General features: G+C 66.4%; 59 protein-coding genes, 1 tRNA gene and 3 pseudogenes. 40 read left to right on the top strand and 23 right to left on the bottom strand.

Annotated features, from left to right (window positions below):
• The first annotated feature begins 354 nt into the window (after window positions 1-354).
• The 18 genes and pseudogenes from QZ709_RS07230 to QZ709_RS07145 all read left to right on the top strand — a co-directional run.
• Window positions 355-693: a hypothetical protein gene (locus QZ709_RS07230; RefSeq protein WP_294636591.1), complete on the top strand. Its 339-nt coding sequence runs from the start codon at window positions 355-357 to the stop codon at window positions 691-693.
• A gap of 7 nt (window positions 694-700) precedes the next feature.
• Window positions 701-904: a hypothetical protein gene (locus tag QZ709_RS07225; RefSeq protein WP_294636590.1), complete on the top strand. Its 204-nt coding sequence runs from the start codon at window positions 701-703 to the stop codon at window positions 902-904.
• Window positions 901-1,041, top strand: coding sequence for a hypothetical protein (locus tag QZ709_RS07220; RefSeq protein WP_294636589.1), 141 nt, complete (start codon window positions 901-903; stop codon window positions 1,039-1,041). The genes QZ709_RS07225 and QZ709_RS07220 overlap by 4 nt, the downstream gene beginning before the upstream one ends.
• Before the next feature lie 110 nt (window positions 1,042-1,151).
• The gene (locus QZ709_RS07215) at window positions 1,152-1,385 is read left to right on the top strand and encodes a hypothetical protein (protein WP_294636587.1); all 234 of its coding nucleotides are present in this window, start codon (window positions 1,152-1,154) and stop codon (window positions 1,383-1,385) included.
• A gap of 119 nt (window positions 1,386-1,504) precedes the next feature.
• Window positions 1,505-2,401, top strand: coding sequence for an ATP-binding protein (locus tag QZ709_RS07210; RefSeq protein ID WP_294636586.1), 897 nt, complete (start codon window positions 1,505-1,507; stop codon window positions 2,399-2,401).
• A complete protein-coding gene (locus QZ709_RS07205) occupies window positions 2,382-2,603 on the top strand; it encodes a hypothetical protein (protein WP_294636585.1) in 222 nt (73 codons plus the stop codon). The genes QZ709_RS07210 and QZ709_RS07205 overlap by 20 nt, the downstream gene beginning before the upstream one ends.
• A 35-nt stretch (window positions 2,604-2,638) precedes the next feature.
• Window positions 2,639-3,568, top strand: a complete 930-nt coding sequence (locus QZ709_RS07200) for a hypothetical protein (protein ID WP_294636584.1) — start codon at window positions 2,639-2,641, stop codon at window positions 3,566-3,568.
• Window positions 3,568-3,843 (top strand): DUF4031 domain-containing protein, encoded by a 276-nt coding sequence (locus QZ709_RS07195; protein ID WP_294636583.1) that lies wholly within the window; start codon window positions 3,568-3,570, stop codon window positions 3,841-3,843. Before QZ709_RS07200 ends, QZ709_RS07195 begins: the two co-directional genes overlap by 1 nt.
• Window positions 3,843-4,076 (top strand): hypothetical protein, encoded by a 234-nt coding sequence (locus tag QZ709_RS07190; protein WP_294636582.1) that lies wholly within the window; start codon window positions 3,843-3,845, stop codon window positions 4,074-4,076. Before QZ709_RS07195 ends, QZ709_RS07190 begins: the two co-directional genes overlap by 1 nt.
• A complete protein-coding gene (locus QZ709_RS07185) occupies window positions 4,069-4,341 on the top strand; it encodes a hypothetical protein (protein ID WP_294636581.1) in 273 nt (90 codons plus the stop codon). The genes QZ709_RS07190 and QZ709_RS07185 overlap by 8 nt, the downstream gene beginning before the upstream one ends.
• Window positions 4,338-4,718: a hypothetical protein gene (locus tag QZ709_RS07180; RefSeq protein ID WP_294636580.1), complete on the top strand. Its 381-nt coding sequence runs from the start codon at window positions 4,338-4,340 to the stop codon at window positions 4,716-4,718. The genes QZ709_RS07185 and QZ709_RS07180 overlap by 4 nt, the downstream gene beginning before the upstream one ends.
• On the top strand, window positions 4,718-4,987 hold the full coding sequence (locus QZ709_RS07175) for a hypothetical protein (RefSeq protein WP_294636579.1): 270 nt from the start codon (window positions 4,718-4,720) through the stop codon (window positions 4,985-4,987). The genes QZ709_RS07180 and QZ709_RS07175 overlap by 1 nt, the downstream gene beginning before the upstream one ends.
• Before the next feature lies 1 nt (window position 4,988).
• A complete protein-coding gene (locus QZ709_RS07170) occupies window positions 4,989-5,279 on the top strand; it encodes a hypothetical protein (RefSeq protein WP_294636578.1) in 291 nt (96 codons plus the stop codon).
• Entirely contained in the window at window positions 5,276-5,461 is a 186-nt protein-coding gene (locus QZ709_RS07165) for a hypothetical protein (RefSeq protein WP_294636577.1), read from the top strand. The genes QZ709_RS07170 and QZ709_RS07165 overlap by 4 nt, the downstream gene beginning before the upstream one ends.
• Window positions 5,458-5,769, top strand: a complete 312-nt coding sequence (locus QZ709_RS07160; protein ID WP_294636576.1) for a hypothetical protein — start codon at window positions 5,458-5,460, stop codon at window positions 5,767-5,769. Before QZ709_RS07165 ends, QZ709_RS07160 begins: the two co-directional genes overlap by 4 nt.
• Window positions 5,766-5,945, top strand: a complete 180-nt coding sequence (locus tag QZ709_RS07155; protein WP_294636575.1) for a hypothetical protein — start codon at window positions 5,766-5,768, stop codon at window positions 5,943-5,945. Before QZ709_RS07160 ends, QZ709_RS07155 begins: the two co-directional genes overlap by 4 nt.
• A 114-nt stretch (window positions 5,946-6,059) precedes the next feature.
• Window positions 6,060-6,737, top strand: a complete 678-nt coding sequence (locus QZ709_RS07150; RefSeq protein ID WP_294636574.1) for a hypothetical protein — start codon at window positions 6,060-6,062, stop codon at window positions 6,735-6,737.
• 241 nt (window positions 6,738-6,978) lie between these two features.
• A pseudogene (locus QZ709_RS07145) lies at window positions 6,979-7,143 on the top strand (DfrB family trimethoprim-resistant dihydrofolate reductase); the annotation flags it as partial.
• A gap of 336 nt (window positions 7,144-7,479) precedes the next feature.
• Here QZ709_RS07145 and QZ709_RS07140 read toward each other — a convergent pair.
• From QZ709_RS07140 to QZ709_RS07125, 4 genes are all read right to left on the bottom strand, one after another.
• Window positions 7,480-8,472, bottom strand: coding sequence for a tyrosine-type recombinase/integrase (locus QZ709_RS07140; protein WP_294636573.1), 993 nt, complete (start codon window positions 8,470-8,472; stop codon window positions 7,480-7,482).
• Window positions 8,473-8,612: 140 nt separating this feature from the next.
• A tRNA-Leu gene (locus QZ709_RS07135) sits at window positions 8,613-8,697 on the bottom strand.
• A gap of 32 nt (window positions 8,698-8,729) precedes the next feature.
• Window positions 8,730-9,371, bottom strand: a complete 642-nt coding sequence (gene upp / locus QZ709_RS07130) for a uracil phosphoribosyltransferase (protein WP_294636572.1) — start codon at window positions 9,369-9,371, stop codon at window positions 8,730-8,732.
• A gap of 21 nt (window positions 9,372-9,392) precedes the next feature.
• A complete protein-coding gene (locus QZ709_RS07125; protein ID WP_294636571.1) occupies window positions 9,393-10,598 on the bottom strand; it encodes a DUF1688 family protein in 1,206 nt (401 codons plus the stop codon).
• A 146-nt stretch (window positions 10,599-10,744) separates the two neighbouring features.
• Here QZ709_RS07125 and QZ709_RS07120 point away from each other — a divergent pair, with 146 nt between their 5' ends.
• On the top strand, window positions 10,745-11,365 hold the full coding sequence (locus QZ709_RS07120) for a rhomboid family intramembrane serine protease (RefSeq protein WP_294636636.1): 621 nt from the start codon (window positions 10,745-10,747) through the stop codon (window positions 11,363-11,365).
• Here the strand turns inward: QZ709_RS07120 and QZ709_RS07115 are convergent.
• The 7 genes from QZ709_RS07115 to QZ709_RS07085 all read right to left on the bottom strand — a co-directional run bounded on the left by QZ709_RS07115 (window position 11,314) and on the right by QZ709_RS07085 (window position 19,890).
• Window positions 11,314-12,291: a DMT family transporter gene (locus QZ709_RS07115; protein ID WP_294636570.1), complete on the bottom strand. Its 978-nt coding sequence runs from the start codon at window positions 12,289-12,291 to the stop codon at window positions 11,314-11,316. The genes QZ709_RS07120 and QZ709_RS07115 overlap by 52 nt on opposite strands.
• 72 nt (window positions 12,292-12,363) lie before the next feature.
• Window positions 12,364-13,257, bottom strand: a complete 894-nt coding sequence (locus QZ709_RS07110) for a DUF4394 domain-containing protein (protein ID WP_294636569.1) — start codon at window positions 13,255-13,257, stop codon at window positions 12,364-12,366.
• A gap of 116 nt (window positions 13,258-13,373) precedes the next feature.
• Window positions 13,374-14,387, bottom strand: coding sequence for a DUF2189 domain-containing protein (locus QZ709_RS07105; RefSeq protein ID WP_294636568.1), 1,014 nt, complete (start codon window positions 14,385-14,387; stop codon window positions 13,374-13,376).
• Between the two features lie 98 nt (window positions 14,388-14,485).
• Window positions 14,486-15,013 carry a signal peptidase II gene (gene lspA, locus QZ709_RS07100; protein WP_294636567.1) on the bottom strand — a complete coding sequence of 176 codons (528 nt, stop codon included), beginning with the start codon at window positions 15,011-15,013 and terminating at the stop codon, window positions 14,486-14,488.
• A complete protein-coding gene (ileS, locus tag QZ709_RS07095; RefSeq protein ID WP_294636635.1) occupies window positions 15,013-17,844 on the bottom strand; it encodes an isoleucine--tRNA ligase in 2,832 nt (943 codons plus the stop codon). The genes lspA and ileS overlap by 1 nt, the downstream gene beginning before the upstream one ends.
• Before the next feature lie 270 nt (window positions 17,845-18,114).
• Window positions 18,115-19,101: a bifunctional riboflavin kinase/FAD synthetase gene (locus QZ709_RS07090; protein ID WP_294636566.1), complete on the bottom strand. Its 987-nt coding sequence runs from the start codon at window positions 19,099-19,101 to the stop codon at window positions 18,115-18,117.
• 33 nt (window positions 19,102-19,134) lie between these two features.
• Window positions 19,135-19,890: a 16S rRNA pseudouridine(516) synthase gene (locus tag QZ709_RS07085; RefSeq protein ID WP_294636565.1), complete on the bottom strand. Its 756-nt coding sequence runs from the start codon at window positions 19,888-19,890 to the stop codon at window positions 19,135-19,137.
• Between the two features lie 295 nt (window positions 19,891-20,185).
• Between QZ709_RS07085 and QZ709_RS07080 the strand changes: the two genes are divergently transcribed.
• From QZ709_RS07080 to QZ709_RS21295, 9 genes and pseudogenes are all read left to right on the top strand, one after another.
• Window positions 20,186-21,082 (top strand): glutamate/aspartate ABC transporter substrate-binding protein, encoded by an 897-nt coding sequence (locus QZ709_RS07080; RefSeq protein WP_294636564.1) that lies wholly within the window; start codon window positions 20,186-20,188, stop codon window positions 21,080-21,082.
• 173 nt (window positions 21,083-21,255) lie between these two features.
• Window positions 21,256-22,341 (top strand): asparaginase, encoded by a 1,086-nt coding sequence (locus tag QZ709_RS07075; RefSeq protein WP_294636563.1) that lies wholly within the window; start codon window positions 21,256-21,258, stop codon window positions 22,339-22,341.
• A gap of 1 nt (window position 22,342) precedes the next feature.
• Window positions 22,343-22,555: a porin gene (locus QZ709_RS07070; RefSeq protein WP_294636562.1), complete on the top strand. Its 213-nt coding sequence runs from the start codon at window positions 22,343-22,345 to the stop codon at window positions 22,553-22,555.
• Window positions 22,456-23,382 carry a porin gene (locus QZ709_RS07065; RefSeq protein WP_366937153.1) on the top strand — a complete coding sequence of 309 codons (927 nt, stop codon included), beginning with the start codon at window positions 22,456-22,458 and terminating at the stop codon, window positions 23,380-23,382. The genes QZ709_RS07070 and QZ709_RS07065 overlap by 100 nt, the downstream gene beginning before the upstream one ends.
• Window positions 23,383-23,427: 45 nt before the next feature.
• A complete protein-coding gene (locus QZ709_RS07060) occupies window positions 23,428-24,165 on the top strand; it encodes an amino acid ABC transporter permease (RefSeq protein WP_294636561.1) in 738 nt (245 codons plus the stop codon).
• Window positions 24,166-24,178: 13 nt separating this feature from the next.
• Window positions 24,179-24,862, top strand: a complete 684-nt coding sequence (gene gltK / locus QZ709_RS07055; RefSeq protein ID WP_294636560.1) for a glutamate/aspartate ABC transporter permease GltK — start codon at window positions 24,179-24,181, stop codon at window positions 24,860-24,862.
• A gap of 26 nt (window positions 24,863-24,888) precedes the next feature.
• Window positions 24,889-25,617 carry an amino acid ABC transporter ATP-binding protein gene (locus QZ709_RS07050; protein WP_294636559.1) on the top strand — a complete coding sequence of 243 codons (729 nt, stop codon included), beginning with the start codon at window positions 24,889-24,891 and terminating at the stop codon, window positions 25,615-25,617.
• 115 nt (window positions 25,618-25,732) lie between these two features.
• A complete protein-coding gene (locus tag QZ709_RS07045; protein WP_294636558.1) occupies window positions 25,733-27,061 on the top strand; it encodes a Glu/Leu/Phe/Val dehydrogenase in 1,329 nt (442 codons plus the stop codon).
• 9 nt (window positions 27,062-27,070) lie between these two features.
• Window positions 27,071-27,760 (top strand): annotated as a pseudogene (locus QZ709_RS21295) (cache domain-containing protein); the annotation flags it as partial.
• A 753-nt stretch (window positions 27,761-28,513) separates the two neighbouring features.
• Here QZ709_RS21295 and QZ709_RS07035 read toward each other — a convergent pair.
• The gene (locus tag QZ709_RS07035; RefSeq protein ID WP_294636555.1) at window positions 28,514-28,765 is read right to left on the bottom strand and encodes a hypothetical protein; all 252 of its coding nucleotides are present in this window, start codon (window positions 28,763-28,765) and stop codon (window positions 28,514-28,516) included.
• Between QZ709_RS07035 and QZ709_RS07030 the strand changes: the two are divergent.
• The 3 genes and pseudogenes from QZ709_RS07030 to QZ709_RS07020 form a co-directional block, all read left to right on the top strand.
• Window positions 28,730-28,825, top strand: a pseudogene (locus QZ709_RS07030) (hypothetical protein); the annotation flags it as partial. The gene QZ709_RS07035 and the pseudogene QZ709_RS07030 sit on opposite strands and share 36 nt — an antisense overlap.
• A gap of 158 nt (window positions 28,826-28,983) precedes the next feature.
• The gene (locus tag QZ709_RS07025; RefSeq protein ID WP_294636554.1) at window positions 28,984-29,109 is read left to right on the top strand and encodes a hypothetical protein; all 126 of its coding nucleotides are present in this window, start codon (window positions 28,984-28,986) and stop codon (window positions 29,107-29,109) included.
• Window positions 29,110-29,126: 17 nt separating this feature from the next.
• Complete coding sequence (locus QZ709_RS07020) at window positions 29,127-30,461, top strand: sigma-54 dependent transcriptional regulator (RefSeq protein ID WP_294636633.1); 1,335 nt, start codon at window positions 29,127-29,129, stop codon at window positions 30,459-30,461.
• A gap of 25 nt (window positions 30,462-30,486) precedes the next feature.
• On the opposite strand, the gene QZ709_RS07015 is transcribed toward QZ709_RS07020, so the two are convergent.
• Together QZ709_RS07015 and QZ709_RS07010 are read right to left on the bottom strand one after the other, a co-directional pair.
• The gene (locus QZ709_RS07015; protein WP_294636632.1) at window positions 30,487-31,059 is read right to left on the bottom strand and encodes a retropepsin-like aspartic protease; all 573 of its coding nucleotides are present in this window, start codon (window positions 31,057-31,059) and stop codon (window positions 30,487-30,489) included.
• A 91-nt stretch (window positions 31,060-31,150) separates the two neighbouring features.
• Window positions 31,151-31,639, bottom strand: coding sequence for a YajQ family cyclic di-GMP-binding protein (locus QZ709_RS07010; protein WP_294636553.1), 489 nt, complete (start codon window positions 31,637-31,639; stop codon window positions 31,151-31,153).
• Between the two features lie 33 nt (window positions 31,640-31,672).
• Between QZ709_RS07010 and murB the strand changes: the two genes are divergently transcribed.
• Complete coding sequence (murB, locus tag QZ709_RS07005) at window positions 31,673-32,737, top strand: UDP-N-acetylmuramate dehydrogenase (protein WP_294636552.1); 1,065 nt, start codon at window positions 31,673-31,675, stop codon at window positions 32,735-32,737.
• Between the two features lie 30 nt (window positions 32,738-32,767).
• On the opposite strand, the gene QZ709_RS07000 is transcribed toward murB, so the two are convergent.
• The 4 genes from QZ709_RS07000 to QZ709_RS06985 form a co-directional block, all read right to left on the bottom strand.
• Window positions 32,768-33,952 carry an ATP-binding protein gene (locus QZ709_RS07000; RefSeq protein ID WP_294636551.1) on the bottom strand — a complete coding sequence of 395 codons (1,185 nt, stop codon included), beginning with the start codon at window positions 33,950-33,952 and terminating at the stop codon, window positions 32,768-32,770.
• Window positions 33,949-34,656: a response regulator transcription factor gene (locus QZ709_RS06995; protein ID WP_294636631.1), complete on the bottom strand. Its 708-nt coding sequence runs from the start codon at window positions 34,654-34,656 to the stop codon at window positions 33,949-33,951. The genes QZ709_RS07000 and QZ709_RS06995 overlap by 4 nt, the downstream gene beginning before the upstream one ends.
• Window positions 34,657-34,864: 208 nt before the next feature.
• Window positions 34,865-35,182: a pyrimidine/purine nucleoside phosphorylase gene (locus QZ709_RS06990; RefSeq protein WP_294636550.1), complete on the bottom strand. Its 318-nt coding sequence runs from the start codon at window positions 35,180-35,182 to the stop codon at window positions 34,865-34,867.
• 26 nt (window positions 35,183-35,208) lie between these two features.
• A complete protein-coding gene (locus QZ709_RS06985; RefSeq protein WP_294636549.1) occupies window positions 35,209-36,636 on the bottom strand; it encodes an argininosuccinate synthase in 1,428 nt (475 codons plus the stop codon).
• Window positions 36,637-36,838: 202 nt separating this feature from the next.
• On the opposite strand from QZ709_RS06985, the gene QZ709_RS06980 reads away from it, so the two are divergent.
• Window positions 36,839-37,540, top strand: a complete 702-nt coding sequence (locus QZ709_RS06980) for a hypothetical protein (protein WP_294636548.1) — start codon at window positions 36,839-36,841, stop codon at window positions 37,538-37,540.
• A 36-nt stretch (window positions 37,541-37,576) separates the two neighbouring features.
• Here QZ709_RS06980 and QZ709_RS06975 read toward each other — a convergent pair whose 3' ends face one another.
• The 3 genes from QZ709_RS06975 to QZ709_RS06965 form a co-directional block, all read right to left on the bottom strand.
• Window positions 37,577-38,779 carry a PA0069 family radical SAM protein gene (locus QZ709_RS06975; protein ID WP_294636547.1) on the bottom strand — a complete coding sequence of 401 codons (1,203 nt, stop codon included), beginning with the start codon at window positions 38,777-38,779 and terminating at the stop codon, window positions 37,577-37,579.
• Between the two features lie 85 nt (window positions 38,780-38,864).
• Complete coding sequence (locus tag QZ709_RS06970; RefSeq protein ID WP_294636546.1) at window positions 38,865-39,614, bottom strand: response regulator transcription factor; 750 nt, start codon at window positions 39,612-39,614, stop codon at window positions 38,865-38,867.
• Window positions 39,611-41,638, bottom strand: coding sequence for a PAS-domain containing protein (locus tag QZ709_RS06965; protein ID WP_294636545.1), 2,028 nt, complete (start codon window positions 41,636-41,638; stop codon window positions 39,611-39,613). The genes QZ709_RS06970 and QZ709_RS06965 overlap by 4 nt, the downstream gene beginning before the upstream one ends.
• A gap of 223 nt (window positions 41,639-41,861) precedes the next feature.
• Here QZ709_RS06965 and QZ709_RS06960 point away from each other — a divergent pair, with 223 nt between their 5' ends.
• The 4 genes from QZ709_RS06960 to QZ709_RS06945 all read left to right on the top strand — a co-directional run bounded on the left by QZ709_RS06960 (window position 41,862) and on the right by QZ709_RS06945 (window position 47,363).
• Entirely contained in the window at window positions 41,862-43,502 is a 1,641-nt protein-coding gene (locus QZ709_RS06960) for an acyl-CoA synthetase (protein ID WP_294636544.1), read from the top strand.
• Window positions 43,503-43,564: 62 nt separating this feature from the next.
• Entirely contained in the window at window positions 43,565-43,873 is a 309-nt protein-coding gene (locus QZ709_RS06955) for a DUF485 domain-containing protein (protein ID WP_294636543.1), read from the top strand.
• Window positions 43,870-45,543, top strand: a complete 1,674-nt coding sequence (locus tag QZ709_RS06950) for a cation acetate symporter (RefSeq protein ID WP_294636542.1) — start codon at window positions 43,870-43,872, stop codon at window positions 45,541-45,543. The genes QZ709_RS06955 and QZ709_RS06950 overlap by 4 nt, the downstream gene beginning before the upstream one ends.
• Before the next feature lie 35 nt (window positions 45,544-45,578).
• Window positions 45,579-47,363: an acyl-CoA dehydrogenase gene (locus tag QZ709_RS06945; RefSeq protein ID WP_294636541.1), complete on the top strand. Its 1,785-nt coding sequence runs from the start codon at window positions 45,579-45,581 to the stop codon at window positions 47,361-47,363.
• A gap of 110 nt (window positions 47,364-47,473) precedes the next feature.
• Here QZ709_RS06945 and dnaE read toward each other — a convergent pair whose 3' ends face one another.
• Window positions 47,474-51,007, bottom strand: coding sequence for a DNA polymerase III subunit alpha (gene dnaE, locus QZ709_RS06940; RefSeq protein ID WP_294636540.1), 3,534 nt, complete (start codon window positions 51,005-51,007; stop codon window positions 47,474-47,476).
• A gap of 44 nt (window positions 51,008-51,051) precedes the next feature.
• Window positions 51,052-51,735, bottom strand: coding sequence for a TetR/AcrR family transcriptional regulator (locus tag QZ709_RS06935; RefSeq protein WP_294636539.1), 684 nt, complete (start codon window positions 51,733-51,735; stop codon window positions 51,052-51,054).
• A 129-nt stretch (window positions 51,736-51,864) separates the two neighbouring features.
• Here QZ709_RS06935 and QZ709_RS06930 point away from each other — a divergent pair, with 129 nt between their 5' ends.
• The 3 genes from QZ709_RS06930 to QZ709_RS06920 all read left to right on the top strand — a co-directional run.
• The gene (locus QZ709_RS06930) at window positions 51,865-53,370 is read left to right on the top strand and encodes an NAD(P)/FAD-dependent oxidoreductase (RefSeq protein ID WP_294636538.1); all 1,506 of its coding nucleotides are present in this window, start codon (window positions 51,865-51,867) and stop codon (window positions 53,368-53,370) included.
• On the top strand, window positions 53,367-54,299 hold the full coding sequence (locus QZ709_RS06925) for an alpha/beta hydrolase (protein WP_294636537.1): 933 nt from the start codon (window positions 53,367-53,369) through the stop codon (window positions 54,297-54,299). Before QZ709_RS06930 ends, QZ709_RS06925 begins: the two co-directional genes overlap by 4 nt.
• A gap of 16 nt (window positions 54,300-54,315) precedes the next feature.
• Window positions 54,316-54,904, top strand: a 589-nt coding sequence (locus QZ709_RS06920; protein WP_294636536.1) for an SDR family oxidoreductase, incomplete at its 3' end; no start/stop codon positions are given.

Here is a 54,904-nt window from a genome sequence, read left to right as displayed (position 1 = left end):
CGTGGCGCAGTTGCGCGCCGATATGCACGAGATGAATGCTGGGATCTCCCGCTGGATGCTCGGGGCCGTGATTGCCATCATAGGCACTATCGTCCTTGGCTTCGCGGGGTTGATGCTCAACATGACGCGCGCCCTAAAGCCAGAACCTGCTACCGCGCAGCAAGCGGCACCAATCGTCATAACGATACCCGCGCCAACGCAGCCAGCGCCAGCGTCAAGCAAGTAGCGAATCTGACTTGGCAAGCCGCCCTCGGGTGGCTTTTTTGCGCCTGCCAGTTGAACTACAGTTGACACCGACATTGAACCGTGGTTCAATTCATCTCAACGCGACACCCCACGGGGGCAGGAGTTGAGATGGGATGGACAGAGGTAGCAGAACGTCAGCAACTTGCCGACGAAGAGAAGAAGGCGCGTCGTGATGACGCAATCGAGCTTGAGGCGCGAGTGATCGCGGGAGTGATGCGGGCTCAGGTCCGCGCGGCGTGTGCTGCTGCTGACCTGACGCGACCCATCCTCATGTCGTCGGACGTTCACGGCGACATCAAGGTCGATATCGAGTGGGCTTTCGGTGAGTGGTGGTCGGAGCACTACAGCGAGTACCTGCTTAACCCGGTCAAGCCCATTTGGGACGCCTTCCTCGAATTCTGGATTGACGAACACGCCGAGGCTATCGCTCAGGCACGTATCAAGTGAGGACGCCATGCACATCACAACCGATTTCCCGGCCACCGAAGCGACCGTGAACACGCGTCAAGGTCGGCTGTACGTCACCGTCGAACTGGACAGCGCTCAACGTCTGGAAATGCTGCTGGCGTCGCTGTGCGCGATGAAGCAGGCCAACGACGACATCCATGCCGCCATCGCTGGCGCATTTGATGAGCTTCAGATTGAGGTGGCGGCATGAGCATTCGCCTCTCCTACGTCGAACCAGACGGCACCCGCGTTGTTCGCTGGGGCATCTGGCCCTCTGTTTGGCATGCAGTCGATTGGGCGCACGACCAAGGGCTGACCGGCGCTTCTGCCAAGCCGCTCAACCCCTGATTTCACGCGGGCTGGCCTCATCTAACCCGAGTTGTAGTAGAGGACGCCCGGCTTTGCCAGCCCGCTTTTTACACGCTGATATGACCCTCATCACACAGGAAGGCTTCGCCATGATCGACAGCAAGCATCCATTCGTCCTTGAAGCACACCGCGTGCACTACGCATGTGCAGTCGAGCGGCCCGATGAAGAACTGAGCCTCGGCGAGAAGGTGATGTTCGTCCTCATCGTCCTGGCCGGTCTCGTCGCTCTCTGCGGCATCGCCGGGTTCATCTGGGCCACATACGGCGACCTGTTCTCCATCGCTTGGGAGCACGTCGCGCAACTGATGGGGAGTAAGCAGTGAGCCGCGCTACCGAGTTCCTTCAGGTCTTCCGGCTCTACGCCCGTCACCACAACCCTATCTACGCAGCCCGCATCGCCTTCGGCGTTGTGTTCAAGGGTCTGCCGTTTTAAGGAGTCACCATGCAATTCACGAAAGCAGTCCGCAAGAAGGCAAAGCTGCGCCTTGCGCTCACCGGCCCATCTGGCTCTGGCAAGACCTATGGCGCACTGATGATCGCCCAAGGTCTCGGCGGCAAGATCGCTGTCATAGACACCGAACACGGCTCGGCCTCTCTGTATTCCGACCTGTGCGAGTTCGACACGCTGGAACTCACAGCGCCCTACTCGCCAGAACGCTACATCGAGGCCATCAAGGCCGCAGAGCGTGCAGGCTATGACACGCTCATCATCGACAGCACGACACACGAATGGTCTGGCTCCGGCGGCTGCCTCGAAATCAACGAGCAGACGGCACAGGCCAAGTTTCGCGGAAACACATGGTCCGCATGGAACGAAACCACGCCACGCCACCGCCGCTTCATCGACGCGATGCTGCAAAGCAAGATGCACATCATCGCCACCGGGCGCAGCAAGACCGAAACCAGCCAGGAAGACGCTGGCAACGGCAAGAAGAAGGTCGTTAAGCTGGGCATGAAGACCGAGCAGCGGGACGGCTTCGAGTATGAGTTCACCGTGGTGCTGGATCTTGTCCACGACGGCCACTATGCGCTGGCAAGCAAGGACCGGACGAACCTGTTTGGCTCCACGCCTTTCCGCATCAGCGACCAGACCGGAAAGGACTTGTCTGCATGGCTTGAGTCCGGCGCAGACATGCAGCCCGTCGCGCCTTGGTATGAGGAACTGCTGCTGACGCTGGAAGGCTGCGAGAGCACGGACGAACTCAAGGCGGCATGGGAGGCGGCAAAGAAGGCTGCACAAGAGCGCGGCGACCGCCCCGCCTATGACGCGATGAAGAACGCGATGGAAGCGGCTGCGGCTGCGATCAAGGAGGCGTCTGATGCTCAGACCTCTGCCTGATCTTCAAGACGCCGACAACATGGCCCGCCTCGGTCGTTTGAGCGCAATTCGCAGCGCCAGGCTGGATGCGCTGCACGACATGCGAGATGCAGTCGTGAGGCTGCAAAACGGGTCTTCCATTGACTCGGTGGAACTCAAGGTCGTGCGCGATTGCGTGGAGCGCCTTGAGCAACTGGAACAACTCTCGAAAGCCGCCGCATGACAACCCAGCAACTCCCGCCGCTGCCTGAGCAGAGCATGACCCACCACATCACGGATGAGCAGATCGGCCAGATCGCCGAACAAGTAGGCCTCGTCGGGCCAGACAGCCGCGTCGGAGACTGCCATGCGGCAGCCCTGCGCTTCGCCCGCGCCGTCCTCGCCCTTGCAGCACCGGCACCGCAGGGGGAGCCATACGGGTGGGCCGTGACAGGCTGCCACAGCCTCTATCGCGGGGAGTGGGCCGAGAGCACAGCAAAGGCGGAGGCCAGACGCTGCGGCGGCACAGCGCGTGCGTTCCCACTCTACACAGCACCGGCACCGGCAGTGCCGATGTCAGAGGTCGATCTGCAGGACGACGACGCCCTGCGGTTCGCGCAGCGGGTGTTAGAGAGTGATGCACCGGAGTCAGACCGAAAAGCCGCGCGGGACATGCTGGTCGCCATCCGCACACGGGTAAGAAAGGCCCGCGCAGCACTCACCGCCGTCCCCACCCCGCCAGCGCAGCAGGTGAGCGAACCAGAGGTCGTCATTCCTGATGACGGGCCCAGCACCTACGAGCAGCGATTCACGGAAGCTGTGGCCTTGATCTGTGGGGCGGAGCCGCCTCCAGAACTGGTGGAGGCCTGGATCGCTGGCGAGGACGAAGCATTGCAGCAATGGGTGGGTGGTTACGCGCCTGGATGGGTGCAGAACATCGCTGTGCTGGATGCTGCTCACCAGCTCGCCAATCAGCCGACCGAAGGTGGTGAGCATGAGATGCGCTCCAAGCAGCCCGCAGTGCCGGAGGATGTGGCGCGCGATGCGGAAAGGTATCGGTGGCTGCGTGACAACCTTGAAAGCGGGTGGGCCATATGCGAATGGCAGGACGACCCCGACGGACTTAGCTACTACCGAGATGCACGAGCACCTGAGGTCGTTGACGCCGCCATCGACGCAGCCCGCGCGGCTGAGAAAGGCGGTGCGTGATGGGCGTGTATGTCGACGATATGCAGGCCAGCTACGGGCGCATGGTCATGTGCCACATGGTGGCAGACACGGACGAAGAGTTGCACGCCATGGCTGATGCGATTGGCGTCTCGCGCAAGTGGCACCAGAAGGGCGGCACACCTCATAGCCACTACGACATCTGCAGGTCGAAGCGAGCGCAGGCAGTGCGCCTTGGAGCCATTGAGATCGGCAAGGCGAAGCTGGTTGAAATCATCCGAGGCAAGCGCGCCCGCACTCAGGAAGGCGGTGCGTGATGGGTGAGCACGATCCAAACCACCCATACGTGCGCAAGATGATCGGCTGCGGTCATGGCGTCCTGTTCACCGACTACTGCAAAGACTGCGAGATCGTCAGCGTGATGGAGAGATACAAGACCGCCATCCGAACGGTGCAGCACTGCCGCAATGATCTGCGCCGACTCGGTGTAGCCGTTCCGGGCATGACAACTCTGCCCGCCCGCACCCAGGAAGGAGCCAGCCATGAGTGAGCGAACATCAATGAACGCAACGCAACAACAAGTGCAGATGGCCGCGAAGCTGTACGAACTGCGCGACCGTGCCCGCACGCTTCTGGGGGAACGCTACAAGCCTCACATGGCTGAACTCGGAAAGATCCTGAAGGCTACGGCTGACCGCGACGGCAAGAACGTCCTGATCGTTGCCAAAGAGGTCTGCACCAAGCGCGACCTTATCGGCATGGACATGCTGATGGTCATGGCCGCAGCCGTCGAACTTGTGGAGCCAACACCATGACTGACACCCAAGCACAAGAGGCGGTGATTCAAGACGGCTACAGCGAAAGGCTTGCTGTGGCACTCGAAACCGATTGGAGCGGCGTGCTACTGCCAACTCGTCAGAAGGCCGCAGCCCTACTCCGCAGCCAGGCAGCGCGGATCGCGGAGCTTGAGAAGGCCAGCGAGCGCATGACAAACAACCGCGACATGTGGAAGGGGCAGTGCGAGCGCCAGGCCGCCGAGCTTGCCCGGATGCGCGAGCCGTTGACGGATGTGGAGATTCGCGACATCGGCGCGCTGCAAGACCCCAGGGTTGTCGTTCACCGCGAAGTGCTCGCGTTTGCCCGCGCAGTCGAAGCCGCCCACGGCATCACCAAGACGGGAGGGGGAGTGTGATGAGCAAGCAGATGACGCGACAAGAGTTCTACGCAAAGTACGGAGACGTTGAAGTCACATTCAGCAGCTACTACAAGTTCACCTTCACCTATTCGGCGGACCTGCCGGATGGGAACCGACTTACTGTCGGCTACGGAGGGAATAGCGAGGAAATCTATCGCCATGAGGTTGTCTCCGGTGGCTCTGAAATCCTATCCACCTTGCACCCGTACACCGGAAGTGTATTTGACGCCTGCAACAACGAGATTGAAGGCTTCTATGACTACTGACATGACCCCCACCCGAGAACAGGTGATTGAGTTCTGCGAGGCGGCTGGCCTGCCTGAATCGTTCTCCGCTCACCCCGGCGTGAAGCAGGCGATACGCAACGCCTACACCGCAGGCCGTGCCGCTGGGCTGGGGGAGGCGGCGGAGCGATGCAGGGCCGTTGCAGATGGCTTCGGCGGTCTTGCTGCTGGCCCGTTCTGCACGGACTTCGGCAAGCACACGCACCAGTCAATGGCAGCGGGGGCGCTGAACTGCGCCGCCGCCATCGAACAACTCAAGGAGCAGAGCAAGTGAAGATGCGCCACCGCCGCGCCAGGTTCAACCGGCGCACCGTCGTCGTGTCATTGAAGGTGCCGACATGGGTTATCGACCGGATGCGCGAGATTGCCGGGCGGGACAAGAACCGCTCATACCTCGATGTGATGGCCGATGCGCTTAAGCAGATCCACGAGAACCTGAAGGAGACGAGCAAGTGACAGACCGTGAACTGCTGGAACTGGCGGCGAAGGCTGCGGGGATTGACTACCACATTGACCATCTTGATGGAATTCCGAAGATGGTTTCCGATGGGCACGTGTGGAACCCGCTTGTTTGGGATGGCCAGGCGCTGCGGCTGGCGGTGAAGTTGGGTCTGTGCTTTGGCCCCAACTTTGATGGAGATAAAGCCGTTTGCTTTGGCGGCGACGGCCGGAACATCACCGAGCCAATGGGAGCCGATGCGTTCGCAGCCACCCGCCGCGCCATCACCCGAGCCGCAGCCAGCATCGGGAGGTGGGAGGGATGAGCCGAACGCACCAAGTACAAGTGATCGACTACCAAACCGGAGAGGTAGTGGAGCGCATTGACGCCGAGAGCGCACGGCAGGCGGAGCGGATCGACGCTGGCCTGAATATCAACCTGAACCACGAATGCTTCTATACGCGGATCGTTTCGCTTGAGAAGGAGCCCACCAATGTCTAGACGAGCCCGCCAGCGAGCAAACGCCCGACCGTGGGAGCAGGAGCCCGACGACGACCAGGCCACAGGCGATGCGTCAGACGGGTGTGGTGATGGGGATGAAATGGAGGATGAGGAATGCGAAAGTTGATTGAATGGGCAAAGCCGGAAGGCCAGTTCACGGAGGACGAGCGGAAGCTGTACGACCTCATGAGCGATATTTCTGAGGATTGCTGGTGCGCCGGATGGATGTGCGGAAATGAGTATGCGATATGGGATGCACTCAAGACTGGCGATAGGCAGTACGGGATGATGGAGATGGATTCCGACTTGCTGGCCGAGGTGGCGCGGCTATCTGCCAAGACTGGAGGGTGGATCGTCTGGATAGACGCTGAGGACGGAATCCCGGCCGAGCGCATTGACGAATGGGGGCCCTACTTCATCCCACTACACCCATGGCTCAAAGAGTATGGCGAACACATGGAGGAAAAAGGAGCCGACATGACCCCAATCGAGAAACTCCGCAGCCTGGCTCGCATGATCCCGCTGGACTGCTGGAGCAGCGCAATCACTGAAGTGGAGGATGAGATGGAGCGGGAAGCTGGCGATCCGCTCATGGTCGCACACTCACTGCGCCGGATCTCCAAGGAGCGCGCAAACGAGTTCAACGACACGTTCTATCTCGGCTACGTTGCAGACATGCTGGAGCAGTGCCCGAAATGCAGAGGCAGCAGCTTGGACGACGAGTTCCAGGCATGCACGACCTGCGCCGGTACCGGCAAGCGCATGCCTCATGCACCGAAAGGAGCCGAGTGATGCCGCACGAACCGTTCCGTCCGCACATGGCGGTCATCCGCGGAGTGCAGAGCCCGCGAGACAAGATCGTCCTGGCGCGCGGTCACTATCCATGCCCTGGGTGCGCTCTAGATCCGCTCAACGGCAAGCACAAGTTCCACCGCTGGCACGCTCGACCGCAGTCTGCACGGCGTCTGTACTGGCGCGTTCGCCCTGCGCTGTACCAACTCATGATGGAGGGATGGAAGTGATGCAACCCAAGTTCAACATGGGCGACCGAGTGCGCAAGACCAAGGGCAGCGAGTGGCAGGGCCGAGTCGTCGGCACCTACTCCACAACGCTGACACCCGAGGGCTACGCAGTCGAGAGCGAGGCCCACCATGGCAGCGTGCAGATCTACCCGGCGAGTGCGCTGGAGGCTGTCGCGGAAGGAGGCGCTGCAATGATGCTGGTGAGCACAGACCTAATCCGGCGCGCTCGGCAAGCCATCAACTGGCACCTTGAACCCCACTCGCCGGATGAGCATGAAGCAACCATGTTCGAGCTGACGGCATTGCTCGGCGAAGAACGTCCCAAGAGTTTCGGGGGGGAGTGATGCAGAAGCGAGTGAACATCGCCGGAATCGCGGAACTGCTTGGCTACTCAGTCCGGCATACGCGGGACTACGTGACCAAGAGGCCGGACTTTCCCAAGCCCATCATCGCCCTGTCCACGCATAACCGCTGGTGGTCAGAGGTCGAGGTGCTGCGGTGGGCCGAGCGCGTCAGCCAAGCCGCCTAGAGATGTCCTCGGCGGTTTCCCGGTAGTAGTGGTCCATCAGCACCTTCAGGTCACGGTGGCCGCTGATCCGAGCAAGCGTCAGGACATCGACCTTCTTTGCAAACCGCGTCAGGGCCTCAGCTCTGGCGTCGTGAAAGTGAAGGTCTTGAATCAGGGTGTTGGCCTTCGCCTTGCGAAACAAGGCGTCAAGGCTGGCGCTCGACACCGAGAAGATGCGTTCAGCCATGACGGGACGGAGAAGGCGCACCGCCTTGGGCGACAGCGGAACCTCGCGGGGCTTGCCGGTCAAGTGCTGGGTCTTGTGCTCGACCAGCGCAACGCCTTTGTCCAGATCAACCGTAGCCGCACCGAGTTGCAGCACCTCACCCGCTCGCATGGCCGTTCTCAGAGACACCATGAACGCGAGAGCAACCTCCTGCATCTTTGTCTGCGGCTTCTCGCCGGTCCGGTACCCAAGCCACCGGACGATGGTTTTAACCTCGCGTGGCTTGATCCTGCGCGTTCTGGGCGGGTTGTCGCCAGGGGCTTTCATGTCCTCGCATGGGTTATGGCCGCACCAGCCCCATTCCTTGATTGCCAACTTGAACAGGTTGGAGAACGTGGATACCGTGCGGGACACCGATGCTGGCGTGACCTCCTTCAGCCGGGCATCGCGCCACGACACCATGTCGGAGGTCTTGACCTCGGTCAGCAGCTTGCCAGCAATGTGCGGGAAGTCACGAACGAAGGCATCCAGCCTCATGCATTCGTGTCGCTCGCCCTTCTTGGTCGAGGAAACGTCGCGCTTGTACCGGTCTACGGCGTCAGCGAACGTCTTGCGGGGGAACCCCGGCCCGGTTGCTTGCAGGATTTCGGCCTCAATGGACTGTGCCCAGAGGATGGCCTCTGCCTTGGTCCGGAACGACTTTGAGACGCGCTGGCCCTTGCGCTGAACCTGCGCCCGCCACTTGTCGCGCTGCTTGTAGATGTGTGCCATGAAGTGAGGGGGATGGTGAGGGGGAGCCAAGGGGGCACCCACACGACTCACTGCGGGATTGTCGGACGTTTAGGGGGATTTCCTAACCGTCATTTCGCGGGGTTTTCAGAGGGAAAACGACGCTGTACGATGTTTCGTACTGGTGCCCCGGGCCAGACTCGAACTGGCACACCGTTAGGTGGGGGATTTTGAATCCCCTGCGTCTACCGATTTCGCCACCGGGGCTCCGGGGGAAAGACCAAAAGGATAGCACAGCCTCACTGCGTGCCGAAGATGCGGTCACCCGCGTCGCCCAGGCCCGGCACGATGTAGCCGTGGTCGTTCAGATGGCTGTCGAGCGCGGCCATGACGATGGGCACGTCGGGGTGGTGTTGCAGCATGTTGCGCACGCCTTCGGGCGCGCCGAGCAGGCACAGCAGCTTGATGCTGACGCAACCCAGGGCCTTGATGCGGTCGATGGCCGCGACGGCAGAGTTGCCGGTGGCCAGCATGGGGTCGACCACGATGACCTGCCGTTCGGCGATGTCGGACGGGGCCTTGAAGTAGTACTCGACAGGCTGCAGGGTGTCCGGGTCGCGATAGAGGCCGATGTGGGCCACACGGGCCAGCGGCAGGATCGACAGCGCCCCATCGAGCAGGCCGTTGCCCGCACGCAGGATGGACACGAGGCACAGTTTCTTGCCGCTGATGAGGGGCGACTGCATCTCGCAGATGGGCGTGCGGATGGTCTGCAACTCGGTGGGCAGGTCACGCGTTGCCTCGTAGATCAGCATCTGGCTGACCTCGCGCAGGAGGTTGCGGAAGCTGTCGGTGTTGGTTTCCTCGGCGCGCAGCCAGGTCAGCTTGTGCTGGACCAAAGGGTGATCGACAAGGGTGAGGTTGGGAAAGTCGGCGTTCATGGTGCGAAACAGGGTCGTCGTTCAGAACAGCGTGCCATCGCTGTCGAGGAGCACGGGCGGGGGGCCCCCGGGGCGCTTGGCCAGCGCAATGCGGCGGCCGGCCGCCCAGCTTCCACCTTCCAGCACACGCGCCAGCGGGAACTGCTCGGGGCTCAGCCCCAGTTCGCCCCGCACGGCCTCCGCGAGATGATCCATGATCACCACGGTGAGGGCTCGCCATTCCACGACGGGCTCGTCCCCGGGGCGCCAGCGTGTGGTGTGAAAGGCACGGTCACGGGCCTGCAGCAGGCCGAGGTCGAGCAGCAGGCCGCCCTGGCGGGTGTCGGGCAGGCCGGTGAGTTCGTCCAGTCCCGTGAGGGTCAGACCGACTTCGGCCAGAGGTTCGAGCAGAGAGTAGGTCAACCACTGACTGACCTGATGAAAGGGCACCCAGCCATCCGGGGCATCGGGGTGAGGCCAGCAGTCGCCCATGGGCGCGCCGGCGCGCTGGGTCTCCTGCGGCCACACCGTGCCCAGGGCGTACAGCAACAGGTCATGCAGGTCGGCTGCGGCCAGTTGCCCGGTCGGGCAACGGCGGAACAGCGCGTCCACGAGGTGGCCCGGGCGCAGCAGGCCGGGCTCATCCGGGCGGCTGAAAAGGTCGGCGTGGGCGCGCAAGGCCAGGGCCAGTTGGCGCAGCACGTTGGCACGGGCTTCGAGGCCCGGCAAGGGGTTGTCCGGGCCGACCTGCAGCGCCATGGCGAGATCGGGTGTCAGCAGACGCTCGAGTGCCACGGCGTCCGTGCGGCAGGGCTGGTGCGGGTCGCTGGATAACGCGCCGCCAGACCACCAGCGTAGGCTCGCCACGCTGATGGCCTCGGAGCCCATCAGGGTGTGGCCGCTGGCCGCATCGCGGTAATGCCACTGGCTCAGGACATGGGCTCCGAGCAGCGCGGCGGTGAACGCGAGGTCGACCTGCGCCCTCGCCCGCTCCAGCCGGCATGGCCCGCTGGCCAGGCCATGGGCCTGCGCGACCGCGCCCCACCGGTCGATGTCGTGGGCCTCGAACCGCCGCCAGACCCCGTGCGGGCGAACGCGAAGGTCGGGGTAGCGCTCGCGGATCTGGCTGGTGACATACGCCGCCACCAACGCCATGCGCTCGGGATGCCATGTGAAGTGGCGCGCCTGACCGGCCTGGGCCCGTGCCATGAGGGGCTGGCAATGGCGTCGGACGGCGCGAACGGACATGGTCGGTGGTCTCCTTCGGTGCACGGCACAGAGACAGGCCATGCGGTCCCCAGGGCGTAGCGAGTTGCGTGCCAGGGCGTTGGCAACGGGGTCGGGCATCCGGCCCTATGATGCGGTTTGATCTGACCACCGTGAACGCCGACCGCATGCCACCGATGCCCCCCATCACCCAGGCCCTGATCCTCGTGAACGTGGCCGTCTTCTGCCTCGACCTCGCCTTCGGCAGCATGCTGTCGCAGTGGTTCGCGCTGTGGCCGGTGCAAAGCCCCTTCTTCTACCCGTGGCAGGTCGTGAGCTATGCCTTCCTGCATGGCTCGTTCAGCCACCTGTTCTTCAACATGCTGGGGGTCTGGATGTTCGGCTCGGAGCTCGAGCGCATCTGGGGCAGCCGGCGTTACCTCGAGTTCTTCGGCGCCAGCGTGCTGACGGCCGCGGCCACGCAGCTGCTGATGTCGCTGCTGGGCGGCTGGCACAACCCGACGGTGGGCGCATCTGGTGGCCTGTTCGGCCTGCTGCTGGCCTTCGGCATGATGTTTCCCGATCGCACCATCATGCCGCTGTTCCCCCCGATCCCGATGAAGGCCAAGGTCTTCGTCGCGATCTATGGCGGGCTCGAACTGTTCCTCGGTGTGACGGGCACCGCGTCAGGGGTGGCGCACTTTGCTCACCTGGGCGGCATGCTGGGCGGCTGGCTCATGCTGCGCTACTGGCGCGGTCAGCCGCCGTTCGGCTCCAGCGGCCGCGGGGGCTCGCGCCGCCGCTTCTGAACACCTGACGACACCGCGATCCCGGCCACGATCAGCAGCAACGCCACGGGGTGATACCAGCGGGGGTGCTCTCCCAACAGCAAGGCGGCCCACAGCGCAGCGAAAATGGGGGTGAGGTTGCTGAAGAAGGCCGCCATGGTGGGCCCCACCGTCTGCACGCCGAGCCCCCAGCAGCGGTAGGCCACGATGGAGGGGCCGATGGCGATGAACAGCATGCCGATCCACGGCCACACGCCCGATGGCAGCCAGCCCGGCTGCGGGCTGGCCGTGAGAACAGCCTCCAGACCCGCACTGCCTACGGCCCAGACGCTGCCAAACAGCACCTGAACCCACAGGAAGGTGGCCCAGTCCCATGCCGGACGCTGGTGGCCCACCATGTGGGCCGGAGGATGGGCCAGAAGCCAGCTGTACAGCGCCCACGCCAGGCTGGCCACGAGCATCAGCAGGTCACCAGGCACAAGGCGAAGCTGGCCCAACACGGACAGGTCGCCCCGGGTCATCACCAACATTACCCCGCACACCGACAAGGCAGCCCCGGCCAACTGCCGAGGGCGCAAGGCCTGGCCAAAGCCGATGCGGCCGACCAGCATCATCCACACCGGCACACTGGAGCCGATCAGGGTGACACTCAGCGGCGAGGACGTGAGCAGGGCCAGGTACTGCAGGGCGTTGTAGGTGCCGACACCCAGCACACCGATGCAGGCGAGGTAGCCCCAGCGTGCGCGCACATCGCCCCAATCCAGGCCGTTGCGGCGCACGAGGGGCCACAGCATCACCCCCACCAGCAGCCAGCGCAGCGCATTCATGGCCACCGGTGGCATCGTGCCCACCATCATGCGCCCCACCACCGCATTGCCTGCCCACATCATCGGGGGCAGCAACAGAAAGACGAGGGTGCGGAGCGACGGGGGGGATGAAGCGGACACGGCGGACAGTGGGCGAACGGCTCGAGACTGCCCGCATTAGAACAGGGCCGCACGGGCCCTGCTTGCCCCGCCTCAGGCGGCCTTGCGACGGGTGCGGCGACGCGCCACCCCGGCGACTGTGGCCAACCCGATCGCGGTCATGGCCAGGGACGACGGTTCCGGCACTGGCGCGGCCGGCGCGACAGTGAGACCACGCAAGGTGCCGTTGAACTCGAAGATCGACGTGGCCGCCCCGGTTGCCAGGTTGATGCGGTAGATGCCCGTGACGGTACGGCCGTCGTCCACGTTCAGCGCGGCATAGGCCTGGTCTGCCCCCAGGATGTCGAAGCCGTTGACGGACAGCAGTGCGCCGCTCAGGCCCAGTGTGCCGACAGGGGTGATGATGGGGGCGTTGAAGCTGCCTGGTGCCATGTCGAGGCGTCCGGCCGCGGCGTTGATGTAGTAGAGCGCCGTCGACATGGGAGCGCTGCCACCGGCAAACGAGTTGGTGTAGGCCACGGCCGAGTAACCCGAGGCGATCTGCGACGCCGTGTTGCCCACGATGCCCGTGCTCACGTTCACCGCGTAGTTGTTGCCCGTGCCCCCGGTCACGACACGCAATGACGCGTTACCGGCGAAATCGGCCACGGGGTTGAAGTCCACGCCGACGCCACCGAGTCCGGCGAGAGAGGCGCTCAGCGAAGCGACGCTGGTGGCCTTGCCAAGGCTGTCGATGGTGTAGACGCCGGTTTGCGTGATGCCATAAAGCAGGCCGTCGGACGGGCGGATGTCGATGCCCAGCAGGCGCTCACCGGTGCCGAGCCCGGTGACGGACACGGTGTTGATGCCGAGTGCCGGATCGGTGAAGCGAACGATTTGATCGGACGTCGTCAGTCCGATGAACTCGACTGCAGCGTGAACCTGGGCGGCGCCAAGCGCGGCCATCGTGACGCCCAGAAGGCGGACGCGTCGGGTCAGAGAGATCATGGGGGCCTCCATCAAGGATGTGAACTGGCGACGTGCCAGCCTCCTCCACTACGGAACACCCCTCGACGGCAGATGCGCCCCCCCTGCAAATGAGGGGGGCGCGCCGGTGTCAGCGCTCAGCGATCGCGCTCGCCCGCTCTCACCTCGGTGGCTGCACGGTAGGCGTGCCAGGAGGCGTGACCGAGGACGGGGCCGGCCACCAGCAGGCCAAGAAAGCCCGGCAGCATGGCCAGCACCACCACCCCGGTGATCAGCGCTCCCCACCACAGCATGACGCCCATCTGCGTGGTGAACAGACGCATGCTGGCCAGACCGGCCGAGATGGCATCAACCGAGCGGTGCAGCATCATGGGCATGCTGATCACGCTGACGGCGTAGATCAGCCCCGCGAAGATGCCCCCCACGGCCACATAGGTGACCAGGAAGGGGATGTTGTCCACCGTCAGCAGGCTGGTCAGCGTGCCATCGAACTCGGCCATGCCATCGAAACTGACGGCGAACACGATCATCGCCGCCCGGCCCCACAGCATTTCGAGCACGAGCAAGACGGTGGCGAACACGGCCAGTTGCCCCTTGTTGTGCCGCCAGGCCGTGAGGCTGTCTTGGAAATCGGGATGCTCGCCCTCGTCCATGCGCCGGCTGGCCTGGTACAGCCCGAGGCACAGGAAGGGCCCCATCAACAGAAAGCCGGCCGACAGGGCCAGCGTGTAGGCCGGTGCGTACTGGAACACCGCCAACAGACCCCAGCCCATGAGCACGAAACAGGCGCCGTAGAACAGACCGATCAAGGGCGCACGGCGGAAATCCCGCCACCCGAGCGCCAGCCACCGAAGAGGCTCGGACCAACGCAAGGTGTTGAGCGGCATGTCGAGCACGCTGGGCTCGGCGGGGACGGCAGACCCGACAGCGGGTGGGGCCTGCACCGGCGACTCAGGGGCGGCCGGCAAGTCAGGAACCACGGCAGCGGGCCATGCCGGCGCTCCGACCGGCGCGGACTCCGAGGCCGCCGCAGGGCGATGAAGGCCGCCATCCGGCCAGTGGTGAAGCCGCCTGATCTGCAGGGGCTTGCGGCGCTGCGTACGGCGACGCGAAACCAGCGCCTGGTGCGACAGTCGGCCAACCATTCCCATGCCAGCTCCCTTGTGCGTGCGACAGACGCATCCAAGGTACGCCTGTGGCCGCAGCGCGGCATCGGTAGAAATGCGGAGCACCGCCGCCAACGGCGGCTTCAGCTGCGACGAACGCGCCGCACTTCGTCCAGGATCAGCAGCGCAGCCCCCGCCGTGATGGCGCAGTCCGCGATGTTGAAGGCGGGGAAATGCCCGCCCGGGAACATCGGGGCGAGGAAGCGCCAGTGGAAATCCAGGAAATCAACGACATAGCCATGCACGAGACGGTCGATGACGTTGCCCAGCGCCCCCCCCAGGATCAGCGTGAGCGCCCACGAAAACAGACGCTGCCCGCCATGCTGCTTGAGCATGTAAACGATGAAGCCGGTGGCCACCGCGCCCAGGCCGACGAAGAACCAGCGCTGCCACCCCCCGGCGTTGGCCAGGAAGGAAAACGCCGCGCCGGTGTTGTGGGCGCGGACGATGTTGAAGAAGGACCAGACCTCGCGGCTTTCACCGTGCTGCAGCCAGCCGACGATGAGCACCTTGGTGAACTGGTCGAGCAGGATGACGATGAAGGCGATGCCCAGCCAGGGCAGCAGGCCCTGGCGGGAGGCCGCCTTCGGGGCGGACTTGCGCGCGGCCATCAGGCGTGCGCGCGGGCTTCACCCGCTCCGTGCAGGTTGGTGTCGCAGCGACCGCAGATCGTGGGGTGCTCGGGGTTGGCGCCCACGTCGTCGCGGTAGTGCCAGCAGCGCTCGCACTTCACGGCCTTGGACGGGTTCACCTCGATCTGCGTGCTGTGGCCTTCGGCCAACTCGACGCTGGAGACGATGAGCACGAACTTCAGGTCGTCGCCCAGGCTGCGCAGGTCGGCCAGCAGGCGGGCGCCCTGCTCGTCCTGCGTGCCGATGGTGACGAACAGGTTGGCCTGCAGCGAGGCGCCAACCTCACCGCGGGTGCGCACGTCTTCGATGCGGCGGTTCACCTCTTCCCGGAAGGCGCGGATGCGGGCCCACTTGGCCAGCAGCTCGGTGTCCTTGTCGGCCTCGTGGAAGTCCCAGTAGGTTTCGGTGAAGATGGTCTCGCCACCGTCGAACACCTTCCAGGCCTCTTCGGCCGTGAAGCTCAGGAACGGCGCCATCCAGCGCAGCATGCCGTGCGTGATGTGCCACAGCGCGGTCTGCGCGGCGCGGCGGGCGTGGCTCTTGGCCGCGCTGGTGTACAGGCGGTCCTTGAGGACGTCGAGGTAGAACGCGCCCAGGTCTTCCGAGCAGTAGACCTGCAGTTTGGCGACCACGGGGTGGAACTCGTAGCGCTCGTAGTGCGCGAGGATGTCTTCCTGCAGCTGCGAGGCACGGGCCAGCGCGTAGCGGTCGATCTCGAGCAGTTCGTTCAGCGGCACAGCGTCCGTCTTCGGGTCGAAGTCGGAGGTGTTGGCCAGCAGGAAGCGCAGCGTGTTACGGATGCGGCGGTAGCCGTCGACCACGCGGGCCAGGATCTTGTCGTCGATGCCCAGGTCGCCCGAGTAGTCGGTCGAGGCCGTCCACAGGCGGATGATCTCGGCACCCATCTTGTTGGAGACCTCTTGCGGCGCCACGACGTTGCCGACCGACTTCGACATCTTGCGGCCCTGGCCGTCGACGGTGAAGCCGTGGGTCAGCAGGCCCTTGTACGGGGCGCGGCCGTAGATGGCGCATGCGGCCAGCAGCGAGCTGTGGAACCAGCCGCGGTGCTGGTCATGGCCTTCCAGGTACAGGTCGGCCTCGGGGCCTTCGTGGTGGCCGGCGTTGGGGTGGCTGCCGTTCTGCGCGTTGAGCACGTGGAAGAAGGTGGTGCCCGAGTCGAACCACACGTCCAGGATGTCGGTGGACTTGCTGTATTCGGCGGCTTCAGCGCCCAGCCACTCGGCCGGGTCCAGCTTGGCCCAGGCCTCGACACCGCCCTGCTCCACCAGCTGCGCGGCGCGCTCCATCAGCGCCAGCGTGTCGGGGTGCAGCTCGCCCGTCACCTTGTGCAGGAAGAAGGGCAGCGGCACACCCCAGTTGCGCTGGCGGCTGATGCACCAGTCGGGGCGGTTGGCGATCATGTCGCGCAGGCGGGCGCGGCCGTTCTCGGGGTAGAAGGTGGTCTGGTCGATCGCGTCGAGCGCGGTCTGGCGCAGCGTCTTGTCGGCCTTGTTCGTCGTGAACACGCCTTCGCCTTCGTCCATGCGCACGAACCACTGGGCCGCGGCGCGGTAGATCACCGGCGTCTTGTGGCGCCAGCAGTGCGGGTAGCTGTGAACGATCTCCTTCGAGGCCAGCACACGGCCATGCTCGCGCAGGGTCTCGAGCACCACGGGCGCGGCCTTCCAGATGTGCTGGCCGCCGAACAGCGGCAGTTCGGCTTCGTACACGCCATTCCCCTGCACGGGGTTCAGGATGTCGTCGAACTTCAGGCCGTGGGCCACGCAGCTGTTGAAGTCGTCCACGCCATAAGCAGGCGACGAGTGCACGATGCCCGTGCCGTCTTCAGCGCTGACGTAGTCGGCCAGGTAGACGGGGCTGACGCGGTTGTAGCCCTCGTGCACATGGGCCAGCGGGTGCTTGAAAGTCAGGCCAGCGAGCTTCTCGCCCACCGTGGTGGCCAGCACCTTGCATTCTTCGGCCGCGAAGCCGTAGCGCTCGCAGGCCTTTTCGGCCAGCGACTCGGCCAGCACCAGCAGGCCCTTGGGCGTGTCGACCAGGGCGTAGCTCAGCTCGGGATGCATGTTGAGCGCCTGGTTGGCCGGCAGGGTCCACGCGGTGGTGGTCCAGATCACGGCAAAGGCGTCCTTGTTCAGCGCGGGCAGGCCGAAGGCGGCGGCGAGCTTCTCAGGCTCGGCGCTCAGGAAGGCCACATCCAGCGTCTGCGACTTCTTGTCGGCGTACTCGATCTCGAACTCGGCCAGCGACGAGCCGCAGTCGAAGCACCAGTACACGGGCTTCAGGCCACGGTACACATAGCCGCGCTCCATGATCTTCTTGAGGGCGCGGATCTCGTTGGCTTCGTTGCCGAAGTTCATCGTGAGATACGGGTGCGCCCAGTCGCCCAGCACGCCCAGGCGCTTGAAGTCGGTGCGCTGACCGTCGATCTGCTCGCCGGCGTAGACGCGGGCCTTGGCCTGCACGTCGTCGCGGCTGAGGTTGCGACCGAAGGTCTTCTCGATCTGGTTCTCGATCGGCAGGCCGTGGCAGTCCCAGCCGGGCACGTAGATGGCGTCATAGCCGGCCAGCTGGCGGGCCTTGACGATCATGTCCTTGAGCACCTTGTTGACGGCGTGCCCGATGTGGATGTTGCCGTTGGCATAGGGCGGGCCGTCGTGCAGCACGAACTTCGGGGCACCCTGGCGGGCGGCGCGCAGCTTGCCGTACAGGCCATTGGCCTCCCACTCGGCCACCCAACCCGGCTCGCGCTTGGGCAGATCCCCCCGCATCGGGAAGGGGGTGTCGGGCATGTTCAGCGTGGCGCGGTACTTCGACTCGGGGGCCTCGGCGCCGCCCTTCTTCGGGTTGGCGGGCTTGGCTTGGTTGTCTTGGCTCATGGCAGTCTCTTCGGGCCATTTCCTGACCCGGCACGACCGTCAGGTGGCGTCCGGTTCAGGTTCTGGCAGATTCGGGGCATCCGGCCGCAGGCGACCGGTGCAGGGCTGGGTGGGCAGGCGGGCAAGACCTGGATGTCCGCACGGCACCGGGGGAGCGGGCCAAGGCGCGGACGGGCGCCCGGGTCAAATTCGGTCGCGGGTGGTCTGGCGACGCTGCGCCTGGAAGAAGGCCTTGGCGTCGGCAATGTCCTTGTGGATGGCCGCCTGCAACGCGTCCAGCCCGTCATAGCGGGCTTCGTCTCGGAGTTTGTGCAGCAGTTCCACGCGAACGATTTTACCGTAGCCCCCTTCGGCGCCCAGTTCGGCGGGCCAATCGAAGCAGTGGACCTCGAGCAGCACGCGCCCGGCGTCCTCCACCGTGGGGCGCACGCCCAGGCTGGCCACCCCCTCCAGCGCCTCGGCCGCCAGCCCGTGGGTACGGACGACAAAGATGCCGCTGGTGGCCGGTCGCTGGTGGCCGAACCGGACGTTGAGCGTGCGGCAGTCCAGGCTGCGGCCGAGCTTCTGCCCGTGCACGACATGGCCGCTGACCGCGTAGGGCCGCCCCAGCAGGGTCGCCACCCGCGCCATGTCACCGGCCTGCAGCGACTCGCGCACCACGGACGACGACACGCGCAGGCCGTGGACCTCGTAGCTCATCATGCGGGCCACGTCGAAACCCCGCTGTTCGCCCGCGGCGTCGAGCAGGGCGTAGTCGCCCGCCCGCTTCGCGCCGAAGCGGAAGTCATCGCCCACCAGCACGTAGCGGGCACGCAGACCCTGCACCAGCACCTGGTCGATGAAGGCCTCGGGGCTCAGCGCCGCGAGCTTCTGGTCGAAGGGGAGGATGACCACCTGGTCAATGCCGCAGCGCTCGAGTTCTGAGAGCTTGTCGCGCAGCGTGGCGATGCGCGCGGGCGCGAGCTCGGGCTTGCCGGCCATCGCGGCGAAGTAGTCGCGCGGATGAGGCTCGAACGTCAGCACCGTGCTGGGCAGGCCGCGGTGCTGGGCCTCGCTGCGCAGCAGGGCGAGCATGGCCTGGTGCCCACGGTGCACGCCATCGAAGTTGCCGATGGTCAGCGCGCAGGCCGGCGCCAGGGCCGCATGGTGGAAACCGCGAAAGACTTGCATGGCTGCAGATTATCCCGCCTCGGGGCGCGCGCGTCAGGGCAGCACGAGGGCGACGTCGTCCAGCCAGCGCCACTGGCCGGGCGCCAGGTCGTCCGGCAGTGCGAGCCGCCCAATCTGGCTGCGGTGCAGGCCTTCGACGCGGTTGCCCACCGCGGCCACCATGCGTTTGACCTGGTGGTACTTGCCCTGCAACAGGGTCAGGCGCAGGTGCAGGGTGTCGGCATCGGGGGCCGCGCCCTCGGGCAGCACGCGCTCGGCGGCATGGGCCGCCACCGGGGCCGGGTCGTCGTCCAGCACCACGCCCTTGAGGAGCTTGTCGCACATGGCCTGGGTCACGGGGTGCTTGCACGTCACCTCGTACACCTTGGGCACGTGGTGTTTGGGCGAGGTCAGCTTGTGCAGCAGCGGGCCGTCGTCGGTCATGAGCAGCAGGCCAGTGGTGTCCTGATCGAGCCGACCCACGGGCTGCAGGCCGCGTCGGCGCAGGGGCACGGGCAACAGGTTGTGCACGCCCGGCCAGGCGCCGGGCTTGAGCGAGCATTCGTAGCCCGCGGGCTTGTGCAGCATCACCAGGGCCCGCACGTGCGTGAGCCAGGGCTGCCCTTCCACGGTCAGCGCCAGCCCGTCCTCCGGGAAAACAGCATCCGGGTCGTCCACCACCTGGTCGCCCACGGTCACCAGCCCGTGGAGCACCAGTCCGTCGCACTCGCGACGGGCGCCGAAACCCTGATCGAACAGGATCTGGGACAGGGTGTTGTGGCCGGCAGGAAGGCGTAGGCGGCGGGACATGGCAGGGGTATCGTAGGGCGTACAGCGGGCCCACATGATGCCAGGGGCGTCTGGCGCACCGCGGCCGCTTTTGTCCGATGAAACGTACGGGTCGCCGCAAGCCCGTCCGGGATTCCGAACCGCGCCATCCAGGCAGGTTAGAAAACCTTTTTGAAATCAAGGGGTTGCATCCAAGGCCCTGGCGGTGGAAAGCTGGCACGTGGTGTGCGATGAATCACGCCAGCGACAACCGGATCGGTCTGGCTGTCCTTTCTGTTCCTCCCTCCTGTTGACCCTGACGATCAAAGGACCTCTCATGAAGAACACGATCCTCCGCTCCGCGGTGCTCGGCCTGTGTCTGACCGCCGCCGTGCAGGCCGGTGCCCAGACTTCCCCCACGCTGCAGAAGATCGCCGAAACCGGCACGATCAGCCTGGGTCACCGCGAGTCGTCGATTCCGTTCTCGTACTACGACGACAAGCAGCAGGTGGTGGGCTACTCGCACGAGCTGATGCTCAAGGCCGTGGACGCCATCAAGGCCCAGCTGAAGAAGCCCAACCTGCAGATCAAGCTGGTGCCGGTGACGTCGCAGAACCGCATCCCGCTGGTGCTCAATGGCACGGTGGACCTGGAGTGCGGCTCGACCACCAACAACAAGGAACGCGCCAAGCAGGTCGACTTCTCGACCAACATCTTCGTGGTCGGCACCCGCCTGATGACCAAGAAGGACTCTGGCGTGAAGGACTTCCCCGATCTGAAGGGCAAGAACGTGGTGGTGACGGCCGGCACGACGTCGGAGCGCCTGCTGCGCCAGTACAACGAGGCCAACAAGGCCGAGATGCGCATCATTTCCGCCAAGGACCATGGCGAATCCTTCCTGACGCTGGAAACCGGCCGCGCCGTCGCCTTCATGATGGACGACGCGCTGCTGTACGGCGAAAAGGCCAAGGCCAAGAAGCCGGACGAGTGGGTCGTGGTCGGCAAGCCGATGTCGGAAGAAGCCTACGGCTGCATGATGCGCAAGGGCGATCCCGAATTCAAGAAGATCGTGGACACCGCCATCACCAAGGCCATGACCTCGGGTGAAGCGGCCAAGATGTACAACAAGTGGTTCCAGCAGCCCATCCCGCCCAAGGGGCTGAACCTGAACTGGCCGATGTCCGAGGACGTCATCGAGCTGTTCAAGGCCCCGAACGACCGCCCGTTCGAGTGACGCCGACAGCAGCCGGCAACGCGCCCGGCTGCTTCCCGCTTTCCGATCAGAAGAAGAACCACCCATCCCTGTGAGGGGCATGGGTCGGGCCGCTGCATGGCTGGCGGCCCCCGCTGAGTTGTCGACCTCGTTGTCCGTCCGTCCCTGTTCCACACCCCAATGGAGATGACATCATGAAGCGATCCCTGTCGCGCTGGCTGCTCGCCCTCGGCGGCGCAGTCACGCTGAGTTTCCTGCCCGCGCAGCACGCGCTGGCGCAGGCCACCAAAAAGGCTCAGGTTGTGATCCTGGCCACCGGCGGCACCATCGCCGGCGCCGGCGCATCGGCCGCCAACAGCGCCACCTACCAGGCCGCCAAGGTGCCTGTCGACAAGCTGCTGGCTTCGGTGCCCGAGCTGAGCAACGCCGCCGACGTGCGCGGCGAACAGGTTTTCCAGATTGCCTCGGAGAGTTTCACCAACGCTCACCTGCTGCAACTGGCCAAGCGCGTGTCTGCGCTGAGCAAGCAGAAGGACGTGGACGGCATCGTGATCACCCACGGCACCGACACCCTCGAAGAAACGGCCTTCTTCCTGAACCTCACGGTGCACACCACGAAGCCCATCGTCGTGGTGGGCTCGATGCGGCCCGGCACGGCCCTGTCGGCCGATGGCGCACTGAACCTGTACAACGCGGTGGCCACGGCGGCCTCGCCCACCGCCGCCGGCAAGGGCGTGCTGGTGACGATGAACGACGAGATCAACTCGGGCCGCGACGTGGCCAAGTCGGTCAACGTGCGTCCGGACGCTTTCAAGAGCGCCTGGGGTGACCTCGGCATGGTGGTGGAAGGCCAGACCTACTGGTTCCGCGCACCGGTCAAGCGCCACACGGTGAACTCGGAGTTCGACATCGACCAGATCGACAGCCTGCCGCAGGTCGAGATCGCCTACGGCTATGGCAACGCATCGCCCACAGCCTACCAGGCCTTCGCCGCGACCGGCGCCAAGGCCCTGATCCACGCGGGCACCGGCAACGGCTCGGTGTCGAAAGACGTCGTGCCCGCGCTGCGGGAGCTGCGTGCCAAGGGCGTGCACATCGTGCGCTCGTCGCGTGTGATGGGCGGTGGCTTCGTGCTGCGCAATGCCGAACAGCCCGACGACCAGTACGACTGGGTGGTCGCCCACGACCTGAACCCGCAGAAGGCCCGCATCCTCGCTTCCCTCGCCCTGACCAAGACGAACGACGCCAAGGTCATCCAACGCATCTTCATGGAGTATTGATATGCACACCAAGCTCGCTACCATCGCCCTGGCTGCCGCCGCAGCCGCCGCTCCACTCGCTGCCTCGGCGCAGTCGTCGGTGACCGTGTACGGTCTGCTCGACATGTACCTGCAATACGGCAAGGGCGACGGCACCCAGACCCAGATCCAGTCGGGCGGCCCGCAGGCTCGCGCCTGGGCTTCAAGGGCACCGAAGACCTGGGCAGTGGCCTGAAGGCCCTGTTCCAGCTGGAGATGGGCATCAATGCGGACACCGGTGCCTCGGGTCAGGGCGGCCTGGCCTTCGGTCGCCAGGCCTATGCCGGCCTGTCGTCCAACGAGCTCGGCACGCTGACGCTCGGCCGTCAATACACGCCGCAGTTCGTGACCGTGGACACCTATGACGCATTCGGCACCGGCACCGGCTCCGTGGCAGCCAGCGGCGTCGTTTCGGCCATCGCGCGCGCCAACAACGCCGTGGTCTACGCTTCGCCGACCCTGGGTGGCTTCACCTTCAACGGCATGGCCTCGCTGGGTGAGAGCAGCACCGCCGGCCAGAAGTCGTTCGGCAACCTGTACTCGGCCTCGGTGAACTACGCCGCAGGCCCGTTCAGCGCCGCCGTGGCCACGATGATGCAGAAGCGCAGCGCCACCACTGGCGAAGACGCCAAGTACGCGCTGGTGAGTTCGGCCTACGACTTCGGCACGCTGAAGCTCTACGGTCTGTACCAGATCGTCCGCAACCAGGGCACGGTGGAGGCCAACGACCGCCGCGAAGCCATGTTCGGTGTCAACGTGCCGGTGAGCGCACAGGGCACCGTGGCCGCCGCCCTGGGTGGCAGCCGCATCAGCGGTGTCGACGGCGGCAGCGCCTCGCAGTTCAGCCTGGGCTACCTGCACAATCTGAGCAAGCGCACCCGCGTGTACGCCATTGCATCGCGCATCAACAACAGCTCGGCAGCCACCTACACCACCGATTCGGCCACCGGCGCCGGCCCGGTCAACACCGTGGGCGGCCAGGACGTGAAGGCGCTGATGCTCGGCGTCCGCCACGCCTTCTGATCCGCGCCTGAACGGCGCGCAGCAACCCTCTGACCAGGAGCGACGATGAGCTATCAATGGAACTGGGCGGTGTTCACACAGCCCTCCGCCGTCGGTGACGGTGGCACGTACGGGGACTGGATGGTGGCCGGTCTGAAGATGACCGTCTCCGTCTCGTTGAGCGCGTGGATCATTGCGCTCGTCGTCGGCTGCCTGATGGGGGTGCTGCGCACGGTGCCATCCAAAGGATTGCAGCGGCTGGCCACGGGTTATGTGGAGTTGCTGCGCAACATCCCGCTGCTGGTGCAGCTGTTCATCTGGTATTTCATCATCCCGGAGCTGCTGCCCACCCGCTGGGGCGACGCGATCAAGCAACTCGCCCCGGAAACCCAGCAGTTTGGCGCCGCCGTGATCTGCCTGGGACTCTTCACCAGTGCCCGCGTGTGCGAACAGGTTCGCGCCGGCATCCAGAGCCTGCCCATCGGGCAGACCCGGGCTGCCCTGGCCTTGGGGCTGTCCTTGCCGCAGGCCTATCGCTTCGTGCTGCTGCCCATGGCCTTCCGCCTGGTCGTGCCGCCACTGACCTCGGAATTCCTCAACATTTTCAAGAACTCGGCCGTGTGCTCGACCATCGGCCTGCTGGAGCTGGCCGCGCAAGGCCGCCAGCTGGTCGACTACACCGCCCAGCCTTACGAGTCCTTCATCGCCGTGACGCTGATGTACCTGCTGATCAATGTGCTCGTGATGGCCCTGATGCACCTGCTCGAGCGCAAGGTGAAGGTGCCGGGCTACATGGGCAGCTGAACAGGAGAACGCCATGGCTTACGAATTCGACTGGAGCTCCATTCCCAACTCGCTGCCCTTCCTGGCGGAGGGCATGCTGGTCTCGCTGGAGATCACCCTGACCGCGCTGGTGGTCGGCATGGTGTGGGGCACCCTGCTGGCCGTCATGCGGCTGTCTTCGGTGGCCCCGCTGCGCTGGTTTGCGGCGGGCTACGTCAACCTGTTCCGCGCCGTGCCGCTCGTGATGGTGCTGCTGTGGTTCTTCCTGGTGATCCCGCAGCTGCTGACCACCTTCTTCAACCTGCAACCGGGCACGGACGTGCGCATGGCGTCGGCCCTGGTCGGCTTCGCCCTGTTCGAATCGGCGTACTACGCCGAGATCATCCGCGCGGGCATCCAGTCCGTGCCCAAGGGCCAGCTCGCGGCCGCCACGGCACTGGGGCTGAGCCACTTTCAGGCGATGCGGCTCGTCGTGCTGCCGCAGGCCCTGCGCAACATGGTGCCGCTGCTGCTGACCCAGGCCATCGTGCTGTTTCAGGACACCTCGCTCGTTTACGTGTCTGCCCTGGCCGATTTCTTCGGTGCCGCCTACAAGGTGGGTGACCGCGATGGCCGTCTGGTCGAGCTGCTGCTGTTCGCCGGCGCCGTGTACTTCGTCCTGTGCTTTGCCCTGTCCCGTCTGGTGCAGGTGCTGCAGAAACCCCGTGTCCAGCACTGACCCGCTCACCGCATCAGGAGCCTCTCATGATCCGCATTGAAAACGTCTCGAAGCACTACGGTGCGTTCCAGGTCCTGACCGATTGCTCCACCACGATCGACAAGGGCGAGGTGGTGGTGGTGTGCGGGCCGTCCGGCTCGGGCAAGTCGACGCTGATCAAGACCGTCAACGGCCTGGAGCCCATTCAGGGCGGCCGCATCTTCGTCGATGGCACGCAGGTCAATGATCCGAAGACCAATCTGTCGAAGCTGCGCAGCCGCGTCGGCATGGTGTTCCAGCACTTCGAGCTGTTCCCGCACCTGACCATCACCGAGAACCTGACCCTGGCGCAGATCCATGTGCTGGGCCGGGCCAAGGACGAGGCCAACACCAAGGGCTTGGCCCTGCTCGATCGCGTCGGCCTGAAGGCGCATGCGCACAAGCGACCCGGCCAGCTGTCGGGCGGCCAGCAGCAGCGCGTGGCGATTGCGCGCGCGCTGTGCATGGACCCGGTGGTGATGCTGTTCGACGAGCCCACTTCCGCACTCGACCCCGAGATGGTGGGCGAGGTGCTGGACGTGATGACCGAACTGGCCCAGGAAGGCATGACCATGATGTGCGTGACCCACGAGATGGGCTTTGCCCGCCGCGTGGCCGACCGCGTGATCTTCATGGATGCAGGGCGCATCGTCGAAGACCGCAGCAAGGCGGACTTCTTCGACCGGCCGCAGTCGGAACGCGCGCAGCAGTTCCTCGCGCGCATCCTGCACCACTGACCGCGATCGCCGGGCCCGGACGCTGCTCTCAGCAACCGGCCTCGGCGCCGGTGGGGGGGCGGAGCCATGCCTGTGCATCTTTCCAGATCCCCCCAACCACGCTGAGGAACCCGCGATGAAACACCCTGACACCGCTCTCCACGCTGGCGCCACCCCTGCCAGCCGCAGCACCCGCCTGCCGTCCTACCTGAACGGCGCGGAACCCGGCCCCTGGGCCATGTTTCTGGAGCAACTCGACCGCGTCGAGCCCCACCTGGGCGACCTGGCGCGCTGGACCGACACGCTGCGGCGTCCCAAGCGCACGCTGGTGGTGGACGTGCCGGTGCGCATGGACGACGGCCGCATCGAGCACTTCGAGGGCTTTCGGGTGCACCACAACCTGTCGCGTGGCCCGGGCAAGGGCGGCGTGCGCTTCCACCACGCGGTGAACCTGTCGGAAGTGATGGCGCTCGCGGGCTGGATGACCATCAAGAACGCCGCCGTCAACCTGCCCTATGGCGGCGCCAAAGGCGGCGTGCGGGTGGACCCGGCCCAACTGAGCCGCAGCGAGCTGGAGCGGCTGACCCGGCGCTACACCAGCGAACTGGGCGACCTGATCGGCCCTGATCGGGACATCCCCGCGCCCGATGTCGGTACCAACGACCAGGTGATGGCCTGGATGATGGACACCTTTGCCATCAACCACGGGACCACCCACACCGGCGTCGTCACCGGCAAGCCCATCAGCATGGGCGGCAGCCTGGGCCGGCGCGATGCCACGGGGCGCGGCTGCTTCGTCGTGGCGCGTGAAGCCATGAAACGCCTGCAACGTGAGATGAAGGACGCGCGGGTGGCCATCCAGGGCTTCGGCAATGTGGGCAATGCGTCCGCACGCGTGTTCCATGATGAAGGCGCCCGCATCGTCGCGATCCAGGACATCCACGGCACGCTGTTCAACGGAGCCGGCATCGACCCGCACGCGCTACTCCGTCACCTCACGGTGGACGGCGGTGCATGGACGGACTTCCCTCACGCCGAACTCATCCCCTCCGACCAGTTCTGGGCCGTGGATTGCGACGTGATGGTGCCCGCGGCGCTCGAAGGCCAGATCACCCGTGACAACGCCACACGGATCCGGGCCCGGCTCATCGTCGAAGGGGCCAACGGCCCCACAACACCCGAGGCCGAGGATATCCTTCATGATCAGGGCTGCACCGTGCTGCCCGACGTGCTGGCCAACGCCGGTGGGGTGACCGTGAGCTACTTCGAATGGGTTCAGAACGCGACCAGCTTCTTCTGGACGGAGCAGGACATCCATGCGCGCCTGGACCGCGTGCTGTCCGAAGCCTTCGACAGCATATGGCGCAGCGCCCAGGACAAGCAGGTCAACCTCCGCACGGCGACCTTCATCACCGCCTGCTCGCGGGTGCTCGAGGCCCGGGCGCTGCGCGGGCTCTATCCCTGATCCCTTCCCATGTCCCTGGCCCCGGCCACCTCGCCTGAAGACCCCGCGCCGTCACCGCCGTCCAGCAGGACGGCGATGGAGCGTTTTTCGCCGCACGAGGTCCTGTCACGTGGGCGGCGGCTGATGATCGGCGCGCTTGCGGTGCTCGTCATCCTGGGCGTGGGCGTGGCCAGCTTCCAGGCCTCATGGAACCAGGGGCTGGCCGGCGTGCGCACCAACGCCAACCACCGACTGGACCTGTTTGCCTCGGCGCTGGAAGGCATGCTCAACCGGCTGGAACACGTGCCAGCCACCATCCAGCTCAATCGCGACGTGGTGGCGTTGCTGCAGCCACGCAGCGGTCCGGCGCCGGCCGACGCCGTCAACAGCTTTCTGCGCAAGCTCAATGCGCAACTGGGCAGCATGGCGGTGTACGTGATCAACGAGCGGGGGTTCGTGGTCGCGGCCAGCAACGCCGGCGAGGCCCTGAGCTTTGTCGGCGAAGACCTGTCCTTCCGCCCCTATTTCATCGAGGCGCTGTCCGGGCAGGTGGGGCGCCACTTCGCCATCGGCCACACCAGCAAGCAGCCTGGCTATTACCTGGCCAACCCGATTCGGGATCAGGGACGTGTGATCGGTGTGGCGGTGATCAAGATCTCGCTGGCCCCCGTGGCCGAGGCCTGGTCGATGCTGGGCGTGCCCGCCTTCATCACAGACGACAACGAGGTCATCATCCTGTCGTCGCGCCCCGAGTGGCTCTATCAGAGCATCGGCGACCAGGGGCTGGACCGGGTGGTGGACTTCCAGATCCGGCAGCTCTACCTCAACAACCGCCCACGCCGATTTGCTGCCAGCGAGTCGCTGCAGGGCGCCAGCAGCCCGGATGCCGCTGACGGCGTGCTGGTACGGGGCCAGAGCCTGGGCCCCGGGCATGGCCGCACGGTGCTCGCCCAGGCCAAGTCGCTGCCCAAGATGCACTGGCATCTGTGGGTGTTCACCGATGTCGACCCGGTGCGCAGCCAGGCCTTCACGGTGAGCATGCTGTCCGCTGTCGCGGCCGGCTTCGTGGGCCTGCTGTGGCTGACCATTGCGCAGCGCCAACGTCTCGTGCGGCACAAGCTGGCGGCACGGCACATGCTGGAGCGGGCCAATGCCCAGCTCGAAGCCAAGGTGGCCCGGCGCACCAGCGCCCTGGCCCAGACCAACGAGCGCCTGCGCCGCGAGGTGGCCGAACGCATCCAGACCGAGCAGAACCTGCGTGAAGCCCAGGACGAGCTGGTGCAGGCGGCCAAGCTGGCAGTGGTGGGCCAGATGTCGGCCGGCATCACACACGAGCTGGCGCAACCCATTGGCGCCATCCGCACGCTGTCCGGCAACTCGGCCGAGTTCCTCAAGCGCGGGGACCTGCCCACGGTCGACAGCAACCTCTCGCTGATCAACCGGCTGGCCGATCAGATGGGCGACATCATCCAATCACTGAAAGGCTTTGCCCGGAAGGCCCCGGCCACACCGGTGGCCACCGACGTGGCTCAGGCTGTCAACAACGCCTTGCTGCTGTTCATGGCGCGCATCAAGAAGGATGGGGTGGAGCTGGTCAACCGGTGCGAAGAAGGCCAGGCCCTGGTGTGGTGCGATCCCAATCGGCTGGAGCAGGTGGTCGTCAACCTGATCGGCAATGCCCTGGATGCCGTGCGCGACACCGACGTCAAGCGGGTCGAGCTGCACACCGAGCGGGGCGACGACCAGCGTGTCCGCCTCGTGGTCAGCGACAGCGGAGGCGGCATCCCGGCCGACCTGCTGCCGCGGCTGTTCGAGCCCTTCTTCACGACGAAGCCCCGCGGCGTGGGCCCGGCCTGGGGCTGCACATCTCCCGTGACATCATTCGCTCCTTCCGGGGCGAGCTGCTGGCGGAGAATCGGGCCGAAGGCGGTGCCCGGTTCATCGTGTCTCTGCCTGAACAGACCGAAGGCGGCACGCCGAGCCTGCCCACGGCCTGGGTGGCCGGCCTGCCCTCGCTGCTCCCCGCCGAACCCGCCACCGGCCCCACCGACCCGTTGCCCCCATCATGAGCCTTCCCGAGACTGCGATCGAGCCCCCTCTTTCCGTGCTGATCGTCGAAGACGACCCGCACGTGCGGCTGGGCTGCGTCCAGGCCATGCAACTGGCCAACTTCGCCGTCGAGGGCGTGGGGTCGGCCGAAGAAGCGTTGCCGCGCATCACCTCCGGCACGGTCGGCGTGGTGGTCACCGACATGCGGCTGCCCAAGGCAGACGGCCTGTCGCTGGTGCGCTTCTGCCACCAGCACGACGCCCAGCTGCCGGTGGTCATGATCACCGGCCATGGCGACATCGACCTGGCCGTGGAAGCCATGCGCAGCGGCGCATACGACTTCATCACCAAACCCTTCCCGTCGGAGCACCTGGTGGACGTGGTGCGGCGGGCGTTCGAGAAGCGGCTGCTCACGCGCGAGGTGCAGACCCTGCGCCAGCAGCTGGCCCACAGCAGCGGCATCGAGGGCAAGCTGATCGGGCAATCGCCGGCCATGGCGGCCGTGCGCAAACTGATTCTGGATGTGGCGGACTCGCCGGTGGACGTGCTGGTGCACGGCGAAACCGGCACCGGCAAGGAGCTGGTGGCCCAGGCGCTGCACGAGTACTCGCACCGCCGCGAAGCGCCCTACGTCGCCCTGAACTGCGGCGGCATGCCGGACAACCTGCTCGACAGCGAGCTGTTCGGCCACGAGGCCGGCGCTTTCACCGGCGCGCAGAAGCGGCGCATCGGCAAGATCGAGCACGCGCACGGCGGCACGCTCTTTCTGGACGAGCTCGAGACCATGCCGATGAGCATGCAGATCAAGCTGCTGCGGGTGCTGCAGGAACGCAAGCTCGAACGTCTGGGCTCCAACCACGCCATCGATGTCGACTGCCGGGTCGTGGCGGCCACCAAGGACGACCTGCTGGAGCGCGGCCGTCAGGGCACCTTCCGGACCGATCTGTATTACCGCCTCAATGTGGTCACCATCCAGTTGCCCCCGTTGCGCGAGCGCCGCGAGGACATCCCCATGCTGATGGCCCATTTCACGCTGCTGGCGGCCCAGCGCTTCAATCGGGCCCAACCCGAGTTGAGCGCCGCCCAACTTTCCCGGCTGATGGCGCACGATTGGCCCGGCAACGTGCGCGAACTCCGCAACGCGGCAGACTGCCTGGTGCTCGGGGTGCGCAACGCCGTGCTGGATGCAGGCCAGAGCATGCCCGCCGGCGACACCGGCGGCCTGTCGCTGGCCGAGGCGGTCGATCGTTTCGAGCGCGATCTGATCGCCACCGAATTGCAGCGCCAGGGCGGCAACGTCGCGCGCTGCGCCGAGGCGCTGAAGGTGGCCAAGACCACGCTGCACGACAAGATCAAGCGCCACGGGCTCTGAGCCCCTTCCGCAGAGGCCTTACGGCTCAGAACCGGCGCGTCAGCGTCATCGTCTCGTTCTCGCGCTTCATCTGGAAGCGGGTCAGGAAGGTGTTGCCCAGGAGGATGTGGGGCATGGGCAAAGGCAGCACGGCGGCATCGACGTTGTGCACCTCGACATCCTGAATGCGCACGGCCGTCAGGGTGATGCGGTGCCCGGTGACCATGCCGTTGGCGGTGTTGGCGTAGATGCGCGCGCCCTGCTCGTAGGCCAGGCCCAGGCGCCGGGCTTCGTCGGCGCTCATGGCAATCGACGTGGCGCCAGTGTCCACCATGAACTGCGTGGAGCGCCCGTTGATCTGGCCCAGCGTGATGAAGTGCCCGCCGGGACCAGCCGTCAGCACGATCTGCGTGCCGCCGGCGCTGCCGCCGCGCCCACCGATGCTGACGGGCGCACCGCCCAGCATCACCGTCTGGCGCTGCCCCGCGACCTCGACCACCGTGCGGTCCGGCCCCACCGAGAGGACCTTGACGCCCTGGTGGGCGTCACCCGCAGCCAGGGCCTTGGGCGCCCCGCCATTGACGACCAACAGCGCCTTGCTGCCCATTCCGCCCGTCATCGCGACGCTCTGTGCCCGAGCCGGTCCAGCCAGCCCGCACAGCAGCAGCGCGGCCAACGCCACGCCCCGGGTGCATGGTGTGCGCACCCGGTCAGTCCCGGAAGTTGTCGAACGAGAACGGGTAGTCCAGCTCCTTGCGGATCAGGGCCATGGCCGCCTGCAGGTCGTCACGCTTGTTGCCCTGCACCCGGACTTCATCGCCCTGGATGCTGGCATTGACCTTCATCTTGCTGTCTTTGAGGACCTTGACGATCTTCTTGGCCAGCTCGGACTCGATGCCGGCCTTGACCGTCACCACCTGCTTGACCTTGTCGCCACCGATCTTCTCGACCTTGCCGACCTCGAGGAAGCGGATGTCGACCTTCTGCTTGGTGAGCTTGTTGTAAAGCACGTCACGCACCTGGTCGACCTGGAAGTCGCTGTCGGCGTAGATGACGACTTCCTTCTCCTTTTTCTTGAACTCGACGGCGGCGCTGGTGCCCTTGAAGTCGAAGCGGGTGCCGATTTCCTTCTGGCTCGTGTCGACCGCGTTGGCGACGGCTTCCAGGTTGGGATCAAGCTTGGTGTCAAAACTGGGCATGGGAATCTCTCCGTTGTCTGCGAAAATTCTGCCATGCCCGCTTCAACCGCCGCAGCCGCCTTCGCCGAAACACCACCGCCGCTCGACATCGAGCGCGGTGCCAGCCTGCGCGCGCACAACACCTTCGGCCTGCCCTGTGTGGCCCAGACGCTGGTGCGCCTGCACAGTGAAGCCGATGTCCGACGGGTGGTGAACGACCCGGAACTGGGCCCGGCACCCAAGTTCGTCCTGGGTGGCGGCAGCAACCTGGTGCTCACGCGCGATGTGGATCTGTGCGTGCTGAAGATGGAGATCCGGGGCCGCCGGGTGCTGGAAACCCGCGACGACGCGGTGATTGTGGAAGTGGGCGCCGGCGAGTCCTGGCATGACACCGTGCAGTGGTGCCTGGACCACGACCTGCCGGGTCTGGAGAACATGGCGCTGATTCCGGGCACGGTCGGGGCCGCCCCGGTGCAGAACATCGGGGCCTACGGCATCGAGTTGAAAGACCGCTTTGAATCGCTGGATGCGGTCGATCTGGTGACCGGCCGCACCGTGACGCTGACGGCCGAACAGTGCCGGTTCGGCTACCGGGATTCGGTGTTCAAGCGGCATCTGGCCAACAAGAGCGTGATCACGCGCGTGCGGCTGCGCCTGCCGCGGCCGTGGGTGCCGGTGCTGGGCTATCTGGAGCTGGAGCGCAAGATCGCCGAAACGGGCAACACCCATCCCAGCGCGCGCGACATCTTCGACTGGATCTGCGAGGTGCGCCGCGCCAAGCTGCCGGACCCCGCCGTGATCGGCAACGCCGGCAGCTTCTTCAAGAACCCGGTGGTGACGCCGGAGCAGTGCCGCGACATCATCGGCCGCGACCCGGAGATCGTGCACTACCCGCTGGAAGACGGCAGCTTCAAGCTGGCCGCCGGCTGGATGATCGACGCCTGTGGGTGGAAGGGCAAGTCCATCGGCCGTGCGGGCGTGTACGAACGCCAGGCGCTGGTGCTGGTCAACCGTGGCGGTGCCAGCGGGGCCGAGGTTGTGACGCTGGCGCGCGCCATTCAGGAAAGCGTGTACGGCCGGTTCGGCATCCGGCTGGAGCCCGAACCGGTGGTGCTCTGAGCCGGCACGCTCAGCACCATTCGCCCGGCCTCATTCCGAGGCGCAGCAGGGCAGCTCAATCGTCGCCCGCAGCCCGCCTTCTGCGCGGTTCGCCAGGGCCAGCCGGCCGCCTTGGCGCACGGTGAGTTCACGCGCAATGTAGAGCCCCAGGCCGACGCCCCCGGTGTCGCGGCTGCGCGAGCCATCCAGACGGAAGAAGGGCTTGAAGACGGCGTCGAGGTCGCCCGCCGGGATCCCGGGGCCATCGTCATCGACCGACACCCGCAGACAGCCGACGTCGTGCCACACCCCGACGCGGGCGCAGCCCCCGTGGCGCACGGCGTTGTCGATCAGGTTGTCCAGCACGCGTCGGAGCGCAACCGGCTGAGCCCGGACCACCGCAGGCGCGCGCGGCAGCCCGCCTGCTTCGGGCAGACCGGTTGCGGGCTGCAGGGACACCGGTTGCCCGTCCTCCGCCCGGTCGTCGACCAGCGCCGCCACCAGCGACGGCACATCGAGGGCCTGCCACGGCTCCTGACGGCGCTCCTCGTTCAGGGCGTCCAGCACGCCGTCGATCAGGGCATTGATGTCATGGACATCGGCCACGCAACGCTCCGCCACCGGGTCCGGCCGCAGCCGCTCGAGGCGCATGCGCAGGCGCGTCAGGGGCGTGCGCAGATCGTGCGAGATCGACGCCATCAGCAGGCTCCGCTCCTCGAACCGATCGCCAAGTTGCCGCGCCATGTGGTTGAAGACCTGGGCCGCCTGCCTCACCTCGATGGGCCCCGTGCGCACGTCGAGCTCCGGCAAACCCACCTTGCGACCCACGGCATCGGACAGCGCCAGCGAGGCCTGCGTCAGGCGGCGCACCGGACGGGTCAGCCAGCGGGCGCCCAGCCAGGCCGCCGCGGCCATCACCAGCACACGCACCAGGTAGTCCAGCCACAGGTTGGGAGGCGCCATGCGCGGCCCGGGCACGGATGCCGCGAAAGAGGCTGCCGGCGCCGCGCCAGGGGCGGCCAGGGGATGAGGAGGCGGCGTCCAGCCCGGCACGGGTGGCATCCCCGGCACGAGGACCGCGCCACCCCACCCTGGCTGCGGTCCACGAGAGCCCAGGTGGGCCATCGAGAAGCCGAGCACGTGGCTGAGTACCAGGGTGCCCCACAACAGCAGGAACAACCTCCGGGTCAGCGTGTCCGTCCACAGTGCCTGGCGCAGGCGACGCAGCCCGCTCACGCCGACACCCGCGCCGCAAACAGGTAGCCTTCACCCCGCATGGTGCGGATCAGGCCATCACCCAGGCCGCTGTCCCGCAGCTTGTGCCGCAGCCGCGACACCGTCAGGTCGATGCTGCGGTCGCTGACCCCGGTGCCCGGCACCTGAGACAGGTCCAGCAACTCCTCGCGCGACAGGACCCGTTCCGGGTTGTCGACCAAGGCCGACAGCAGGCGGTACTCCGCGCTGGACAGCTGCACGACCACGTCCTCCGGCGAGATGAGCTGACGCTTGAGGCGATCGAAGGACCAGCCCATGAACCTCGCCACCGAGGCGCCGCCCTCTTCCAGGCCCGCCCGGGCGCCGCTCGACCGGCGCAGGACGGCGTGGATGCGGGCCACCAACTCGCGCGGCTCGAAGGGCTTGCCCAGGTAGTCATCGGCCCCCATTTCAAGGCCGATGACCCGGCTGATGGGGTCGCCCTGCGCGGTGAGCATGATGACGGGCACCGGCAGCCGGCTCAGCACCTCACGGCACAGGTCCAGCCCATGGCCATCGGGCAGCATCAGGTCCAGCAGGATCACGTCGAAGCGCCGGGCACGCAAGGCGCTCTGCATGGCCTGCGCCGTGGGAGCTGGCGTCACCGCCATGCCATAACCCTGGAGATAGGAACACACGAGGTCGCGGATCTCGACGTCGTCTTCGACAAGCAGGCACTGAATCACGAACAAGGCGGCGGCTGAACCCAGAAGGCCACGAGGGTATCAAGCGGCACCCGCCGTGTGAACGCCGGCACACGAATTTCACAGGACTTCACCGCCCTGCATCAACGCTGACATGTTTCGACACAGAGACAAAAACAAAGGGGGCGCCGCGGCGCCCCCTGTTCAACGCGATGGGCCTGCACGGGCTTGCCCGGCATGCCCCCGCCCATCAGCCGAAGTGGCAGATGTAGTGGTAGGGCTCGCCTTCCACCTTGATCTCGAACGAGGAGTTGCCCGGCACATTGAAGCTTTCGCCTGCGCCGTAGGTCTTCCATTCGTCCGAACCGGCCAGCTTGATGGTGGCCTTGCCAGCGACGGTCTCCATGATTTCCGGCGCGCCGGTGTTGAAGGTCAGCGCGGCGGGCAGGATGACGCCAACCGACTTGCGGGTGCCGTCGGCCAGGGTGACGGTGTGCGAAACGCACTTGCCGTCGAAGTACACATTGGCTTGCGTGGCAACGCTGCCGGCGAGGGTCGTGGTGGTCATGCAGGTGTCCAGTTCAGGTTAGGTGATCAGGCGGTCTTCTTCGCAGCAACCTTCTTGGCGGCGGCCTTCTTGGCTGCAGGCTTGGCCGCGGTCTTGCGTGCCGGCTTGGCAGCGGCATCGCGCTTGGCCTTCACATTGGCGCCGATGCGCAGGCGCAGGGCGTTGAGCTTGATGAAGCCAGCGGCATCGGCCTGGTTGTAGGCGCCGCCGTCGTCGTCGAAGGTCGAGATCTGCGGGTCGAACAGGCTGTCGGTGGCCGACTCACGGCCCACGCACATGATGGTGCCCTTGTACAGCTTGAGCTTGACCGTGCCATTGACGGTTTCCTGGCTCTTGTCGATCAGGCCCTGCAGCAGTTCGCGCTCGGGGCTGAACCAGTAGCCGTTGTAGACCAGACGGGCATAGCGCGGCATCAGGTCGTCCTTCAGCGCCAGCACTTCACGGTCCAGCGTGATGGATTCGATGGCGCGGTGGCCCGACAGCAGGATGGTGCCGCCCGGGGTTTCGTAGCAGCCGCGGCTCTTCATGCCCACGTAGCGGTTCTCGACCTTGTCGAGGCGGCCGATGCCGTGCTTGCCGCCCAGCTCGTTCAGCTTGGTCAGCACCTGGGCCGGCGTCATCTTCACACCGTTGATGGCGACCACGTCACCCTTGGCATAGGTCAGCTCGATCACTTCGGCCTTGTTGGGGGCCTTCTCGGGCGACACGGTCAGGCGCCACATGTTGGCTTCGGGCTCGAAGTTCGGGTCTTCGAGCACGCCGCCTTCGTAGCTGATGTGCAGCAGGTTGGCGTCCATCGAGTACGGGGCGCCGCCCTTGCGCTTCTTGAAGTCGACGGGGATGCCGTGCTTGTCGGCGTAGGCCAGCAGCTTCTCGCGGCTCAGCAGGTCCCACTCACGCCACGGCGCGATCACCTTCACGCCCGGCAGCAGTGCGTAGGCACCCAGCTCGAAGCGGACCTGGTCGTTGCCCTTGCCGGTGGCGCCGTGCGAGATGGCGTCGGCCTTGGACTTCTTGGCGATCTCGACCAGGCGCTTGGCGATCAGCGGGCGGGCGATCGAGGTGCCCAGCAGGTATTCACCTTCGTACAGCGCGTTGGCGCGGAACATCGGGAACACGAAGTCGCGCACGAACTCTTCGCGCAGGTCTTCGATGTGGATGTTCTCGGGCTTGATGCCCATCTTCAGGGCCTTGGCGCGTGCGGGCTCGATCTCTTCACCCTGGCCGATGTCGGCCGTGAAGGTCACGACTTCGCAGTTGTACTCGTCCTGCAGCCACTTGAGGATGATCGAGGTGTCCAGACCGCCGGAGTAGGCCAGCACAACCTTCTTGATGCCCTGCTTGCCCTTGCTGGTGGCAGGCGCGGCGGCAACGGGAGCGGGCGCAGCCTGGGTCTGGGCTGCCTTGGGGGCAGCCTTCGGAGCGGCCTTCGGGGCTTTCACGGTCTTGGACATGGTGAGATGTTGCTGAGCTGACAAAAGCCCCGATTTTAGTGTCCGCGCGTGCCCCTGCGCGGAGGGGCTCGGCCCAAGGCGCAAGACACCCTCTTTTCACGCATCTTTACCGCGGCCTCGAGGCCCGCCCGTCGGCCGGAAGGCGGGCGTCTGCGTTGATCACGCAAGCGGGTGACAGCCCGGCCTTTCTGAGGAGTTCTGCATGATGTCCCGTACGCCGATGCTGCGTTCGATTCTGCCCCTGATGGGGCTCGCACTGGCCTGCGGCACGGCGGGGGCCGGCCCGGCCGTGGGCACCGTGCTCGGCACACCGGCGTCCACCACCACCACGGTCCAGGCGCGCGTGATATCGGCCACCCCAGTGGTGGCCCAGGTCGCCTCGCCTCGACAGGTCTGCTACGACACCCAGCAGCCCGTGCAGGAACAGGGTTCGGGCGCGGGCGCCCTGATGGGTGCGATCGCAGGGGGCGCGATGGGCAACGCCGTGGGCAAGGGCGCCGGCAACGCACTCGCCACCGGCATCGGCATCATCGGTGGCGCCATCCTGGGCGACAAGGTCGAGACGCAGGGCCGTACCGCCGTGCAGACCGTGCGTCGCTGCGAACAGCAGACGGCCTATGACAACCGCGTGGTGGCCTACGACGTGGTCTATGAGTACAACGGCCAGCAGTTCAGCACGCAGATGGCCCAGGAACCCGGCCCCACCCTTCCCCTGCAGATCACGCTGTCGCCGGGCGGTGTCGCGCCCATGTCGCCGCCCTCCATGAGCATGAACGGCGGTGCCGTGACCTTCATCGAAGCCCCTCCGCCGCCGGTGCGCTATGCACCACCTATGGTCGTGTACCCGGCGCCCTGGGGCTGGGGCCCACCCCGGCACCACGGCGGCCCATACCACCGCTGGTGAGCCAGGCCAGCCGGCTCGAACAGACGCTCCCCGTCATCAGTCGAAGAGACAGGCTTGCCCGCCGGCTGCTGGCTCCGGGGACGGCGGCCTGAAAGCCGTGGCATCCAGCAGCGGCGGCGCCCCCGCCGCGCCGTGACGGACCGCCGCCTTGTGAACGCGCTGGCGGATCAGATCCGCCCACAGGCCCTTGCCTTTCATGCGGCGCCCGAAGTCGGCTTCATAGTCCCGGCCGCCATGCAACTCGCGGATGCGGGCCATGATGCGCTCGGCCTTGTCCGGCACGTGGTCGGCCAGCCAGCCCTGAAACAGCGGGTTCACCTCCCACGGCAGACGCACCACCGTGTAATGGATGCTGCGGGCGCCGGCACGGGCTGCGGCCTCGATGATCTGCTCGATCTCGGGCTCGTTGAGGAAGGGAATGATCGGGGCCACGTTGACCCCGACGGGCACACCCGCTGAGGCCAGCCGGCGCACGGTTTCCAGGCGTCGCCACGGTGCGGCCGCACGCGGCTCCAACCGGCCCGACAAGGCGGGGTCCAGGGAGGTGACGCTGACCATCACATAGACCTGATTGCGGGCCGCAGCGCGCACGAGCAGATCCAGGTCCCGCTCGACGCCACTGGATTTGGTGACGATGGTGTAGGGATGGCAACAGCCGTCCAGCACCTCCAGCACCTGCCGCGTGAGGCGCCATTCGCGCTCCACCGGCTGGTAGGCGTCGGTGGCCGAGCCGATCTGGATGGGGCTGGGCCGGTAGCCCGGCCGGGCGAGTTCGCGGCGCAAGGCCTCTGCCGCGTTCGCCTTGGCGGTGAGCTGGGTTTCGAAGTCCAGCCCGGGCGAGAGGTTCAGGTAGCTGTGCGTGGGGCGGGCATAGCAATAGATGCAGCCGTGCTCACAGCCCCGATATGGGTTGATGGCCCAGGTGAAGGGGATGTCTGGCGAGTCGTTGCGGGACAGGATGGTGCGGCATGGCTCGGGACGGCAGGTGGTGTGGGGTGACACGGGCGGTGCATCGAAGGATTCGTCGGCCACCATCGCGCTGCCGGAATGTTCGCGCGCCGCCCCGGCTTTCTCTCGGGCCGGCGGCATTTGAACCGGCTCCCAGCCCGCCAGATCGCGCTCCCGTGTGCGTGCCTCGAAGCGATGCGCCAGCCGCGTCGCCGTGCCGCGACCTTTGATGGGCGCGGCCGCACGCCGGTCGTCCGGGGTGGCGTCGGGCAAGGGATCGGGTTTGCGCATACTGTATTTTTATACAGTATCCCCGGCTGTGCAAACCACCCCGCCAGGCCCGGGGACAGTGCCCCCAGCCCAGCTCAAGGCACGCTCAAGACCAGCTCACACTCGCTGAAAACACGTAGCCTGCGCCGTACACCGTCTTGATGATGCGCGGGTCCATCGGATCGACCTCGATCTTGCGACGCAAGCGCGAAATCCGCACATCGATGCTGCGGTCCATCGGCGACAGGCCGCGGTGGCCCACCAGTTGTTCCCGGCTGAGGATCTGGTGGGGCCGCTCGAGGAACGCCCGCAACACCTGCACCTCGGCCACGCCCAGCACATGCTCCGTCCCGTCTTCCGCGCGCAGGATGTTGGCCGCACAGTCCAGGGTCCAGCCCGCAAACGACGCGAGGCGCTTGGGCGCTCCCACGGCCGAGCCCGCATGCGGCGCGCGCCGGCGCAGGATGCTGCGCACACGGGCGACCAGTTCGCGGGGCTCGAACGGCTTGGTGACGTAATCGTCGCCGCCCAGCTCCAGCCCCATCACCCGGTCCACGGTGTGCCCGCGGCCGGTCAGGATCAGCACCCCCGCATGGGACTGCAGGGCGATCTGCCGCACCAGCTCGATGCCATCCATGTCCGGCAGGCCCAGGTCGACAATGCACAGATCGGGCCGCGTGGTCTGCAGGCGCCGGAGCACGGCAGATCCCGTGCCGAAGGCCTCGGCGTTGAACCCGAACTCGGTCAGCACATTGGTCAGCAGCCGGGCGATCGCCAGGTCGTCGTCGACGATGTAGATGAGTGCCGGGCTCTGGGCCTCTCCGGCTTCTGCGCTGCTTACGCCATGCTCGCTCATGTGGTGAGCTCCTCGATGGCGGCGGCCAGCTCCGCCGTGGTGAAGGGCTTGGCCAGCAGGGGCAGATCGGTCAGGGTGTCGATGCCGGGGGCGTAGCCGCTCATCAGCAGCACCTGCCGCGCCTGCCCCCGATCGCGCGCCTGACGCGCCAGCATGCGACCGTCGATGTCACCCGGCATCATGATGTCGGACAGCAGCAGGGTGATGCCGTCCATCTGCGCCAAGATGTCCTGGGCCTCCTGGCCATTGGCGGCCTCGATCACGGCGAAGCCCAGGTCGAGCAGGCTGCGCCGCACGACCTTGCGCACGTCGCCGTCGTCCTCGACCAGCAAGGCCACCCCACGGCGCGCGCCGTCGGGCACATGTCCCGGCTCGTCGAGCGCGGGCAGTTCGGCGGGCGTTTCGGCTGCGGGCAGCCACAGGCTCACCGTGGTGCCCCGCCCCGGTGCGCTGCGCACATCGACCGCCCCGCCGGACTGGCGCACGAAGCCGTACACCATGGCCATGCCCAGCCCCGTGCCGCTGCCCGGTCGCTTGGTGGTGAAGAAGGGTTCGAACACGCGCGCCAGCGTCGCTGCGTCCATGCCCACACCCTGGTCTTGCACGTCCACACAGACGTGGGGGCCAGGTTGCAGCTGCAGCGCCTGCGCCCGCGCGCCATCGAGCACCGCGCTGCGTACCCGCACATCGATGCGGCCGCTGCCCGGCGTGGCATCGCGTGCATTGAGAATCAGGTTGACCAGGGCGTTCTCCAGCTTGGTCGCATCCACCCAGGTCCAGACGGCGTCGTCCCCCGCATGGGCCTGCAGCGTCAGGCAGGCAGGCAGCGCGGGGCGCACCAGGCGCACAACGGACGACACCAGCGCCCCGACATCCACCGCGCCCGCCTGCAGCGGCTGCTGGCGGGCAAAGGTCATCAGACCCCGTATCAGTTCGGCGCCCCGGCGGGCCGCGGCCACGGCCGGCTGGGTGAACTCGCTCACCGCCTGATCCTGCGGGCGCGCATCCGCCAGCGCGGCCAGGTTGCCGATGATGACCGTGAGGATGTTGTTGAAGTCGTGCGCCAGCCCCCCTGCAAGCTGGCCCATGGCCTCCATCTTCTGGGCACGCACGATCAGGGCCTGCGACTGCTTCTGCTCGGTGACGTCGAAGGTCAGCTCGAAGCACCCCACCACCTCGCCATCGGCCGCCCGGTCGGGGATCAGCGTGGTGCGCACCGACAGGGTCGCGCCGCGCACGGTATGGAGTTCGTAGTCGAAGGTGACCGATTCACCGGCCAGCGCGCGCTTCACGTTGGGCTTGATGCCTTCGTAGACATCGGGCCCCAGGAAGGCCCGCGCGCTCACCAGCTCGGGACGCTTGGGGTCCAGACCGAACCAGTCCTGATAGCCGCGGTTGATGTACTCGTAGCCGCGGTCGCGCCGGAAGTAGGCAACCAGCGCGGGAATCGAGTCGGTCACCAGCCGCATCTGCTGCTCGCTGCGCCGCAGGGACGCGGTGATCGCCTCGTTGGCGTCCAGCGCTTCCTGCAGGCGCTCGTTGCTGGCCTGCAGCTCGGCGGTGCGGGCCCGTACGCGCGATTCCAGTTCGAGATTGGCCTGCCGCAAGGCCTGCTCGGTGCGGCGCTGCTCGGTCACGTCCGAATACAGCGTGACGAAGCCATGTCCCGGCAAGGGCTGGCCGGTGATGCGCAGGATGCGGCCGTCGGGCCGGGTGCGCTCGATGTCATGGGGCAGGAACTTCAAGGCGAGTTCCACACGGCGGCGCACGGCCTCGTCCTCGGGTTCATCGCCGTACTCGCCCCGGCGGGCGTTGTAGCGGATGAAGTCTTCGAAGGGGGCGCCGATGCGCGTCATCTCGGACGGAAAGGCCAGCAACTCCAGGAACGCGCGGTTCCAGGCGACCAGGTGCAACGAGGCATCGAACACCGTCAGGCCCTGATCGAGCAGATCCAGACCCGCCTGCAAGGTCTGCTGCCGCCAGCTGCCGCCGTCAGGCGGGGGCGAAGGGGGATGGGCCGTCACGCATGTCTCCGTCGATGGCAGGCCTCGAACGGGCCTGTGAGTCGCCTGATTCTAGGCAGGCGCACGGCAGAAAGGGGGTGACCGGGGGTGACGCAAAGATTCGTCACATTTGATGGGAGGTCGTGAAAAAGTCCTTGGCCATCATCGCCGCCGACAACGCTTGCCGCGTCATCGTCCGGGTGTGAATCCGGGCGCGGCAGGCACCGCTGCCCCGGAGACCACGATGACTAGTATAAACCCTTATAAGCTGGGCCTGGACAAGAACGCCGCCAACCATGTCAGCCTTTCGCCACTGAGCTTTCTGCGCCGGGCGGCGGCGGTCTACCCCAACCGCGCGGCCGTGGTCTACGGCGAGCGCCGGCAGACCTGGGCCGAGACCGACGCGCGCTGCCGTCGCCTGGCCAGTGCGCTGGCCGCGCGTGGCATCGGCGAGGGCGACACCGTCGCCGTGATGCTGCCCAACGTGCCGGCCATGCTGGAAGCCCACTTCGGCATCCCGATGGCGGGGGCCGTGTTGAACACGCTGAACACGCGCCTGGATGCCGAAGCGATCGCCTTCCAGCTGCAGCACGGCGAAGCCAAGGCCCTGCTGACCGACCGTGAGTTCTCGCGGGTGATCGCCAAGGCACTGGAGCTGGCCGGTCGCGACATCCTCGTCATCGACGTGGAGGACGAGACCGCCCCCGCCGGCGACAACGTCGGCTCGATGACGTACGAGCAGCTGCTGGCCGAGGGCGACCCCGCCTACGAATGGCAGCTGCCCAGCGACGAGTGGAACGCCATCGCGCTGAACTACACCTCGGGCACCACCGGCAACCCGAAGGGCGTGGTCACCCACCACCGTGGCGCCTACCTGAACTCGGCCAGCAACGTGATCTCGTGGAGCCTACCGCAGCACGCCACCTACCTGTGGACGCTGCCGATGTTCCACTGCAACGGCTGGTGCTTCCCCTGGACGATGGCGCTGATCGCCGGCACCAGCGTGTGCCTGCGCCGCATCGACCCGTCGGTCATCTTCTGGCTGATCAAGAGCCACCATGTGACCCACATGTGCGGCGCCCCGATCGTCTACAACATGCTGATCAGCGCACCGGCCAAGCTGCGCGAAGGCCTGAACCACACGGTCAATGGCCTGATCGCGGGCGCTGCGCCTCCGATCGCCGTGATCGAGGGCTGCGAGGCCGCCGGCATCAACCTCACTCACGTGTATGGCCTGACCGAGGTGTACGGTCCGGCCGCGGTGTGCGCCAAGCAGGCTGAATGGGATGATCTGCCGCTGGACGAGCGCGCCCGCCTGAACGGCCGCCAGGGCGTGCCCTACGCACTGCAGGAAGCCGTGACCGTGCTCAACCCCGACACGATGGAGCCTGTACCGTGCGACGGCGTGACCATCGGCGAGATCTGCTTCCGCGGCAACGTCGTGATGAAGGGCTACCTGAAGAACGAACAGGCGACGAAGGAAGCCTTCGCGGGCGGCTGGTTCCACACCGGTGACCTGGCCGTGCGCGATGCCAGCGGCTACATCAAGATCAAGGACCGCAGCAAGGACGTGATCATCTCCGGCGGCGAGAACATCTCGTCCGTCGAGGTGGAAGACGCGCTGTTCCACCACCCGGCCGTGATGTCGGCCGCGGTCGTGGCCGAGCCCGATCCGAAGTGGGGCGAAGTGCCCTGTGCCTTCGTCGAACTGAAGGCCGACCACCACGTGACGGAAGAAGAGCTGATCGCCTTCTGCCGCGAACACATCGCCCGCTACAAGGTGCCCAAGCGCATCGTGTTCGGTGAGCTGCCCAAGACGGCCACCGGCAAGGTCCAGAAGTTCGTGCTGCGTGAGCGGGTGAAGTCCGCCAGCGCCATCGAGTGACCCCCGTGCGGCCCGCCGCGGTGGGCCGCTCCCTCAATCCCCTGGAGAAATTGGAGAGAGACATGAGCCAGGACATCTATCGGCGCGTAGAGGCCGACCCTGCCTTCCGTGAATTGAAGAGCCGCCGCAACCGACTGGCCGTGACGCTGTCGGTGATCGTGCTGGGCGCCTACTACGGCTTCATGGCCATCGTGGCCTTCGCCCCGGGCATCTTCGCCCAACCGCTGTTTGCCGGCAGCACGCTGACGCTGGGCATCCCCGTGGGTGCCGCGCTGATCATCGGATCGTGGCTGCTGACCGGCTGGTACGTGCGCTGCGCCAATGGCCAGTTCGACCGTCTGACCCGTGAAATCGTGGAGCGCGCCAAATGAAAGCCTCTTTGAAAGCCCTTGCCGCTTCGGCGGCCCTGCTCGCGGTGGGCTGCGCCCTCGCCGCCCCTGGTGACGTCGGCCAGGTGCAGAAGCAGCCGGTCAACCTGACGGCCATCGGCATGTTCCTGGTCTTCGTGTTGTTCACCCTCGGCATCACGTACTGGGCGGCCAAGCGCACCACGTCGGCCTCCGACTTCTACACCGCCGGTGGCGGCATCACCGGCTTCCAGAACGGCCTGGCCATTGCTGGTGACTACATGTCGGCCGCCACGCTGCTGGGCCTGAGCTCGCTGGTGTTCATGCGCGGCTACGACGGCTTCGTCTACACCATCAGCTTCTTCATCGGCTGGCCGGTGATCCTGTTCCTGCTGGCCGAGCGCATGCGCAACCTGGGCCGCTTCACCTTCGCCGACATCGCGTCGTACCGACTGCAGCAGGGCTCGATCCGCACCTTCGCGGCCTTCTCGTCGCTGACCGTGGTGTGCTTCTACCTCATCGTGCAGATGGTGGGCGCGGGCCAGCTGATCAAGCTGCTGTTCGGCCTGGACTACCCCGTGGCCGTGGCCGTGGTGGGCGTGCTGATGGTCGTGTACGTGACCTTCGGCGGCATGATTGCCACGACCTGGGTGCAGATCATCAAGGCCGTGCTGCTGCTGACCGGTGGCGTGCTGATGCTCGGCCTTGCGCTGAGCCAGTTTGGCTTCAACATCGAGACGCTGGCCGCCAAGGCCGTGGCTGCGCACAAGGATGGCGACGCCATCATGCGCCCTGGCAGCATGCTGGCTGACCCCATCACCGCGACCTCGCTGTCGCTGGGTCTGGTCTTCGGCACCGCTGGCCTGCCGCACATCATGATGCGCTTCTTCACCGTGCCCAACGCCAAGGAAGCGCGCAAGTCGGTGTTCGTGGCCTCGGGCTTCATCGGTCTGTTCTTCCTGATCGTGTGCCTGCTGGGTCTGGCGGCCATCGTGATCGTCGGCCAGGATCCGAAGTTCTTTGAAGGCGGCGTCATCGGCGGCAAGATCATCGGCGGCAACAACATGCCCGTCATGCACCTGGCCAACGCCGTCGGCGGCAACCTGTTCCTGGGCTTCCTGTCGGCCGTGGCCTTCGCGACCATCCTCGCGGTGGTGGCTGGCCTGGCCCTGGCCGGTGCCTCGTCGATCGCCCACGACATCTATGCCCGCGTGCTGCGCCATGGCAAAGCCACCGAGGCCGAAGAAATGCGCGTGTCGAAGTTCGCTTCGATCGGCCTGGGCGTGGTGGCCGTCGTGCTCGGCATCATGTTCGAGAAGCAGAACGTCGCCTTCCTGGTGGGCCTCACCTTCGGCATCGCCGCATCGGCCAACTTCCCGGTGCTGATCCTGTCGCTGTACTGGAAGGGCCTGACCACGCGGGGCGCCCTGCTGGGTGGCATCGCCGGTCTGGTGTCGGCCGTGCTGTTCGTCGTGCTGTCCAAGGCCGTGTGGGTGGTGGTGCTCGGCAACGAGAAGCCCATCTTCCCGTACGAACACCCCGCCCTGTTCTCGATGCCGCTGGCGTTCTTCTTCACGTGGCTGTTCTCGGTGACCGACAGCAGCGCCCGTGCCAAGCAGGACAAGGCCGGCTTCCATGACCAGAGCGTGCGCGCCGAAACCGGCATCGGTGCCGCGCCCGCCAGCGCGCACTGAGTCCTTTCCCAAAGTCTGAACTGGAGTAACGAACGATGTCCGTCTACAGCGCGCCCCTGCGCGACATGGCCTTCACGATGAAGGAGGTGGCCGGCCTGGACGCCGTGTGCGCCCAGCCTGGTTTCGAAGAAACCTCGCCCGATCTCGTGGAGGCCATCCTCGAGGAAGCCGGTCGGTTTGCCAGCGGTGTGCTGGACCCTCTGAACTGGCCCGGCGACCAGCAGGGTGCACGCTGGGACAACGGCGTCGTTCACGCGGCCGATGGCTTCAAGCAAGCCTACGCCCAGTTCTGCGAAACGGGCTGGAACGGCATGCCCGCCGCCACCGAATTCGGTGGCCAGGGCCTGCCGACGCTGGTCAGCACCGCGGTGCTGGAAATGTGGAAGTCGTCGAACATGGCGTTCTCGCTGTGCCAGATGCTGACGCTGGGTGCCGTCGAGGCCCTGGCGCGCCACGGCAGCCCCGAGCTGCAACAGCGCTTCCTGCCCAAGATGGTGTCCGGCCAGTGGACGGGCACCATGAACCTGACCGAGCCGCAGGCCGGCTCGGACCTCTCGGCCATCCGCAGCCGCGCGGTGCCCGAGGGCGACCACTACCGCATCACGGGCACCAAGATCTTCATCACCTGGGGTGAGCACGACATGGCCGAGAACATCGTCCATCTGGTGCTGGCTCGCCTGCCGGACGCCCCGGAAGGCGTGAAGGGGATCTCGCTGTTCGTGTGCCCCAAATACCTCGTGAATGCCGATGGCTCACTCGGTGAGCGCAACGACCTGATGTGCTCGTCGATCGAGCACAAGCTCGGCATCCACGCCAGCCCCACCGCCGTGATGTCCTTTGGTGACAAGGGCGGCGCCATCGGCTACCTGGTGGGCGAGGCCCACAAGGGCCTGGGCTACATGTTCACGATGATGAACCACGCCCGCTTGAATGTCGGCCTCGAAGGTGTAGCGATCTCGGAGCGCGCCTACCAGCGGGCCCGCGCCTATGCCATCGAGCGCGTGCAGGGCCGCACCCTGACCGAAGGCAGCCGCGGCATCATCGGCCACCCCGATGTGCGCCGCATGCTGATGGACATGAAGGCCCGCGTGGAAGCCATGCGCTCGCTGGCCTACTACGCGGCTGGCCAGATGGACCGCGCCCATGGTCACACCGATGCGACGGTACGCCAGCAGAGCCAGGCCATGGTCGACCTGCTGATCCCGGTGGTCAAGGGCTGGTGCACGGAAACCGCCCAGCAGGTGGTGGCCGACGGCGTGCAGGTGCACGGCGGCATGGGCTTCATCGAAGAAACCGGTGCAGCACAGTACGTGCGTGACGCCCGCATCACCACCATCTACGAGGGCACGACCGGCATCCAGGCCAACGACCTGATCGGCCGCAAGCTGGCCCGAGAAGGCGGCGTGACGATGAAGGCGCTGACACGCACGATGTCGGCCGACGCTCACCGACTGAGCGAGCATCCGGATGCCTCGCTGCGCCAGCTGGGCCAGGGCCTGCAGCGCGGTCTCGATGCGCTGTCGCAGGCGACCGACTGGCTGCTGACCGTCGGCGCCCAGCAACCGGCCGCCAGCGCGGCCGGTGCCGTGCCCTACCTGAAGCTCAGCGGCACCGTGATCGGTGGCTGGCTGATGAGCCGTTCGGCCGAGGCGGCCCAGGCCCAGCTGTCGAGCGCCGCGGGCGACGAGGGCTTCCTCAGCGCCAAGGTCGGCACCGCACTGCACTTCCTGCACCACATGCTGGTCGAAGCACCGGCCTGGCGCGACCGCGTCGTCAACGGCGCCAGCAGCACGCTGGCCCTGCGCGAGGACCAATTCTGATTCTGACCTGATCACCAGCAGATCAGCGGCGGGTGGGCCTCACGGCCTGCCCTCTTTTTCAGGCACATGGCGGCTCCGCGGCATGTGCCTGTTTTTTTTGGGTGGATGGCTCAGCCTTCGCCGTACACCACCGTGGCCTGGGCGTCAGGCATCAGTTCCTTGAAGCGCAGCATGGCCGCCTCGGTCGGATAGACCTTGGCCTGATCCCCCAACTCCAGCTCGGCGCGCGCCGACAGCTCGGGCGTGCGCCGCTCCACCGTCACCCGCAGGGGCAGACCCTGCAGGATGTCGGGGAGATCCGGCTGGTCCGACTCGATGCGCCGGGCAGGATGCTCGCGCAGCACCTCGGCCACCGGCAGTTTCTGATCACGTGCCACCAGCCGAACGAAGCGCGCATAGCGGCACCGCGCCGACGCCAGGCTCATGACCTCCTGCACGTTCAGCCGCAGCCCACCTGAAAAGCGATCCGTCTGCACCTTGCCCTGGATGATGACCAGCTCGTCGTCCTTGAGCAGGTCTTTGTTGGCATCCAGCGTGCTCTGGTTGGCCACGGCCTCGATGGTCTCGCTCTTGTCGTCGAGCTTGAAGATGGCCACGCGGCCGCGCTGACCGTTGATGACGCGCAGGTCGCTGATGATGCCGGCCACCAGCTGCGGATCGCGGCTGTCGCGCAGGTCGCCGATGCGCTGCTTGCAGAAACGCCGCACCTCGGACTCGGCTTCGTCGAACAGGTGGCCCGTCAGATAGAAACCGATGGCGGTCTTCTCGAGCGAGAGCTTGTCTTTCAGGGACCAGGGCTCGGTCGGCACCAGATCGGGCTCGTTGGTCGAAGCGGCATGGCTGTCTCCGAAGTCGAACAGACCACCCTGGTCGGCGTTGGCCGCCAGCGTGTCGGCGTACTCGAAGGCCAGCGACACCGACGCCAGCAGCGCCGCCCGGTTGGCCTCCATCGCATCGAAGGCGCCGGCCTTGATCAGGGCCTCGACCACCCGCTTGTTGACCAGCTTGCGGTCCACGCGCGAACAGAAGTCGAAGAAGCTCTTGTACGGGCCATTGGCCTTGCGCTCCGCCACGATCGCTTCGATGGCGCCCTGGCCCGTGCCCTTGACCGCGCCCAGCGCGTAGCAGATGGTCTTGTCGCCCGTGGGAATGAAACGCCACTCGCCCTCATTCACATTGGGCGGCGTGAAGGTGATGCCGAAGTTGGCAACCGCGTCGTCGTGGAAGATCTTGAGCTTGTCGGTGTCGTCGCTGGCAATCGTCATGTTGCCTGCGAAGAACTCGGCGGTGTAATGGTGCTTCAGCCAGGCCGTGTGATAGGCCAGCAGCGCATACGCGGCCGCGTGCGACTTGTTGAAGCCGTAGCCCGCGAACTTCTCCATCAAGTCGAAGATCTCGTTGGCCAGTTCGGTGCTGATGCCGTTCTTGGCCGCGCCCTCCGCGAAGATGCCGCGGTGATGCTGCATCTCCTCGACCTTCTTCTTGCCCATCGCGCGGCGCAGCAGGTCGGCGCCGCCGAGCGAGTAGCCCCCGACGATCTGGGCCACCTGCATCACCTGCTCCTGGTAGACCATGATCCCGTAGGTTTCCTTGAGCACCGTCTCCATCAGCGGATGCGGGTAGGTCACCTCTTCCTTGCCGTGCTTGCGCGCGCAGAAGGACGGGATCAGGTCCATCGGGCCCGGTCGGTACAGCGCCACCAGCGCGATGATGTCCTCGAAGACGCTGGGCTTGGCGTCGCGCAGCATCCCCTGCATCCCGCGGGATTCCAGCTGGAACACGGCGACCGTCTTGCCTTCGGACAACAGCCTGTAGGTGGGCGCGTCGTCCAGCGGGATTTTTGCGAAGTCGAAGTCCTTCTGGTCCGGATGCCGGGCCATGATGAACTCCTTGGCCGTCTCCAGAATGGTCAGCGTGGCCAGCCCCAGGAAGTCGAACTTCACCAGGCCGATGGCCTCGACGTCGTCCTTGTCGTACTGGCTCACGGCCGAGTCGCTGCCCGGCTGCATGTACAGCGGGCAGAAGTCGGTGATCTTGCCCGGCGCGATCAGCACGCCCCCGGCGTGCATGCCGATGTTGCGCACCATGCCTTCGACGCGTTCGGCGAGTGTCAGCAGCGCAGCCACTTCCTCTTCGGCCTTCTCGCGCTCTTCCAGTTCGGGTGCTTCCTTGCGCGCGTAGATGATGCCGGGGTCGGGCTCGGCGGGCACCTTGGCCAGCGTCACGGTCTTGCCGGGGGGCGCCGGGATCAGCTTGGCAATGCTGTCGACGTGACCGTAGCCCATGCCCAGTACGCGGCCGACGTCACGCAGCGCGGCCTTGGCGGCCATGGTGCCGAAGGTGGCGATCTGCGAAACGGCATCGCGGCCGTAGCGGTCCTTCACGTAGTCGATGACGCGGTCACGGTTGCCCTGGCAGAAGTCGATGTCGAAGTCGGGCATGGAGACCCGCTCCGGGTTCAGGAAGCGCTCGAACAGCAGGTTGTACTTGAGCGGGTCGAGGTCGGTGATCTTCAGCGCATAGGCCACCAGCGAACCGGCGCCCGAGCCCCGGCCCGGGCCCACCGGGCAGCCGTTGTTCTTGGCCCAGTTGATGAAGTCCTGCACGATCAGGAAGTAGCCGGGGAAGCCCATCTTCAGGATCGTGTTGATCTCGAAGTCCAGGCGCTCCACGTACTGCGGGCGCATCTGGTCACGCTCGGCCGCATCCGGGAACAGGTGAACCAGCCGCTCTTCCAGACCCTTGTGCGACAGCTCGCGGAAGAAGTCCTCCATCGGCTGGGGCTGGCCGTCCGGCATGATGGGCGTCGGGAAGTCCGGCAGCTGCGGCTTGCCCAACACCAGCGTGAGCGCACAGCGACGGGCAATGGCCGCCGTGTTGGCAATCGCCGACGGGATGTCGGCAAACAGCGCCTCCATCTCGGCGGTCGTCTTGAAGTGCTGTTCCTTGGTGAAGCGCTTGATGCGCTTGGGGTTGCCCAGCGTTTCGCCTTCGGCAATGCACACCCGCGCCTCGTGCGCCTCGAAGTCATCGGGCGTCATGAACTGGATCGGGTGCGTGGCCACCACCGGCAGGCCGAGGCGGGCCGCCAGCGGGACGATCGCTCGGATGTGCGGCTCGTTCGTGGCGTGCCCCCCGCGCTGCAATTCCAGGTAGAAGCGCCCCGGGAAGGCGGCCGCGAGCTTCTTCGCCCACCCTTCGGCCTTGGCCATGTCCCCCATCAGCGCCGCTTGCCCCACCGGCCCCAGATCGGCGCCGGACAGGCAGATCAAGCCCTCGTTGCGCTGGATCAGCGACTGCCAGAAGACCCAGGCGTGGTTGCGCTGCCCGGGCGCCGTCCACGCCTCACCGAGCAGCTCGCTCAGGCGCAGGTAGCCCTGCCGGTTCTGGATGATGAGGAGCAACCGGGTGGGCGGCTTGCCCGCTTCTTCGGGCTCGACCCACACGTCGGCCCCGATGATGGGCTGAACGCCCTTCTTCTGCGCGCTTTTGTAGAGTTTGAGCGCCCCGAACAGGTTGCTCAGGTCCGAGATCGCGACCGCCGGCTGGTTGTCCTTGGCGGCAGCCTTGACCAGGTCGTCGATGCGGACCGTGCCGTCGACAACGGAGTATTCAGTGTGAGAGCGCAGGTGAACGAAAGGCATGGGCGGGATTGTAGGGAGCCCCGCCGGCCAGGTGGCGGCCGTCTTCAGCCCACGCGCCGATCGGCCTCGTGTGGCGCCTCGGCCGCCAGCGCGAACAGGCCGCGGTACGGCAACAGGTTGGTCGCCACCACCTTGTCGATCGGTTCGGCAAAACCGTCCTGCATCCACCGCGCCGCCAGCAGCACGTTCAAGCCGATCATGCCCTCGGCCAGCAGGTCCAGGCTGATGTCGTCGCGCTTCAGGTTGGGCACCAGCTGGGCCAGATGAGCCCGCAGCATGTTGGAGTAGTCGCGCGCCGTGGCGCCGCTGACGGCCGCCACCTCGTCGTTCACGGCCAGCGAATCCACCAGCATGATGCGACCACGCCGCGGGTCATCGCGGATGAACTCGAGGAAGACCCGCATGGCCGGCTCCAGCAGCCCCAGCGGTGTGGGCTCGGCCTGCGCCAGGGCCGCCAGCGTCAAGCGCATCAACTCCTCGCGCAAGGCCTCGTACGTGGCCAGGTAGAGCTGCGGCAGCGTCTTGAACGACTCGTAGAAGTAGCGCTCCGTGAGGTGGGCGGCCACACACACCTCGCGCACCGTGGTGGCGTGGAAGCCCTTGGTGCCGAACACCGCCAGCGCGCCCTCGATCAGCTTGGCACGGCGCTGCCGCTGCCGCTCTTCGGGCAGCACGCCGCCATAGCGGCGCTTGTTCGCGGGGGTGGGGTCGGGGCGTGGGCTTTCCATAGGGATCCCTATGTTGACATGATCTGTTGTCAAAGATATTGTGACAATCGTTCTTGTCAAAAATCAAGTGCAACCCGTCACATGCCCGCTGCCCCTCCGGCGGGCCGCCCCTCACCCTCCCCGCTTGTCATGAAGCCGCAGGATCACGCTCAACAGGGTGCCAACCCGGCGTCCACGCCCCAACGCCATCGCGTCATCGTCGTCGGCACAGGCTTTTCGGGTCTGTGCATGGGCGTGAAGCTGCGAGAGGCCGGTGAAGACGATTTCGTGCTGCTGGAACGCGCCCACGAGGTCGGCGGCACCTGGCGCGACAACACCTATCCGGGTTGCGGCTGTGACGTGCCCTCGCACCTGTATTCCTTTTCCTTCGCCCCCAACCCGAACTGGTCGCGCCTGTACGCGCCGCAGGCCGAGATCCTGGCCTACCTGAAAGACGTGGCCCGGCGCTTCGACCTGATCCGTCACATCCGCTTCGGCACCAACCTGGTGGGCGCCCGGTACGACGAAACGCGGCGGCTGTGGGTGGTGCGCGCCGAGGACGGGCGTGTCTTCGAGGGCGAGGTGCTGGTCTCCGGCATGGGCGGCCTGAGCAACCCGCTCGTGCCCGACCTGCCCGGTCTTGCGCGCTTCCGCGGGCGGGTCTTCCATTCGGCCACCTGGGAACACGACCACGACCTGAGCGGGCGTCGCGTCGCGGCGGTGGGCAGCGGGGCCAGCGCCATCCAGTTCGTGCCTGCCATCGCCCCGCTGGTCGACCGGCTGGACTACTACCAGCGCACACCGCCGTGGGTGATCCCCAAGGACGACCGGCCGCTGACCGAGCGCGAACGCGCCGACTTCGCGGCCCACCCCTGGCGCCAGCAGATGCAGCGCCTGCGCCAGTACTGGCTGATGGAAGCCCGCTTCCTGGCCTTCAAGTACAAGCCGGAGTGGATGCAACTGGTGGCCAGGATGGGCCGCCACCGCATCGAGCGAAGCATCCGCGACCCGCAGCGGCGCGCCCAGGTCACGCCGGATTACACGCCCGGCTGCAAGCGGCTGCTGATCTCCAACGACTACTACCCCGCCCTGGCACGCACCAATGTCGACGTGATCACGGACGGCATCCGCGAAGTGACCGAAACCGGCATCGTGACGCAGGACGGCACGCTGCGCGAGGTGGACACCCTCATCTTCGGCACGGGATTCAAGGTCGCAGACCCCATCCCGAAGGGCACGGTCTACGGCCGGGGCGGCCTGGACCTGGCCGACGCCTGGCGCGACGGGCCCGAGGCCTACATGGGCATTGCCGTCGCGGGCTTTCCCAACTTCTTCATGCTGATGGGCCCCAACACCGGGCTCGGCCACAACTCCATGGTGTTCATGATCGAGTCACAGGCGCACTACATCGTCGAGGCGCTGAAGGCCATGCGCGAACGCCGCCTGCGCACGCTGGAAGTCCGGCCCGCCGCCCAGACCCGCTTCGTGAACGAGGTGCAGCAGCAGTTGCAGCGCACCGTCTGGCAATCCGGCTGCAAGAGCTGGTACCTGACGGCGCAGGGCCGCAACATCTCGCTGTGGCCCGGGTTCACCTTCACCTACCGCATCAAGACCCGCCGCTTCAACCTCCAGCCTTACCGGAGCGAACCCGCATGAGCATCCAGTCCGTCCTCACCAACCTGGTCCTGCGCTGGCAGTTCAAGCGGGGCAGCCGTGGCCCGTTGAACGTGGCCGCTGCCCGTCACAAGGTCGATCAACTGGCACGACGCTACCCGCCGCCGCCGGCCAGCGTGCGGCACACCCCGGTGCCGGCCGACCCGGCCCGCGGCCTGTGCCCGGCCGAGTGGTTGAGCGTGGCCGCGCCCAAGCGCACCGTGCTGTACTTCCACGGCGGGGGCTACTTCTTCTGCAGCCTGGCCACCCACCGCCCGACCTGTGCCTACCTGGCCCGCACCGCCGAGGCCCGGGTGCTGTCGGTGGACTACCGCATGGCGCCGGAACACACCTGCCCGGCCGCCGTCGACGACGTGCTGGCCTGGTGGAAGGCCTTGCTGACCGACGGCACGAAACCGGAGGACGTCGTGTTTGCGGGCGACTCGGCCGGCGGCGGCCTGGCTCTGGCCACGCTGGTGGCGGCCCGGGACGCCGGCCTGCCGCTGCCGGCCGGCGCGGTGCTGTTCTCGCCGTGGTGCGACCTGAGCTGTTCCGGTGACACGATGCAGACACAGGCCAAGGCAGATGTGATGTTCAACCCCCACTTGCTGCCCGAAGCCGCCGCCCTGTACCTGGCAGGCCGCCCGGCGACCGATCCGCTGGCCTCCCCCTTGTTTGCCGACCTTCAGGGCCTGCCCCCGCTGATGATCCACGCCAGCCGCCACGAAATCCTGCTGGCCGACTCCACGCGCCTGCACGACCGTGCCAGCGTGCAAGGGGTTCGCAGCGAGCTGCACCTCAAGTCGCGCATGCCGCATGTGTGGCCCACGATGCTGATGCTGCCCGAGGCCCGCCGCACCCTGGCCGACTGCGGGCGCTGGATCGCCCAGCGCACCGAAGCCGCCCGCCCGGGCGCGCGCCCCCTTTCCTGACCTGCTCCCTCATCACATGAAGTCTTTCAAGGACAAGGTGGCCGCCATCACCGGCGCGGCCTCCGGCATGGGCCGCACCCTGGCCGTCGAACTCGCCCGCCGCGGCTGCCATCTGGCGCTCAGCGATGTCAACGAAACCGAACTGGTCCGCACGGCCGAGCTGGCCTCGGCCCATGGCGTGCGGGTCACGCTGCGCCGCCTCGACGTGGCCAACCGCGCCGATGTCTTCGCGTGGGCCGATGAGGTGGTACGGGATCATGGGCGCGTCAACCTTGTCTTCAACAACGCCGGGGTGGCGCTGACGGTGCCCGTCGAACACGCCCGCATCGACGATTTCGAATGGATCATGGGCATCAATTTCTGGGGCGTGGTCCATGGCACCCAGGCCTTCCTGCCGCACCTGAAAGCCTCGGGAGACGGGCATGTCGTCAACACCTCCAGCCTGTTCGGGCTGATGGCCATTCCGACCCAGGGCACCTACAACGCGACCAAGTTCGCGGTGCGCGGCTTCACCGAGGCGCTGCGCATGGAGCTGGAGATGGAAGGGGCGTGCGTCAGCGCGACCTGCGTGCACCCGGGTGGCATCGCCACCAACATCGCGATGG

Source organism: uncultured Aquabacterium sp., from assembly GCF_913773725.1.
In the GTDB taxonomy this organism is placed as follows: Bacteria; Pseudomonadota; Gammaproteobacteria; order Burkholderiales; family Burkholderiaceae_C; genus Aquabacterium.
Note: the sequence above shows the minus strand (reverse complement) of the source record. Positions and strands in the feature narration are given on the sequence as shown.

Coding starts and splice junctions, on each gene's coding strand:
- QZ709_RS07230 (WP_294636591.1), top strand. CDS start 355: ATGGGATGGACAGAGGTAGCAGAACGTCAGCAACTTGCCGACGAAGAG.
- QZ709_RS07225 (WP_294636590.1), top strand. CDS start 701: ATGCACATCACAACCGATTTCCCGGCCACCGAAGCGACCGTGAACACG.
- QZ709_RS07220 (WP_294636589.1), top strand. CDS start 901: ATGAGCATTCGCCTCTCCTACGTCGAACCAGACGGCACCCGCGTTGTT.
- QZ709_RS07215 (WP_294636587.1), top strand. CDS start 1,152: ATGATCGACAGCAAGCATCCATTCGTCCTTGAAGCACACCGCGTGCAC.
- QZ709_RS07210 (WP_294636586.1), top strand. CDS start 1,505: ATGCAATTCACGAAAGCAGTCCGCAAGAAGGCAAAGCTGCGCCTTGCG.
- QZ709_RS07205 (WP_294636585.1), top strand. CDS start 2,382: ATGCTCAGACCTCTGCCTGATCTTCAAGACGCCGACAACATGGCCCGC.
- QZ709_RS07200 (WP_294636584.1), top strand. CDS start 2,639: ATGACCCACCACATCACGGATGAGCAGATCGGCCAGATCGCCGAACAA.
- QZ709_RS07195 (WP_294636583.1), top strand. CDS start 3,568: ATGGGCGTGTATGTCGACGATATGCAGGCCAGCTACGGGCGCATGGTC.
- QZ709_RS07190 (WP_294636582.1), top strand. CDS start 3,843: ATGGGTGAGCACGATCCAAACCACCCATACGTGCGCAAGATGATCGGC.
- QZ709_RS07185 (WP_294636581.1), top strand. CDS start 4,069: ATGAGTGAGCGAACATCAATGAACGCAACGCAACAACAAGTGCAGATG.
- QZ709_RS07180 (WP_294636580.1), top strand. CDS start 4,338: ATGACTGACACCCAAGCACAAGAGGCGGTGATTCAAGACGGCTACAGC.
- QZ709_RS07175 (WP_294636579.1), top strand. CDS start 4,718: ATGAGCAAGCAGATGACGCGACAAGAGTTCTACGCAAAGTACGGAGAC.
- QZ709_RS07170 (WP_294636578.1), top strand. CDS start 4,989: ATGACCCCCACCCGAGAACAGGTGATTGAGTTCTGCGAGGCGGCTGGC.
- QZ709_RS07155 (WP_294636575.1), top strand. CDS start 5,766: ATGAGCCGAACGCACCAAGTACAAGTGATCGACTACCAAACCGGAGAG.
- QZ709_RS07150 (WP_294636574.1), top strand. CDS start 6,060: ATGCGAAAGTTGATTGAATGGGCAAAGCCGGAAGGCCAGTTCACGGAG.
- QZ709_RS07140 (WP_294636573.1), bottom strand. CDS start 8,472: ATGGCACACATCTACAAGCAGCGCGACAAGTGGCGGGCGCAGGTTCAG.
- upp (WP_294636572.1), bottom strand. CDS start 9,371: ATGAACGCCGACTTTCCCAACCTCACCCTTGTCGATCACCCTTTGGTC.
- QZ709_RS07125 (WP_294636571.1), bottom strand. CDS start 10,598: ATGTCCGTTCGCGCCGTCCGACGCCATTGCCAGCCCCTCATGGCACGG.
- QZ709_RS07120 (WP_294636636.1), top strand. CDS start 10,745: ATGCCACCGATGCCCCCCATCACCCAGGCCCTGATCCTCGTGAACGTG.
- QZ709_RS07110 (WP_294636569.1), bottom strand. CDS start 13,257: ATGATCTCTCTGACCCGACGCGTCCGCCTTCTGGGCGTCACGATGGCC.
- QZ709_RS07105 (WP_294636568.1), bottom strand. CDS start 14,387: ATGGGAATGGTTGGCCGACTGTCGCACCAGGCGCTGGTTTCGCGTCGC.
- lspA (WP_294636567.1), bottom strand. CDS start 15,013: ATGGCCGCGCGCAAGTCCGCCCCGAAGGCGGCCTCCCGCCAGGGCCTG.
- ileS (WP_294636635.1), bottom strand. CDS start 17,844: ATGCCCGACACCCCCTTCCCGATGCGGGGGGATCTGCCCAAGCGCGAG.
- QZ709_RS07090 (WP_294636566.1), bottom strand. CDS start 19,101: ATGCAAGTCTTTCGCGGTTTCCACCATGCGGCCCTGGCGCCGGCCTGC.
- QZ709_RS07085 (WP_294636565.1), bottom strand. CDS start 19,890: ATGTCCCGCCGCCTACGCCTTCCTGCCGGCCACAACACCCTGTCCCAG.
- QZ709_RS07080 (WP_294636564.1), top strand. CDS start 20,186: ATGAAGAACACGATCCTCCGCTCCGCGGTGCTCGGCCTGTGTCTGACC.
- QZ709_RS07075 (WP_294636563.1), top strand. CDS start 21,256: ATGAAGCGATCCCTGTCGCGCTGGCTGCTCGCCCTCGGCGGCGCAGTC.
- QZ709_RS07070 (WP_294636562.1), top strand. CDS start 22,343: ATGCACACCAAGCTCGCTACCATCGCCCTGGCTGCCGCCGCAGCCGCC.
- QZ709_RS07060 (WP_294636561.1), top strand. CDS start 23,428: ATGAGCTATCAATGGAACTGGGCGGTGTTCACACAGCCCTCCGCCGTC.
- gltK (WP_294636560.1), top strand. CDS start 24,179: ATGGCTTACGAATTCGACTGGAGCTCCATTCCCAACTCGCTGCCCTTC.
- QZ709_RS07050 (WP_294636559.1), top strand. CDS start 24,889: ATGATCCGCATTGAAAACGTCTCGAAGCACTACGGTGCGTTCCAGGTC.
- QZ709_RS07045 (WP_294636558.1), top strand. CDS start 25,733: ATGAAACACCCTGACACCGCTCTCCACGCTGGCGCCACCCCTGCCAGC.
- QZ709_RS07015 (WP_294636632.1), bottom strand. CDS start 31,059: ATGACGGGCGGAATGGGCAGCAAGGCGCTGTTGGTCGTCAATGGCGGG.
- QZ709_RS07010 (WP_294636553.1), bottom strand. CDS start 31,639: ATGCCCAGTTTTGACACCAAGCTTGATCCCAACCTGGAAGCCGTCGCC.
- murB (WP_294636552.1), top strand. CDS start 31,673: ATGCCCGCTTCAACCGCCGCAGCCGCCTTCGCCGAAACACCACCGCCG.
- QZ709_RS06990 (WP_294636550.1), bottom strand. CDS start 35,182: ATGACCACCACGACCCTCGCCGGCAGCGTTGCCACGCAAGCCAATGTG.
- QZ709_RS06985 (WP_294636549.1), bottom strand. CDS start 36,636: ATGTCCAAGACCGTGAAAGCCCCGAAGGCCGCTCCGAAGGCTGCCCCC.
- QZ709_RS06980 (WP_294636548.1), top strand. CDS start 36,839: ATGATGTCCCGTACGCCGATGCTGCGTTCGATTCTGCCCCTGATGGGG.
- QZ709_RS06975 (WP_294636547.1), bottom strand. CDS start 38,779: ATGCGCAAACCCGATCCCTTGCCCGACGCCACCCCGGACGACCGGCGT.
- QZ709_RS06970 (WP_294636546.1), bottom strand. CDS start 39,614: ATGAGCGAGCATGGCGTAAGCAGCGCAGAAGCCGGAGAGGCCCAGAGC.
- QZ709_RS06960 (WP_294636544.1), top strand. CDS start 41,862: ATGACTAGTATAAACCCTTATAAGCTGGGCCTGGACAAGAACGCCGCC.
- QZ709_RS06955 (WP_294636543.1), top strand. CDS start 43,565: ATGAGCCAGGACATCTATCGGCGCGTAGAGGCCGACCCTGCCTTCCGT.
- QZ709_RS06950 (WP_294636542.1), top strand. CDS start 43,870: ATGAAAGCCTCTTTGAAAGCCCTTGCCGCTTCGGCGGCCCTGCTCGCG.
- QZ709_RS06945 (WP_294636541.1), top strand. CDS start 45,579: ATGTCCGTCTACAGCGCGCCCCTGCGCGACATGGCCTTCACGATGAAG.
- dnaE (WP_294636540.1), bottom strand. CDS start 51,007: ATGCCTTTCGTTCACCTGCGCTCTCACACTGAATACTCCGTTGTCGAC.
- QZ709_RS06935 (WP_294636539.1), bottom strand. CDS start 51,735: ATGGAAAGCCCACGCCCCGACCCCACCCCCGCGAACAAGCGCCGCTAT.
- QZ709_RS06930 (WP_294636538.1), top strand. CDS start 51,865: ATGAAGCCGCAGGATCACGCTCAACAGGGTGCCAACCCGGCGTCCACG.
- QZ709_RS06925 (WP_294636537.1), top strand. CDS start 53,367: ATGAGCATCCAGTCCGTCCTCACCAACCTGGTCCTGCGCTGGCAGTTC.